The 55834-nt window shown below is 71.5% G+C and carries 54 protein-coding genes (1 of these 54 running past the window's edge); 29 read left to right on the top strand and 25 right to left on the bottom strand.

The window, feature by feature from the left end:
* Together ABT025_RS03475 and hutH are read left to right on the top strand one after the other, a co-directional pair.
* Positions 1 to 199, top strand: the final stretch of a protein-coding gene (locus tag ABT025_RS03475; RefSeq protein WP_350989339.1) for a GGDEF domain-containing protein. 1016 nt of this gene lie to the left of the window's left edge; 199 of the gene's 1215 nt are visible here — the last part of the coding sequence; its start codon lies beyond the left edge, outside the window; its stop codon occupies positions 197 to 199.
* A 35-nt stretch (positions 200 to 234) separates the two neighbouring features.
* Complete coding sequence (gene hutH, locus ABT025_RS03470) at positions 235 to 1785, top strand: histidine ammonia-lyase (protein WP_350989337.1); 1551 nt, start codon at positions 235 to 237, stop codon at positions 1783 to 1785.
* Positions 1786 to 1852: 67 nt separating this feature from the next.
* On the opposite strand, the gene ABT025_RS03465 is transcribed toward hutH, so the two are convergent.
* Positions 1853 to 2140 (bottom strand): LPXTG cell wall anchor domain-containing protein, encoded by a 288-nt coding sequence (locus ABT025_RS03465; protein WP_350989335.1) that lies wholly within the window; start codon positions 2138 to 2140, stop codon positions 1853 to 1855.
* A 330-nt stretch (positions 2141 to 2470) separates the two neighbouring features.
* Here ABT025_RS03465 and ABT025_RS03460 point away from each other — a divergent pair, with 330 nt between their 5' ends.
* From ABT025_RS03460 to ABT025_RS03445, 4 genes are all read left to right on the top strand, one after another.
* Positions 2471 to 2872: a hypothetical protein gene (locus tag ABT025_RS03460; protein ID WP_350989333.1), complete on the top strand. Its 402-nt coding sequence runs from the start codon at positions 2471 to 2473 to the stop codon at positions 2870 to 2872.
* A gap of 285 nt (positions 2873 to 3157) precedes the next feature.
* Positions 3158 to 4426, top strand: coding sequence for a L,D-transpeptidase (locus ABT025_RS03455; RefSeq protein WP_350989331.1), 1269 nt, complete (start codon positions 3158 to 3160; stop codon positions 4424 to 4426).
* A gap of 176 nt (positions 4427 to 4602) precedes the next feature.
* Positions 4603 to 6054: an ABC transporter permease gene (locus tag ABT025_RS03450; protein ID WP_350989329.1), complete on the top strand. Its 1452-nt coding sequence runs from the start codon at positions 4603 to 4605 to the stop codon at positions 6052 to 6054.
* 111 nt (positions 6055 to 6165) lie between these two features.
* Positions 6166 to 6849, top strand: coding sequence for an ABC transporter ATP-binding protein (locus ABT025_RS03445; protein ID WP_350989327.1), 684 nt, complete (start codon positions 6166 to 6168; stop codon positions 6847 to 6849).
* A 56-nt stretch (positions 6850 to 6905) separates the two neighbouring features.
* On the opposite strand, the gene ABT025_RS03440 is transcribed toward ABT025_RS03445, so the two are convergent.
* Positions 6906 to 7391, bottom strand: a complete 486-nt coding sequence (locus ABT025_RS03440; protein ID WP_350989431.1) for an RDD family protein — start codon at positions 7389 to 7391, stop codon at positions 6906 to 6908.
* 372 nt (positions 7392 to 7763) lie between these two features.
* Here ABT025_RS03440 and ABT025_RS03435 point away from each other — a divergent pair, with 372 nt between their 5' ends.
* The gene (locus ABT025_RS03435; protein WP_350989325.1) at positions 7764 to 7934 is read left to right on the top strand and encodes a hypothetical protein; all 171 of its coding nucleotides are present in this window, start codon (positions 7764 to 7766) and stop codon (positions 7932 to 7934) included.
* A gap of 348 nt (positions 7935 to 8282) precedes the next feature.
* A complete protein-coding gene (gene gdhA / locus ABT025_RS03430; RefSeq protein ID WP_350989323.1) occupies positions 8283 to 9659 on the top strand; it encodes an NADP-specific glutamate dehydrogenase in 1377 nt (458 codons plus the stop codon).
* Between the two features lie 147 nt (positions 9660 to 9806).
* On the opposite strand, the gene ABT025_RS03425 is transcribed toward gdhA, so the two are convergent.
* The 4 genes from ABT025_RS03425 to ABT025_RS03410 all read right to left on the bottom strand — a co-directional run bounded on the left by ABT025_RS03425 (position 9807) and on the right by ABT025_RS03410 (position 12356).
* On the bottom strand, positions 9807 to 10208 hold the full coding sequence (locus ABT025_RS03425) for a YrdB family protein (RefSeq protein ID WP_350989321.1): 402 nt from the start codon (positions 10206 to 10208) through the stop codon (positions 9807 to 9809).
* A 45-nt stretch (positions 10209 to 10253) separates the two neighbouring features.
* Entirely contained in the window at positions 10254 to 10919 is a 666-nt protein-coding gene (msrA, locus tag ABT025_RS03420; RefSeq protein ID WP_350989319.1) for a peptide-methionine (S)-S-oxide reductase MsrA, read from the bottom strand.
* Positions 10920 to 10992: 73 nt separating this feature from the next.
* Positions 10993 to 11115, bottom strand: coding sequence for a hypothetical protein (locus ABT025_RS03415; RefSeq protein WP_350989317.1), 123 nt, complete (start codon positions 11113 to 11115; stop codon positions 10993 to 10995).
* 137 nt (positions 11116 to 11252) lie between these two features.
* Positions 11253 to 12356 (bottom strand): hypothetical protein, encoded by a 1104-nt coding sequence (locus ABT025_RS03410; RefSeq protein ID WP_350989315.1) that lies wholly within the window; start codon positions 12354 to 12356, stop codon positions 11253 to 11255.
* Between the two features lie 67 nt (positions 12357 to 12423).
* On the opposite strand from ABT025_RS03410, the gene ABT025_RS03405 reads away from it, so the two are divergent.
* Positions 12424 to 13569: a cystathionine gamma-synthase gene (locus ABT025_RS03405; protein ID WP_350989313.1), complete on the top strand. Its 1146-nt coding sequence runs from the start codon at positions 12424 to 12426 to the stop codon at positions 13567 to 13569.
* A gap of 63 nt (positions 13570 to 13632) precedes the next feature.
* Here ABT025_RS03405 and ABT025_RS03400 read toward each other — a convergent pair whose 3' ends face one another.
* From ABT025_RS03400 to ABT025_RS03385, 4 genes are all read right to left on the bottom strand, one after another.
* On the bottom strand, positions 13633 to 13824 hold the full coding sequence (locus tag ABT025_RS03400; RefSeq protein WP_136327728.1) for a DUF1059 domain-containing protein: 192 nt from the start codon (positions 13822 to 13824) through the stop codon (positions 13633 to 13635).
* Positions 13825 to 13886: 62 nt separating this feature from the next.
* Positions 13887 to 14138: a hypothetical protein gene (locus ABT025_RS03395; RefSeq protein WP_350989310.1), complete on the bottom strand. Its 252-nt coding sequence runs from the start codon at positions 14136 to 14138 to the stop codon at positions 13887 to 13889.
* Positions 14135 to 14629 (bottom strand): sigma factor-like helix-turn-helix DNA-binding protein, encoded by a 495-nt coding sequence (locus tag ABT025_RS03390; protein WP_350989429.1) that lies wholly within the window; start codon positions 14627 to 14629, stop codon positions 14135 to 14137. Before ABT025_RS03390 ends, ABT025_RS03395 begins: the two co-directional genes overlap by 4 nt.
* A gap of 74 nt (positions 14630 to 14703) precedes the next feature.
* Positions 14704 to 15234: a MarR family winged helix-turn-helix transcriptional regulator gene (locus ABT025_RS03385; protein WP_350989308.1), complete on the bottom strand. Its 531-nt coding sequence runs from the start codon at positions 15232 to 15234 to the stop codon at positions 14704 to 14706.
* A gap of 156 nt (positions 15235 to 15390) precedes the next feature.
* Here ABT025_RS03385 and ilvA point away from each other — a divergent pair, with 156 nt between their 5' ends.
* From ilvA to ABT025_RS03370, 3 genes are all read left to right on the top strand, one after another.
* Entirely contained in the window at positions 15391 to 16620 is a 1230-nt protein-coding gene (gene ilvA / locus ABT025_RS03380; protein WP_350989306.1) for a threonine ammonia-lyase, read from the top strand.
* A 150-nt stretch (positions 16621 to 16770) separates the two neighbouring features.
* On the top strand, positions 16771 to 17775 hold the full coding sequence (locus ABT025_RS03375) for an ATP-binding cassette domain-containing protein (RefSeq protein WP_350989304.1): 1005 nt from the start codon (positions 16771 to 16773) through the stop codon (positions 17773 to 17775).
* 104 nt (positions 17776 to 17879) lie between these two features.
* Entirely contained in the window at positions 17880 to 18623 is a 744-nt protein-coding gene (locus tag ABT025_RS03370) for an ABC transporter permease (RefSeq protein ID WP_502971883.1), read from the top strand.
* Positions 18624 to 18687: 64 nt separating this feature from the next.
* On the opposite strand, the gene greA is transcribed toward ABT025_RS03370, so the two are convergent.
* On the bottom strand, positions 18688 to 19185 hold the full coding sequence (greA, locus tag ABT025_RS03365) for a transcription elongation factor GreA (protein ID WP_350989300.1): 498 nt from the start codon (positions 19183 to 19185) through the stop codon (positions 18688 to 18690).
* A 189-nt stretch (positions 19186 to 19374) separates the two neighbouring features.
* Positions 19375 to 19785 carry a DUF4307 domain-containing protein gene (locus ABT025_RS03360; RefSeq protein ID WP_350989298.1) on the bottom strand — a complete coding sequence of 137 codons (411 nt, stop codon included), beginning with the start codon at positions 19783 to 19785 and terminating at the stop codon, positions 19375 to 19377.
* Positions 19786 to 19936: 151 nt separating this feature from the next.
* Here ABT025_RS03360 and mca point away from each other — a divergent pair, with 151 nt between their 5' ends.
* Positions 19937 to 20818, top strand: coding sequence for a mycothiol conjugate amidase Mca (gene mca, locus ABT025_RS03355; RefSeq protein WP_350989296.1), 882 nt, complete (start codon positions 19937 to 19939; stop codon positions 20816 to 20818).
* Between the two features lies 1 nt (position 20819).
* A complete protein-coding gene (locus ABT025_RS03350) occupies positions 20820 to 21065 on the top strand; it encodes a hypothetical protein (RefSeq protein WP_350989294.1) in 246 nt (81 codons plus the stop codon).
* Positions 21066 to 21636: 571 nt separating this feature from the next.
* Here the strand turns inward: ABT025_RS03350 and ABT025_RS03345 are convergent.
* Complete coding sequence (locus tag ABT025_RS03345) at positions 21637 to 24891, bottom strand: tetratricopeptide repeat protein (protein ID WP_350989292.1); 3255 nt, start codon at positions 24889 to 24891, stop codon at positions 21637 to 21639.
* A 134-nt stretch (positions 24892 to 25025) separates the two neighbouring features.
* Here ABT025_RS03345 and ABT025_RS03340 point away from each other — a divergent pair, with 134 nt between their 5' ends.
* Together ABT025_RS03340 and ABT025_RS03335 are read left to right on the top strand one after the other, a co-directional pair.
* Positions 25026 to 26711 (top strand): sigma-70 family RNA polymerase sigma factor, encoded by a 1686-nt coding sequence (locus tag ABT025_RS03340; RefSeq protein WP_350989290.1) that lies wholly within the window; start codon positions 25026 to 25028, stop codon positions 26709 to 26711.
* 103 nt (positions 26712 to 26814) lie between these two features.
* Positions 26815 to 28191: a metallopeptidase domain-containing protein gene (locus ABT025_RS03335; protein WP_350989288.1), complete on the top strand. Its 1377-nt coding sequence runs from the start codon at positions 26815 to 26817 to the stop codon at positions 28189 to 28191.
* An 89-nt stretch (positions 28192 to 28280) separates the two neighbouring features.
* Here the strand turns inward: ABT025_RS03335 and ABT025_RS03330 are convergent, their stop codons facing one another.
* The 3 genes from ABT025_RS03330 to ABT025_RS03320 all read right to left on the bottom strand — a co-directional run bounded on the left by ABT025_RS03330 (position 28281) and on the right by ABT025_RS03320 (position 30544).
* On the bottom strand, positions 28281 to 28514 hold the full coding sequence (locus tag ABT025_RS03330) for a helix-turn-helix domain-containing protein (RefSeq protein WP_350989286.1): 234 nt from the start codon (positions 28512 to 28514) through the stop codon (positions 28281 to 28283).
* Positions 28514 to 29101 (bottom strand): DUF2975 domain-containing protein, encoded by a 588-nt coding sequence (locus tag ABT025_RS03325; protein ID WP_350989281.1) that lies wholly within the window; start codon positions 29099 to 29101, stop codon positions 28514 to 28516. The genes ABT025_RS03330 and ABT025_RS03325 overlap by 1 nt, the downstream gene beginning before the upstream one ends.
* 129 nt (positions 29102 to 29230) lie before the next feature.
* Positions 29231 to 30544 (bottom strand): hypothetical protein, encoded by a 1314-nt coding sequence (locus tag ABT025_RS03320; RefSeq protein ID WP_350989279.1) that lies wholly within the window; start codon positions 30542 to 30544, stop codon positions 29231 to 29233.
* 322 nt (positions 30545 to 30866) lie between these two features.
* Between ABT025_RS03320 and ABT025_RS03315 the strand changes: the two genes are divergently transcribed.
* Positions 30867 to 32906, top strand: coding sequence for a thioredoxin domain-containing protein (locus ABT025_RS03315; RefSeq protein ID WP_350989277.1), 2040 nt, complete (start codon positions 30867 to 30869; stop codon positions 32904 to 32906).
* A 6-nt stretch (positions 32907 to 32912) separates the two neighbouring features.
* Here the strand turns inward: ABT025_RS03315 and ABT025_RS03310 are convergent, their stop codons facing one another.
* From ABT025_RS03310 to trhA, 3 genes are all read right to left on the bottom strand, one after another.
* Positions 32913 to 33545 carry a TetR/AcrR family transcriptional regulator gene (locus ABT025_RS03310; protein WP_350989275.1) on the bottom strand — a complete coding sequence of 211 codons (633 nt, stop codon included), beginning with the start codon at positions 33543 to 33545 and terminating at the stop codon, positions 32913 to 32915.
* Between the two features lie 11 nt (positions 33546 to 33556).
* Positions 33557 to 35074, bottom strand: a complete 1518-nt coding sequence (locus ABT025_RS03305) for an MFS transporter (protein WP_350989273.1) — start codon at positions 35072 to 35074, stop codon at positions 33557 to 33559.
* Between the two features lie 159 nt (positions 35075 to 35233).
* On the bottom strand, positions 35234 to 35932 hold the full coding sequence (gene trhA / locus ABT025_RS03300; RefSeq protein ID WP_350989271.1) for a PAQR family membrane homeostasis protein TrhA: 699 nt from the start codon (positions 35930 to 35932) through the stop codon (positions 35234 to 35236).
* Between the two features lie 209 nt (positions 35933 to 36141).
* Here trhA and ABT025_RS03295 point away from each other — a divergent pair, with 209 nt between their 5' ends.
* The gene (locus ABT025_RS03295) at positions 36142 to 37968 is read left to right on the top strand and encodes a phosphoenolpyruvate carboxykinase (GTP) (protein WP_350989269.1); all 1827 of its coding nucleotides are present in this window, start codon (positions 36142 to 36144) and stop codon (positions 37966 to 37968) included.
* Between the two features lie 331 nt (positions 37969 to 38299).
* Here ABT025_RS03295 and ABT025_RS03290 read toward each other — a convergent pair whose 3' ends face one another.
* From ABT025_RS03290 to ABT025_RS03280, 3 genes are all read right to left on the bottom strand, one after another.
* Positions 38300 to 38713, bottom strand: coding sequence for an SCO4983 family protein (locus ABT025_RS03290; RefSeq protein WP_350989267.1), 414 nt, complete (start codon positions 38711 to 38713; stop codon positions 38300 to 38302).
* Positions 38714 to 38815: 102 nt separating this feature from the next.
* Entirely contained in the window at positions 38816 to 40027 is a 1212-nt protein-coding gene (locus ABT025_RS03285) for a pyridoxal phosphate-dependent aminotransferase (protein ID WP_350989265.1), read from the bottom strand.
* Between the two features lie 236 nt (positions 40028 to 40263).
* Complete coding sequence (locus ABT025_RS03280; protein WP_350989263.1) at positions 40264 to 41097, bottom strand: arylamine N-acetyltransferase family protein; 834 nt, start codon at positions 41095 to 41097, stop codon at positions 40264 to 40266.
* Between the two features lie 101 nt (positions 41098 to 41198).
* On the opposite strand from ABT025_RS03280, the gene ABT025_RS03275 reads away from it, so the two are divergent.
* From ABT025_RS03275 to ABT025_RS03245, 7 genes are all read left to right on the top strand, one after another.
* Positions 41199 to 41870 carry a methyltransferase domain-containing protein gene (locus ABT025_RS03275; protein ID WP_350989261.1) on the top strand — a complete coding sequence of 224 codons (672 nt, stop codon included), beginning with the start codon at positions 41199 to 41201 and terminating at the stop codon, positions 41868 to 41870.
* A complete protein-coding gene (locus ABT025_RS03270; protein WP_350989259.1) occupies positions 41870 to 42781 on the top strand; it encodes a DUF3626 domain-containing protein in 912 nt (303 codons plus the stop codon). The genes ABT025_RS03275 and ABT025_RS03270 overlap by 1 nt, the downstream gene beginning before the upstream one ends.
* A 29-nt stretch (positions 42782 to 42810) precedes the next feature.
* The gene (locus tag ABT025_RS03265; RefSeq protein WP_350989258.1) at positions 42811 to 43680 is read left to right on the top strand and encodes an AraC family transcriptional regulator; all 870 of its coding nucleotides are present in this window, start codon (positions 42811 to 42813) and stop codon (positions 43678 to 43680) included.
* Positions 43681 to 43873: 193 nt separating this feature from the next.
* On the top strand, positions 43874 to 44710 hold the full coding sequence (locus ABT025_RS03260) for a CPBP family intramembrane glutamic endopeptidase (RefSeq protein ID WP_350989256.1): 837 nt from the start codon (positions 43874 to 43876) through the stop codon (positions 44708 to 44710).
* Positions 44707 to 45861 carry a sensor histidine kinase gene (locus tag ABT025_RS03255; RefSeq protein WP_350989254.1) on the top strand — a complete coding sequence of 385 codons (1155 nt, stop codon included), beginning with the start codon at positions 44707 to 44709 and terminating at the stop codon, positions 45859 to 45861. The genes ABT025_RS03260 and ABT025_RS03255 overlap by 4 nt, the downstream gene beginning before the upstream one ends.
* Complete coding sequence (locus tag ABT025_RS03250; protein ID WP_350989252.1) at positions 45858 to 46517, top strand: response regulator; 660 nt, start codon at positions 45858 to 45860, stop codon at positions 46515 to 46517. Before ABT025_RS03255 ends, ABT025_RS03250 begins: the two co-directional genes overlap by 4 nt.
* A gap of 114 nt (positions 46518 to 46631) precedes the next feature.
* On the top strand, positions 46632 to 47555 hold the full coding sequence (locus ABT025_RS03245; protein ID WP_350989250.1) for a S1 family peptidase: 924 nt from the start codon (positions 46632 to 46634) through the stop codon (positions 47553 to 47555).
* 62 nt (positions 47556 to 47617) lie between these two features.
* On the opposite strand, the gene ABT025_RS03240 is transcribed toward ABT025_RS03245, so the two are convergent.
* From ABT025_RS03240 to ABT025_RS03230, 3 genes are all read right to left on the bottom strand, one after another.
* Positions 47618 to 48472 carry a DUF1206 domain-containing protein gene (locus tag ABT025_RS03240; RefSeq protein ID WP_350989248.1) on the bottom strand — a complete coding sequence of 285 codons (855 nt, stop codon included), beginning with the start codon at positions 48470 to 48472 and terminating at the stop codon, positions 47618 to 47620.
* A gap of 34 nt (positions 48473 to 48506) precedes the next feature.
* Positions 48507 to 50141 (bottom strand): N-acyl-D-amino-acid deacylase family protein, encoded by a 1635-nt coding sequence (locus ABT025_RS03235; RefSeq protein WP_350989246.1) that lies wholly within the window; start codon positions 50139 to 50141, stop codon positions 48507 to 48509.
* 112 nt (positions 50142 to 50253) lie between these two features.
* Positions 50254 to 51552, bottom strand: a complete 1299-nt coding sequence (locus tag ABT025_RS03230; protein WP_350989244.1) for an alanine racemase — start codon at positions 51550 to 51552, stop codon at positions 50254 to 50256.
* A gap of 159 nt (positions 51553 to 51711) precedes the next feature.
* Here ABT025_RS03230 and ABT025_RS03225 point away from each other — a divergent pair, with 159 nt between their 5' ends.
* From ABT025_RS03225 to ABT025_RS03210, 4 genes are all read left to right on the top strand, one after another.
* Entirely contained in the window at positions 51712 to 52764 is a 1053-nt protein-coding gene (locus tag ABT025_RS03225; protein ID WP_350989242.1) for a sugar kinase, read from the top strand.
* A complete protein-coding gene (locus ABT025_RS03220; RefSeq protein ID WP_350989237.1) occupies positions 52761 to 53519 on the top strand; it encodes an IclR family transcriptional regulator in 759 nt (252 codons plus the stop codon). The genes ABT025_RS03225 and ABT025_RS03220 overlap by 4 nt, the downstream gene beginning before the upstream one ends.
* A 6-nt stretch (positions 53520 to 53525) precedes the next feature.
* Positions 53526 to 53945: a RidA family protein gene (locus tag ABT025_RS03215; RefSeq protein WP_350989235.1), complete on the top strand. Its 420-nt coding sequence runs from the start codon at positions 53526 to 53528 to the stop codon at positions 53943 to 53945.
* Between the two features lie 114 nt (positions 53946 to 54059).
* A complete protein-coding gene (locus tag ABT025_RS03210; protein ID WP_350989233.1) occupies positions 54060 to 55535 on the top strand; it encodes a GntP family permease in 1476 nt (491 codons plus the stop codon).
* Positions 55536 to 55834: the final 299 nt, after the last annotated feature.

The following is a 55834-nucleotide window of genomic DNA, read 5'->3' as shown; positions in this document are numbered from 1 at the left end:
GCGGCTCTTCCGCCTCGCGGACGCGGCCCAGTACCGGGCGAAGGCGGCCCGCTCCGTGAAGCCCGTGGTGGCGGGGCGTGACGGCGAGGTCATCCGGCTCGCCGACTCCCCGCCCAAGTCCGCCCACGACCGTCGCCGCCTGCGGGGAGCCGTCCCGGAAGTGACGGATGAGGTAAGGGGTCAACCCGGCGACCACTAGTGACATGAAGGGTTTCAGTCCGTACGCTTCTGAATATGGATATGCATACAGTCGTGGTGGGGACGTCCGGTACCACCGCTCAGGACGTCATCGCCGTGGCCCGCGGCAACGCCCGTGTCGAGCTCTCCGCGGCCGCGGTGAGCGCCCTGGCCGCCGCCCGCGAGATCGTCGACGCGCTCGCCGCCAAGCCCGAGCCGGTCTACGGCGTCTCCACCGGGTTCGGCGCCCTGGCCAGCCGCCACATCGGCCCGGAGCTCCGCGCTCAGCTCCAGCGCAACATCGTCCGCTCGCACGCGGCCGGCATGGGCCCGCGGGTCGAGCGCGAGGTCGTCAGGGCGCTGATGTTCCTCCGGCTGAAGACGGTCGCCTCCGGACACACGGGCGTGCGGCCCGAGGTCGCCCGGACCATGGCGGACGTACTCAACGCCGGGATCACACCCGTCGTTCACGAGTACGGTTCCCTCGGCTGCTCCGGTGACCTGGCACCGCTCTCGCACTGCGCCCTGACCCTCATGGGTGAAGGCGACGCGGAGGGCCCCGACGGGACCGTCCGCCCGGCCGGTGAGCTCCTCGCCGCCCACGGCATCACCCCGGTCGAGCTCCGAGAGAAGGAGGGCCTCGCCCTCCTCAACGGCACCGACGGCATGCTCGGCATGCTCGTGATGGCCCTCGCCGACCTGCGCAGCCTCTACACCTCGGCCGACATCACCGCGGCCCTCTCCCTGGAGGCACTGCTCGGCACGGACAAGGTCCTCGCCCCCGAGCTGCACGCCATCCGCCCGCACCCCGGCCAGGGCGCCAGCGCCGACAACATGCTGCGGGTGCTCGCCGGTTCGGGTCTGACCGGTCACCACCAGGACGACGCGCCGCGCGTCCAGGACGCCTACTCCGTGCGCTGCGCGCCCCAGGTCAACGGCGCGGGCCGCGACACCCTCGCGTACGCCGCGACCGTCGCCGACCGCGAACTGGCCTCCTCCGTCGACAACCCGGTGGTGCTCCCCGACGGGCGGGTCGAGTCCAACGGCAACTTCCACGGGGCGCCGGTCGCGTACGTCCTGGACTTCCTGGCCATCGTCGCCGCCGACCTCGGTTCGATCACCGAGCGCCGCACCGACCGGCTGCTGGACAAGAACCGTTCGCACGGGCTGCCGCCGTTCCTCGCCGACGACGCCGGTGTCGACTCCGGCCTGATGATCGCCCAGTACACCCAGGCCGCCCTGGTCAGCGAGATGAAGCGGCTCGCCGTCCCCGCCTCCGCCGACTCGATCCCGTCCTCCGCGATGCAGGAGGACCACGTGTCGATGGGCTGGTCGGCCGCGCGCAAGCTCCGTACCGCCGTCGACAACCTCGCGCGGATCGTCGCCGTCGAGCTGTACGCGGCGACCCGCGCCGTCGAGCTGCGCGCCGCGCAGGGTCTGACCCCGGCCCCCGCCTCGCTCGCCGCCATCGAGGCGCTGCGGGCGGCGGGCGTCGAGGGCCCCGGCCCGGACCGCTTCCTGTCGCCGGACCTGGCCGCGGCGGACGCCTTCGTCCGGGCGGGCAAGCTCGTCGCGGCGGTCGAGCCGGTCACGGGTCCGCTGGCCTGACCACGGCCGCATACGCGCGGCAGCGGCCACCGGGCGGACCCGGTGGCCGCTGCCGCGTATGCGGCCCTCAGAGGGCCGGCTGCGGACCTCCGCGACGGCCCGAGTAGGCGACGAAGCCGGCCCCGATGCCCAGAAGTGCCATGCCGCCGACGAGATAGGGCGTCGTGTCGATCCCCGTCCCGGTCTCGGCGAGCGTGGTGGGGCCCAGCTCCGAACCGGATGCGGCGGCGCTGTGGCCCGTCGTGTCCGGTGGGGGAGCCGCATCGCCCGCGTTGGCGGACGGGACGAACCACAAGGCGCACAACAGCGTTCCCGCGGCGGTGGCGGTCATGAGCGGGCGGCGGGTGATGGCCACGGAATCGATCCCCCTCGGGGCAGCCGTAAGAGAGAGGGCTCCCCGAATGCCGGGGCCCCTCAGGCCTGTTGCACCGATGCTAATGAACGCAGCGGGTCGCGGGAAAGCCGTGGAGGCCGGGAGTTCGGGCCGGCCGTCACAGGGGGCGGCTCCGCGCGCCTGTGCACGCGCGTCCGCGGCGCCGCCGCCGATCAGCAACTCCCCCACGGCCCCGAAGGCGTGGCGGGGAACCCCTTCGCTTCGCCTCGGTCCTCCGCGCTGCGGCTGCACGCACCCGGGCCCGCTCCTTCTTCCGCCCTCCATGTGCCGGTCTGCCTTACGCTCCGCAGCATGAGCACTTCTGAGTCATCACGATTCGTTCGCCTTCGTGTCGAAATGGTGGTGGAGATCACGGACGCCGACGCCCTGAGCGGGACCGCGCTGGAAAGCCTCGCGGCCGAGTACGGGGAGCCCGGCGGCGAGTCCGCCGAAGAACGTACGCATGCCGAGACCGCGGTACGGGAAGACGGTGCGGAGGCCCTCGCCTCGCTGATCGACCCGTTCGACCTGGTCGGGGAGGTGCCCGGGGTCGAGCTGGCGCAGGCCTCCTGGAGCAGCGAGACCATCGACTACGACCCGGACGACCCGGACGGATGGGATCTCGATGACGACCAGGACGACGACGGCGACGAGAGCACCTCCGGCGTCCCGCACAATGGGGAGAAGGACGGCAGCACGGAACGGCGGGTCTAGCGGGTGGGAACACCGGCCCCGGCCCGCTTCCGGCGGGCCGGGGCCGGTCTGCGTGAGCAGCCGGTGGATACGGATCCCGGACGTGCTGTACAACCGGTTCGTGTACCGGCGGACACATAGGTGATGAACAGCGGGAACCACGGCTGTCACCACCGCGTCGATGAGTGGTGTTCCCCACATCTGAGGCAGATATGGAACCGGGCACCCGTTCAGGGTGTTCTTGGAACATTGACGAGGTATCGCCGGTCGACGGCCTTGCTCGGGGTTTTGGGGATTTCGGCAACGATGGAGAAGCGTGTGATGACGGACAGCAAACGGCGCAGGGGCCTCATGGCCGCGTCCGCACTGCTCGGCGGCGTGCTGGTGCTTTCGGCCTGCAACGACGGCGGCGACAAGGGCGGCCCTAGCCCCGACAGCTCGAAGTCACAGGCGGCCGAGGTCGACAAGGCGGCGGCCGAGGAGGCCTCCGAGGCGCAGATAGCGATCTCGCCGAAGAACGGCGCGACCAACGCGAGCATCAACAACGCCGCCAAGGTCACCGTCGCCAAGGGCAAGCTGACGGTCGTCACGATGACGACGGCAGCCGGCGAGAGCGTCAAGGGCACCCTGTCCGCCGACGGCACGAGCTGGAAGCCGGACGCCCAGCTGGAGCGTTCGACCACGTACAAGATCAATGCGACGGCGCAGGACTCGAAGGGCCGCGAGGCGCACGAGAACTCCTCCTTCACCACCGTGTCGCCCGCCAACAGCTTCATCGGGAACTTCACCCCCGAGGACGGCTCGACCGTCGGCGTCGGCATGCCCGTCTCGATCAACTTCAACAAGGCGATCACCGACCAGAAGGCCGTCCAGGCCGGCATCACCGTGACGTCCAGCAGCGGCCAGCAGGTCGTCGGCCACTGGTTCAACTCCCAGCGCCTGGACCTGCGTCCCGAGGACTACTGGACGGGCGGCTCCACCGTCACGCTGAAGCTGGCGCTGGACGGCGTCGAGGGTGCGGACGGCGTGTACGGCGTGCAGCAGAAGACGGTCACCTTCAAGGTCGGCCGCAACCAGGTCTCGACCGTGGACGCCAAGACGCACATGATGACCGTCACCCAGAACGGCAAGACGATCAAGACCATCCCGATCTCGGCCGGTTCGTCGGACAACCCGACGTACAACGGCCAGATGGTGATCTCCGAGAAGTTCAAGGAGACCCGGATGGACGGTTCGACGGTCGGCTTCACCGACGACGACGGCAAGGGCGAGTACGACATCAAGGACGTGCCGCACGCCATGCGGCTGTCCACGTCGGGCACCTTCATCCACGGCAACTACTGGGGCGCCAAGTCGATCTTCGGCAGCGCCAACACCAGCCACGGCTGTGTCGGCCTCTCCGACGCCAAGGGCGCCGGCGACCCCAACGAGCCCGCCGCCTGGTTCTACAACAACTCCATGATCGGTGACGTGGTCGTCGTCAAGAACTCCCCGGACAAGACCATCCAGCCCGACAACGGCCTCAACGGCTGGAACATGAGCTGGGCCCAGTGGACGGCGGGCTCCCAGGCCTGAGCCGGCCGGCCGCTTCCCCCTCACCCCGGGCAGCACCCACCCCGTTCCGCACGCCAGGCGGCGGCACCGGATCCCCACGGATCCCGGAGTCGCCGCCTTCGGCGTACCGGGCTGTTCTCATCTCGCTCTCATCGTGGCCTTAACCCACCATCACAAGCGGTCCATAGCCTCGCGCCATGTTCTTCACCTACCTCCGGCGCGAGCTGCGCCGCCGCAGAAAGGCGGCGCTCGTCGTCGCCTCGGGGCTCGCCCTCGGCATTGCGCTGGTCATCATCGTCAGTTCGGTCTCCTCGGGCATGAGCAAGGCCCAGGACAAGGTCCTCGAATCGCTCTACGGCCTCGGTACGGACATGACCGTCACCAAGGCCGCCGCAGCCCCGGGAACCAGCACGGAACGCCCCAAGTTCGAGTTCGACGCCAAGGACAGCGACGACGAAGCGACTCAGAGCACGGACCGGGTCATGGTCCAGGGCTTCCAGACGCTCGCCTCCACCACCGTGGACAAGGTGGACAAGCAGAGCGGCGTCGCCGACGCCGTCGGCGGGCTGAGCATGACCGTCATGAAGGTGGACGGCCAGTTCAAGCGCGGTGAGTTCAAGCAGGAGGGCGGCACGACCGGGGGCACCCGGGGCGGCCCCGGCGGCGGCACCGGCCAGCCGCAGGGCGAGGTCCAGGGCGGCGGCGCCTCCTTCGACGTCAACTCCTACACGGTGTACGGCACCGACGTCACCAAGCAGGATCTCGGCCCGCTCACCTCGTCGAAGATCACCGCCGGACGTACGTTCAAGACGACCGAGACCAACGCGAAGGTGGCCGTCGTCGACGCCGCCTACGCCAAGGAGAAGAAGCTCTCGGCCGGCAAGACGGTGACCATCCACGGCACCAAGTTCACGATCGTCGGCGTCTCCACGGCCGACAGCGGTGACGCGGCAGCCAACCTCTACATCCCGCTCCAGCAGGCGCAGACCCTCGCCGACGCGAAGAACAAGGTCACCACGGTCTACGTCAAGGCCGCGGACTCGCAGCAGATCGACAGCGTCAAGGCCACCATCCAGAAGAACATCTCGGGCACCACGGTCACCACCTCCGCCGACCTCGCGGACACCGTGTCCGGTTCCCTTTCCACCGCGTCCGACCTGGCCTCCAGCGTCGGCAAGTGGCTCTCCATCGCCGTGCTCATCGCCGCCTTCCTGGTGGCGGGACTCCTCACCTCCTCCGCGGTCAGCCGCCGCGTACGGGAGTTCGGCACGCTCAAGGCGCTCGGCTGGAAGAGCGGCCGCGTCACCCGCCAGGTCATCGGCGAGGCCCTCGTCAACGGCCTGATGGGCGGCGTCCTCGGCATCGCGATCGGCCTCGCCGGCGCGTACATCGTCACCGCCGTCAGCCCCACCCTCACCGCCCAGCTCGGCTCATCGGGCAGCGGCGCGGGACGCGGCGGCGGCATGATGGGCGGCGGTCGCCAGACCGCGTCCAAGGCGCTCGACATCGCCCTGACCGCACCCGTCTCCCTCTCCACCATCCTGATCGCCGTCGGCCTGGCCGTGGCGGGCGGGCTGATCGCGGGAGCCTTCGGCGGCTGGCGCGCCTCCCGGCTGCGCCCCGCCGACGCGCTGCGCCGCGTCGAGTGACCCGCCGCGGGATGCCCGGTCGCCGGGCATCCCGCACCCCCGTCCCCGCGACCCGCGATCCACGAGGCGCTCGCCCGGGATCCGCGATCATCGGCCAGCAGGAGTTGACCCATGTACACCCTTAAAGGCGTCACCAAGCGCTACACGCGCGGCAAGTCCACCGTTCACGCGCTCGCCGGCGTCGACCTGACCATCGAGGACGGCGGCCGCCTGGTCATCCAGGGCCCCACCGGCGGCGGCAAGTCCACGCTGCTGCAGATGCTCGGCGGCCTGGACCGCCCCACCGACGGCAGCGTCGAACTCGACGGGGTGGACCTCGCGAAGCTCAGCGAGGCCAAGCTCACCAAGGTGCGCGCCGAGAACATCGGCTTCGTCTTCCAGAGCTTCAACCTCATCCCGACGCTCACCGCCCAGGAGAACGTCGAGACGGCCCTCGTCCCGCTCGGCATCAAGGCTGCCGAGCGGCGCAGACGAGCCGCCGAGGCGCTCGACTCGGTCGGACTGGGCGAACGGCTCAGCCACCTCCCCAGCGAGATGTCCGGCGGTCAGCAGCAGCGGGTCGCCATCGCCAGAGCCCTGGTCAAGCAGCCCAAGGTGCTCCTCGCCGACGAGCCCACGGGCAACCTCGACGAGTCCATGCGCGACGAGATCATGGAGGTGCTGGAGACCATGTGGAAGGAGCACGGGCTCACCTTCATCATGGTCACGCACGACAGCGCGATCGCCCGCAGGGCCCCGCGGCTGGCGACCATCCGCAAGGGCAAGGTCACCATCACGGAGAACGCCGCGGCCTGATCCGGCAGCAGCTCACCACCCCGCCCCTGACCGGCGGACCCGCCCGGGTCCGCCGGTCAGGGGCTTCCGGTTGTCCTCGGACCGGCACGCCCGGCCACGGCCCTGCGGTGCGCCGCCAGGTCGCTGCGGCGGACCTGGCGCAGCCCGGCCGGGTCGGTGCGGGCGGCGGCCTCCTCGCAGGCCGGCCGCGGACCGGGGCCGCCCCCGCCGCCGGCCCCGGCAAGACGGGCGCGGAGCCCGTACCAGGGCTGCAGCGGCAGCCAGCACAGCCCGTACAGCCAGCGCCGCGTCAGCCGCCCGGGGCCGGGGCGCCGCACATCCGGCAGGCTCACGACCCTTATCCCCATGATCAGCTTTCCCGCGCCCGCGCCCACGACCGCGGTGAGCACCACCTGATTGAGGAACGAGAGGACGAGCACCGGCCCGATCAGCAGCCCGACGACCTGGGGAACGCTCGCCGAGTCCGCGTACGGCCGGACGAGTAACCCGCCGGTGACCAGGCAGAGGTAGCAGTCGAGTCCGACAGCGAGGTAGCGGCGCATCTCACCGGCCCGGGGCGGTGTGCGCGGCACGGGCCGCTCCGCCCGTGCGGGGACGTACGGGGGTCCCGGCCGCCCATGGCCGAGCAGCGGGCCCATGGCCAACGGCGTTGCCCTGTAAGGAATATGAGGATCCCGGCCCTTGCGGTCCCCCCGCGATGTTGTCATGACGGAATCATGTCTGATCGACCGTCACCGCGGGCCCGGACCGCATACCTCCGGGACATCGGGACGCCGGCCGATGGTGTAGCCCGCTACACCATCGGTCCGGGAGGCCGGCCCCTCGTGCCGGAATCCGGCCGCTGGAAGCATCGAGGACACAGCCGGGCGAGAGTCCGGCGCACCTGCCCGACTTCCTGTTCCCGGAGGAACCCCGTGAAGCCGTTTCTGTGGACCGTGCTCGTCGCCGCACTCGTCGCGAACCTCTCGCTGAACTTCCTGGTGGACCAGGAAGGACTGCACATCGCCCTGAGCGTCGTGTCGGGCGTGGTCCTGCTCGCGTCGGCGGCGGGCCTGTGGGTGCTGCGCGGCCCGCGCGAGAGCTGAGGACGGCCGCCGCGGACCTCACAACCGCCCGCACGCCCCTGTGAGGTTCACCACTTCGGATGACGTGCGGCCCCGCCGCAACCCGGCCGATTCTCCCCGGAACCGGCCCGGGGCCGGTCGGTTGCGGCCTTCTCGCACGCGGCACGACGGGATCACCATGTGGATGCCCGTGGAGCATTGCGTCGTCCCACTGGGACACTCGATACGCCACAACGGTCCTGTACGTCGCTTTCGTGAGCACGGTATGCGTGATGTCGGGCGACGCCCTCAACGGCGAGGGGGGACCTGGTGCCCCTCGGGACGGGGGCGCCTTCGCGCATGAGCCGACCCACGGAAGGTCTTGATCAGATGACGGCCACCCCTGACTCCGCAACGCCGCACGCCGCCGAACGCGTCATCGAGCCGCTGTACGCGGAGATCCTCCGCCGCAACCAGGGCGAGAAGGAGTTCCATCAGGCCGTACGGGAGGTCCTGGAGACGCTCGGCCCGGTGCTGGCCCAGCGGCCGGAGTTCGTGGACGCCCGGATCATCGAGCGCATATGCGAGCCGGAGCGCCAGCTCATCTTCCGTGTGCCGTGGTCGGACGACTCCGGCGACATCCACGTCAACCGCGGATTCCGGGTCGAGTTCTCCAGCTCGCTCGGCCCGTACAAGGGCGGGCTGCGCTTCCACCCCTCGGTCAACCTCGGCATCGTGAAGTTCCTCGGCTTCGAGCAGATCTTCAAGAACGCCCTCACCGGCATGCCCATCGGCGGCGGCAAGGGCGGCTCCGACTTCGACCCGAAGGGCCGCTCGGACGCCGAGATCATGCGGTTCTGCCAGTCGTTCATGACCGAGCTCCACCGCCACCTCGGCGAGTACACCGACGTCCCCGCCGGTGACATCGGCGTGGGCGGCCGCGAGATCGGCTACCTCTTCGGCCAGTACAAGCGGATCACCAACCGCTACGAGTCCGGAGTCCTCACGGGCAAGGGCCTCGGCTGGGGCGGCGCCCTGGTGCGTACCGAGGCGACCGGCTACGGCTGCGTCCTGTTCACCGCCGAAATGCTCCGCAGCCGCGGTGAGTCCCTCGACGGGCAGCGCATCGTCGTCTCCGGTTCGGGCAACGTCGCGATCTACGCGATCGAGAAGGCCCAGCAGCTCGGTGCCACGGTGGTGACCTGCTCCGACTCCGACGGCTACGTCGTGGACGAGAAGGGCATCGACCTCGCCCTGCTCAAGGAGATCAAGGAGGCGGGCCGCGGCCGTGTCTCCGAGTACGCGGAACGCCGCGGCGAGCACGCCGTGTTCGTGCCCGGCACCGGCGTCTGGAACGTGCCCTGCGATGTGGCCCTGCCCTGCGCCACGCAGAACGAACTCCACGAGGCCGACGCGGTGACCCTCGTACGCAATGGTGTGAAGGCGGTCGCCGAGGGCGCCAACATGCCCACCACCCCCGAGGCCGTCCGCGTGTTCCAGGACGCCGGCGTGGCCTTCGCCCCCGGCAAGGCGGCCAACGCGGGCGGCGTGGCGACCAGCGCCCTGGAGATGCAGCAGAACGCCTCGCGCGACTCCTGGACGTTCGCCCACACGGAGGAGCGGCTCGCGGAGATCATGCGCCACATCCACGACTCCTGCTACACCACGGCGGAGCGTTACGGCAGCCCCGGCAACTACGTGGTCGGCGCCAACATCGCCGGCTTCGAGCTGGTCGCGGACGCGATGCTGGCGCAGGGACTGATCTGACCGGGTTCCCGTCGCACTCGCACGGGGCCGGGACGCGGACGCGTTCCGGCCCCGTGGTGCGTGCGGGCACGCCCGGAGCGGGTGTACGCGGTCTCGGACGACGCGGGCGAAGGAGCCCGCCCGGGCCACGCCGCGGGAGCCGCTGCGCTACGCCGTGGGGCCCGGCCTGCGCCGGAACGTCTCCGCCAGGCCCGTGTTGGCCACCACCACGGCGGCCATGACCACGGCCGCCGCCGGGTGCCCCACCGCGTACAGCCCGAAGGCGCCGCCGCCCAGCACCACGGCCTTCACCGCGAGCACCCCGGCCGGCGGCAGCCGGATCCGGGCGCGCGGTGCGGCGAACGTCCCCCACAGGGCGATGGCGATCGCCAGTACCCCGGTGCCCAGCAGTAGTTGAACCGCCAGATTGCGGCCGAGAGTGAACCCCCACCAGAACAGGCACGCCAGCGCCACCAGTTCCACCAGGAACGCCAGAGCTTCGTTGGCGGCCCACCAGGGCCGGCCGCTCAACGAAGGGATCGCCGGCCCGTCCGTACGGTTGTCGCGCATGGTGCCCCCACCCTCCCCGTTCACGTCGGAGCGAGGGTATCCGGCTCAGCCCTGGGCCGGTGCCACACCGATCGGGCACGAGACACCCGTGCCGCCGATCCCGCAGTAGCCCGCCGGGTTCTTGTCGAGGTACTGCTGGTGCGCCGGCTCGGCGGGCCAGAAGGTACGGCCCTCGGCCGGGAGGATCTCCGTGGTGATCTCGCCGTAGCCGGATCCCGTGAGGACCTTCTGGTACGCCTCGCGGGACGCCGCCACGGCCGCCGCCTGCTCGGGGGAGTGGGTGTGGATCGCGGACCGGTACTGGGTGCCCACGTCGTTGCCCTGGCGGAAGCCCTGGGTCGGGTCGTGGGACTCCCAGAAGACCTTCAGGAGCTGGGCGTACGTGACGGTCCTCGGGTCGTGGACGACGCGGACCGCCTCCGTGTGGCCGGTCAGGCCCGAGCAGACCTCCTCGTACGCGGGGTTCTCCGTATAGCCGCCCTGGTAACCGACGAGAGTCGTCCAGACACCGTCCGTCTCCCAGAACTTGCGCTCGGCACCCCAGAAGCACCCCATCGCGAAGTCCGCGACCTCCAGACCCTCCGGGTACGGGCCCAGCAGGGCGTTGCCCAGGACCGTGTGGCGGGCGGGGACGGTGAATTCCGGGGTGGCACGGCCGCGCAGGGCCTCCTCCGGGGTGGGGAGCTGCGGGGTGCGGCGGTTCAGGAACATGCGGGGCTCCTCCTGGGGTCGGCGTGATGTCCGTACAACGCACCGGGACCGCCGTGGATTCCGGCCGCGGTGCTCAGGCGCGGGGCGTGCGGTCCTGCGACTCGGCGTCCCTCAGATAGGCGGCGGCACGCTTGCGGGACTTGAACCAGAAGTAGAGGCCGAGGCCGATCAGGATCAGGGGTATCAGTCGTGCCACGGGAACACCGGTCCTTGTCGTGGGAAGCAGTGGTGGGAAGCGGTCGCGGGAAATCCTGTGGGACACGGCCGTGTGAAACGGCCGGGAAAGCGGGGGCGCCGCCCCCCCCACGGTCGCACAGTGACGCCTCGGGGGTCCTAGCTGAGCAGCGTCGCCGGGCTGCCGCCGTTCGCCTCGTAGCCGGCGACCGCCAGGGCCCGGTACACGGTGTACTCGGCGGCCGGGTCGGAGTCCGCCGTCCACGGCAGCGCGCCCACGTGCCCGTCGATGTGGATCAACTGGTTCATCGCCTCGGACCAGCGCTCCATCCGTACCAGGAACAGCACCAGGAGATGACGGACGTGCGCGAGCATCGGGTCGTCGGCGCGGGCCGCGTGGACCGCGAACATCGCACCCTCGACAGCCTTCGTCACCACCAGGCTCCGGTAGAACCCCTGCACGAGATTGACCTCGGGGAGATGCTCGTACACCGCGAACAGCGGCAGCGCGGCCAGCAGCGAGCCCTGCGGGGCGCGGGCGGCGGCCGCGGTCGCGAAGCGGTCGGCCTCCTCGCGCGATCCGTGCCACTTCTCGCACCAGAAGTGCAGTGCCGCGATGTGCGCGCCCATGTGGGCCGGCGCCCGGTCGATGATCTTCGCCCAGAGCCGGTCGAACTCCTCGTGGGAGTAACCGAGTCCACGGGCGACGGCCAGCTCCACCAGATACGGGACGGGGTCGCCCGGCGCCAGCAGGGCCGCCTCACCGACGACCGTACGCGCCTCCTCCAGAATGATCCGGAAGTCGTCCGTACCGGCCGTGGACGAACGCCACGCCTGCTGGACCAGGAACTCCGCGTGCACGGCCGCGGCCCCCGCGTCCTTCGGTGCCTCGGCCCGCCACTTGCGCAGCCACGCCCCGCCCACGCCCGGCCGCTGCATCAGCTCCAGCGAAGCGGCCCCGGCGAACGCCTGCACCCGCTGCCACCGCACCTCACCGTCTTTCGGCGTTCCGGACAGCAGCTGGGACGCGGCCCGCCACTCCTGGGTGTGCTGGACGACATCGAGCACATCGAGAAGATCCTGGTCGGGGCCCGGCATCCGGATGTCCAGCTCCTCCTGACGCACGAAGCCGTAGGTGTCCGGATCGGCGGCGTCCGGGGAACCGGGCGCCACCTGACGGATACCGCCCCGACGGCGCAGCACATAGGGGCCGACGACCGCGGCGAGCAGGCACAGCGCGAGCAGGAACCACAGAATCTCCATGCCCCCATTGTCACCGGACGGCAAGGTGCTCTGTGAGCGCCCTCGGAACGAACTACGCTCGGGGCCCATGAGCGACCAGCACAGCTTCGAGACTCTCGCGATCCATGCGGGAAACACCGCCGATCCTCTTACCGGCGCCGTTGTTCCGCCCATTTACCAGGTGTCCACGTACAAGCAGGACGGCGTGGGCGGCCTGCGCGGCGGCTACGAGTACAGCCGCAGCGCCAACCCCACGCGCACCGCGCTGGAGGAGAACCTCGCGGCCCTGGAGGGAGGCCGCCGCGGACTCGCCTTCGCGTCCGGCCTCGCCGCCGAGGACTGCCTGCTCCGTACGCTGCTGACGCCCGGCGACCACGTGGTCATCCCGAACGACGCCTACGGCGGCACGTTCCGGCTGTTCGCGAAGGTCGCCTCGCGCTGGGGCGTGGAGTTCTCGGTCGCCGACACCTCGGACGTGGCGGCGGTCCGGGCCGCGATCACCCCGCGCACCAAGGCGATCTGGGTGGAGACCCCCTCCAACCCGCTGCTCGGCATCACCGACATCGCGGCGGTCGCCGGTGTCGCCCGCGCCGCGGGTGCACGGCTCGTCGTCGACAACACCTTCGCCAGCCCCTACCTTCAGCAGCCCCTCGCCCTGGGCGCCGATGTCGTGGTCCACTCCACGACCAAGTACATGGGCGGCCACTCGGACGTCGTCGGTGGCGCGCTGATCGTCAACGACCCGGATCTGTCGGACGAGTTGGCGTACCACCAGAACGCCATGGGCGCCGTCGCCGGTCCGTTCGACGCCTGGCTGGTACTGCGTGGCATCAAGACCCTCGCCGTCCGGATGGACCGGCACAGCGAGAACGCCACCAAGGTCACCGAACTGCTGACCCGCCACCCCAAGGTCACCCAGGTCCTCTACCCCGGGCTGCCCGAGCACCGGGGCCACGAGATCGCCGCCAAGCAGATGAAGGCCTTCGGCGGGATGGTGTCCTTCCGGGTCGCGGGCGGGGAGGAAGCGGCCGTCGAGGTCTGCAACCGCGCGAAGCTCTTCACGCTCGGTGAATCGCTCGGTGGCGTCGAATCGCTGCTGGAGCACCCGGGCCGGATGACGCACGCCTCCGCCGCGGGATCCCCGCTGGAGGTCCCGGCGGACCTGGTCCGCCTCTCCGTCGGCATCGAGAACGGCGACGACCTGCTGGCCGACCTGACACAGGCCCTCGGCTGAGGGCTGTCCGCCCGTTCCCGGGCGGGGCCGGTTTCGCCGGCCCCGCCCCTGGTGCGGTCGCCCTCAGACCGAGGCCTTCTCGTCCTCCAGCGAAGCCCTGACCTGCTCGCGCAGCTCGGGACTGTCGGTGTGCTCATGGACCGAGACCGCGTGCTCGGTCGCCGCCCGCACGACTTCGTCCTCCTCACCGGAGATGGTCAGCGAACAGTTCGACACGCTCGGATACTTGCGGCAGTCAGCGATCTTCCTGGTCATCACAGCCTCCTCGGGCAGTGCCCTTCCAGGATAAAACGGCATGAACCCGGGCACCTGCGCGCCTACCAGCCGTCCAGCGGCGGTGTCGTCTCGGCGGGCGGCACCTGCCAGGGCTGCACCACCACCGCCCACACCGTGAACGCCACGACCCCCGCGGCCGCCGTCAGCAGCCACAGCCGGAACAGCACCCGCCGGCACCGCAGCAGCCGGGCGCCGCGTTCCGCCGCCCGGGCCGCCAGTTCCGCGGGCACCTGTGGATGCGGGGTGTCCAGCATCCGCCGGATCTCGTCCTCCCTGCGCCCCGTACCGCTCACGGCGCAGCCCCCAGGGGGCGGGTGCGATCCCGGCGCCCCGGCGCACTCCCGGCGCCCCGCATCGTGGCCGACGCACGGATGCAGATCACGCGGATCCGGTCCGCATGCACCCCGAGCAGCGCCGCTGTCTGCTCCTCCGGGACGCCCTCGTACAGGCGCAGCACCAGGACGAGCCGTTCCTGCGGGGTCAGCCGGTCCAGCTGTCCGCCGCGCGGACGGCGATGGCGCCAGGCCTGCCGGGCGAACCGGGTGGCCAGATCCTGCCGGGTGCGGTCGTACGGATCCTCGCCGTGCAGCCGGTCCCAGTCGGCGTAGGTCCGGGCCAGCGCCGCGGTGAGCAGCCGTAGCGCGCGTTCGTTGGTGCCCGGCGGATCCGCGGGCTCGGACGTGAGCAGAGTCGCGGTATGCAGCAGCCGGCCCGCCGCGCCCGCCACGAAGGCCTCGAACTCCTGGGCGCGGCGCCGCAGTCGGACCGCATGGCGCTCTCGCACGAGGTCCATCGGAGCGCTCCACGGGCCCCGGGTCAACCCCCGGGGCGTCGTGGGGCCGGAGCCGGTGCCGGGCCCTAACCCGCCGACGGCGACTGGTGCGCCGCCTGCCGCGCGGCCAGGGACCCGTTGAAACGGGTGAGCAGCGAGCAGAACGTGTCCCGCTCGTCCTCGGTCCACTCGTCCGTCACCTGGGACATCAGCTCGCGACGCGAGGCCCGGACCTCCTCCAGCCGCGCCTGGCCGCGCGGGGAGAGCTGGAGGACGACCGCGCGGCCGTCCTCCGGATGCGAGGTGCGCTTGACCAGGCCGGTGTCCACCAGCGGCGCGACCTGCCGGGTCACCGTCGAGGAGTCGATCCCCATTCCGGCGGCCAGCGCCTTGACGCCCATGGGGCCTTCCCGGTCCAGCCGGTTGAGCAGCAGATAGGCGGCCCGGTCCATGGAGTTGCGCACCTGGCCGACGCCGCCGAGGCGGGTCTGCTCGGCACGCCGGGCGAAGACCGCCACCTGGTGCTGCAGAGCGTCGAGAAGGTGGTCGTGACCCGGGTTCTCCGGGGCTGCGCCCCCGGAAGGAGACGCGGCAGTCGTCATGTCCTGAGGGGGCATGGCCGGGGGCTCTCTTCGTGCGGTGTCGGATGGGTGGGGGACAGAGTACGCGGCCCCGGGGCAACGCGTACCAGTGCCGCACAAACCTGCGGACATCGGCGCAGGAGGGGCCGGTCGGCGGCGGCCGCAACCCCTTTCAGCTGCAAGACTTGCGGTATGAACTTCCCACCGCCCGGCCGTCTCCCCCCGCTGATCCTCGATGACGTCCGGGGGGCGCAGAAGATGCTCTCCGGCGTCTCCAGGGTCACGCCGCTGGAGGGAAGCCGCCATCTGTCCGCCCTGGTGGGTGCGCCCGTCCAGTTCAAGTGCGAGAACCTGCAGCGGACCGGCTCGTTCAAACTGAGGGGCGCGTACGTACGCATCTCCGGTCTCACCCCGGTCGAGCGGGCGGCCGGGGTGGTGGCCGCGAGCGCCGGAAACCATGCGCAGGGTGTCGCGCTCGCGTCTGCGCTGCTCGGCGTACGGGCAACGGTCTTCATGCCGGTCGGGGCGCCGCTGCCCAAGGTCGCCGCGACCCGTGAGTACGGGGCGCAGGTGCGACTGCACGGACACGTCGTCGACGAGACACTGGCCGCGGCACAGGAGTACGCACAGGAGACCGGTGCGGTCTTCATCCACCCCTTCGACCACCCGGACATCATCGCGGGGCAGGGCACGGTGGGCCTGGAGATCCTCGACCAGTGCCCCGAGGTGCGCACGATCGTCGTCGGCATCGGCGGCGGCGGGCTCGCGGCCGGGATCGCCGTGGCGGTGAAGGCGATCCGGCCCGACGTGCGGATCATCGGCGTGCAGGCGGCGGGCGCCGCCTGCTACCCGCCGTCGCTGGCCGCAGGCCACCCCGTGTCGATCGGCTCGCTCCAGACGATGGCGGACGGCATCAAGGTGGGGCGCCCCGGTGACGTGCCCTTCGGCCTGGTCCGCGAGCTGGTCGACGAGGTCCGTACGGTCTCTGAGGACGAGCTGTCCAGCGCCCTGCTGCTCTGCCTGGAGCGGGCGAAGATGGTGGTGGAACCGGCCGGTGCGAGCCCGGTGGCCGCGCTGCTGAGCGACCCGAAGTCGTTCCGCGGCCCGGTGGTGGCGCTGCTGTCCGGCGGCAACGTGGACCCGTTGCTGATGCAGCGCATCCTGACCCACGGCATGTCGGCGGCCGGCCGCTATCTGAGCCTGCGGCTGCGGCTGACGGACCGCCCGGGCGCGCTGGCGACCATGCTGGGAGTGCTCACGCTGGCCGACGCCAACGTCCTCGACGTCAGCCATGTGCGCACCGACCCCAGGCTCGGCCTCACCGAGGCCGAGGTGGAGCTCCACCTGGAGACCAAGGGCCCCGAGCACTGCGAGGAGGTCGCCGCGGCGCTGCGCGAGGCGGGCTATCTCGTCATGGTCTGACCACTTGTCAGTCGCGATGTATCGCGTTACTGTTCCTGCGCCCGGTCCGAGGACGCACGCGTGTTCGCCCCGTGTGTTCACCGGGCACGGAAACACGGGCAAATCTAGGATCTGTGAGGAAGTCACCCGAACGTACTGGGGGAATCCCGTATGCCAGGCGCCATCTACGCCGAAGGTCTGGTGAAGACCTTCGGAGACGTACGAGCACTCGGCGGCGTCGACCTCGACGTGCCGGAAGGCACCGTCCTCGGACTTCTCGGCCCCAACGGAGCCGGCAAGACGACCGCCGTACGCGTCCTTACGACGCTGCTCATGCCCGACAGCGGCAGCGCCTTCGTCGCGGGCATCGATGTACTGAAGAAGCCCAACGAGGTGCGGCGTTCGATCGGGCTCTCCGGCCAGTTCGCCGCCGTCGACGAATATCTGACCGGCCGCGAGAACCTGCGGATGGTCGGCCAGCTCTACCAGATGTCCTCCCGTGACGCGAAGGCCCGGGCCACGGAACTGCTGGATCGGTTCAACCTCGCCGACGCGGCCGACCGCACCGCCAAGACCTACTCCGGCGGCATGCGCCGCCGGCTCGACCTCGCGGCGGCGCTCGTCGTCTCCCCGCCGGTCATGTTCATGGACGAGCCGACCACCGGCCTCGACCCGCGCAACCGCCAGCAGCTCTGGGACGTCATCGAGGAACTGGTCGCCGGTGGCACGACGCTCCTGCTGACCACGCAGTACCTGGAGGAGGCCGACCGTCTCGCGCACGACATCTGCGTGATCGACCACGGCCTCGTCATCGCCCGCGGCACCTCCGACCAGCTCAAGGCCCGCACCGGCGGCGAACGCGTCGAGGTCGTCGTCCAGCAGCCCGACCAGATCGGCCCGGCCCGCGAGGTCCTCGCCCACCTGGGCAAGGGCGAGGTCGCCGTCGTCCCGCACATGCGCAAACTGACCGTCCCGGTCAACGGCGGCGCCAAGCTCCTCGCCGAGGTCATCCGCGACCTGGACGGCCGCGGAGTGGAGATCGACGACATCGGGCTGCGCCGCCCCACCCTCGACGACGTGTTCATCTCCCTCACCGGCCACGCGGCCGAACAGGAGAAGAGCGACGAGAACGGGGCGGACGTGCGGTCCGCCGCCCGGACGGAGGCGGAGAAGTGAGTGCTGTCACCCGTACGACCGCGGCCCCCGCGCCCCGAGGCGCCGGTGGCATCGGGCAGTCCGCCCGCGACTCACTGGTCATCGCCCGCCGGAATCTGCTGCGCATGACGCGGATTCCCGAAGTGGTACTTTTCGGGCTCATCCAGCCCATCATGTTCGTCGTGCTGTTCAGTTACGTGTTCGGCGGCTCCATGAACATCGGCGGTTCGACGGACCCCGTCGTCTACCGGAACTTCCTCATGGCCGGGATCTTCGCGCAGACCGTCACCTTCGCCACGGCCGGAGCGGGCGCCGGCATCGCCGACGACATGCACAAGGGGCTCGTCGACCGGTTCCGCTCGCTGCCCATGGCACGCGGCGCGGTGCTCACCGGGCGCACGCTGGCCGACCTCGTCCAGACCATGTTCACCGTGCTGGTGCTCACGATCGTCGCCCTGATCGTCGGCTGGCGCATCCACGAGGGCATCCCCAAGGCGCTGGGCGCGTTCGGGCTGCTCCTCCTGCTCGGCTACGCCTTCTCCTGGATCGGCGCACTGATCGGCCTGTCCGTCCGCACCCCTGAGGCGGCCACCTCGGGCGGGCTGATCTGGCTGTTCCCGGTGACGTTCATCTCCAACGCCTTCGTGGACTCCAGCCAGATGGCGGGCTGGCTCCAGCCGATCGCCGACTGGAACCCGTTCAGCGCGACGGTCCAGGCATGCCGGGTGCTCTTCGGGAACCCGGGCGTGTCCACGTCCGACGCCTGGCCGATGCAGCACCCCGTCTGGGCCTCGCTGATCTGGTCCGTGGTGATCATCGCGGTGTTCCGGACCCTCGCGGTCCGCAAGTACCGCTCGGTCGCCGTCTGAGCACAGCGGGAAGCCCCGGCCGTTTCGTCGGCCGGGGCTTCCCGCTGTGCGAGGGGTGTGCGGATCAGCCGGAGTACGGCTTCGCCGAAAGGATCTTCACCGTGGCGGTCTTGCCGTTCGGCAGCTCGTACTCGGCGCTCTCGCCCATCTTCTTGCCGTTCACGCCCACGCCGAGCGGGGACTGCGGGGAGTAGGTCTCGATGTCCGCGCTCGCGTATTCGCGGGAGGCCAGGAGGAAGGTCGTCGTGTCGTCGTCATCGCCGTCGAAGGCGATCGTCACGACCATGCCGGGCTCGACCACGCCGTCGTCGGCCGGCGCCTCGCCGACCTTCGCGTGCTCCAGGAGCTGGGTCAGCTGGCGCACCCGGAGCTCCATCTTGCCCTGCTCCTCCTTGGCCGCGTGGTACCCGCCGTTCTCGCGCAGGTCGCCCTCCTCACGGGCCGCCGCGATCTTGACGGCGATCTCCGTGCGCGCGGGACCAGACAGGTGCTCCAGCTCGGCCTTGAGCTGGCTGTACGCCTCCGGCGTGAGCCAGGTGACGTTTTCGCTGGTCTGGGTCACAGGGTGCTCCTCGTCGGTACTGGGAATACAAAGCATCGCCCTACCCGGAAGCATGCGCTTCCACGGGTGGGCGAAACCACGAGCCTAACAATTCGCCGGAGAAAGGGGGAGGAGGTAAACGGTTGAGAGTGTTGAACCGCAGGTCAGCGCCGACAGGAGTCGCTCAGGTCACCCGTGCGGCGGTCAACGCTACGCCCCGTCGTCGTCCGTGCACCCCAGCAACTCGACGGCGGTCGCCCTGGACGTCGTACGCAGGGTGAGGACCTGGTCGATGCGGTCGGTGGCGCCGTCGAAGCGGAAGTCCTTGCGGGCCACCTCCGCGTTGTCCTCGCTCAGCGAGCGGAGCGTGCAGTAGCCCTTGGCGTCCCGGTCCTTGCGGACCTCCAGGTGCACCTCGACGCGGTCGTCGGAGACGACCTTGAACTTGATCATCTCGGCGCTGAGGCCCTGACCGCTCACGTAGCCGTAACCGATCCAGCCGACCACACCCAGCAGGGCGACGCCCAGGACGGAGCCGATGATCTTGAGCTTGCGGTCCGCGCGCTGGTCCGCGGAGCGGCCGTATCGGTTCTCGGGAGGCGTCTCGCGCACCGCCGTCATGATCGTTCCTCCCGTACCGGGGATCGAGGAATTTTCCACCCCCGTGTTCGGTCACTATAGAAGCCGCCCGTGCGCCACCCGACTGCCGCCCCACACCGACGTCCCTGCGGGACGACACCCTTGATGGCGACCAATCACTGAGGATCGAGTCTTGACTGAGCAGCTTCGACTGATGGCCGTACATGCCCACCCCGACGACGAGTCGAGCAAGGGCGCGGCCACCATGGCCAAGTATGTGTCCGAGGGGGTGGACGTGCTGGTCGTGACCTGCACGGGAGGCGAGCGCGGCTCCATCCTCAACCCGAAACTCCAGGGTGACGCGTACATCGAGGAGCACATCCACGAGGTGCGCAAGAAGGAGATGGACGAGGCCCGGGAGATCCTGGGCGTCAAGCAGGAGTGGCTCGGCTTCGTCGACTCGGGTCTGCCCGAGGGCGACCCCCTGCCGCCGCTGCCCGAGGGCTGCTTCGCGCTGGCGGACGAGACCGTGGCGGCGGGGCGCCTCGTCGCGAAGATCCGTGCGTTCCGGCCGCAGGTCATCACCACGTACGACGAGAACGGGGGCTACCCGCACCCCGACCACATCATGACCCACACGATCTCGATGATCGCCTTCGAGGGTGCGGCGGACACCGAGAAGTTCCCCGAGGCGGAGTTCGGTCCCGCCTGGACGCCGCAGAAGCTCTACTACAACCAGGGCTTCAACAAGCCGCGCACGGTCGCGCTGCACGAGGCGCTGCTGGCCCGCGGTCTGGAGTCGCCGTACGGGGACTGGCTGGAGCGCTGGAAGGAGTTCGAGCGCGCCGAGCGCACGCTGACCACGCACGTTCCGTGCGCGGACTTCTATGAGATCCGCGACAAGGCGCTGATCGCGCACGCGACGCAGATCGACCCCGACGGCGGCTGGTTCCGCGTTCCGATGGACATCCAGCGGGAGGTCTGGCCGACCGAGGAGTACGAACTGGCGAAGTCTCTCGTCGATACCTCCCTCCCCGAGAGCGACCTCTTCGCGGGCATCCGCGACAATGCCTGATATGTACGCGACTCAGGCACTGACGCACCTCGTCCCGCTCGCCGAGGAACTGGACAAGAACAAGGTGACCCCCGGGGTCCTCGGCTTCATCGTCTTCGCCGCCCTCGCCGTGGGCGTGTGGCTGCTGATGAAGTCGATGAACCGGCACATGGGCAAGGTCGACTTCGAGGAGGCCCCCGAGGCGCCGGAGGCGTCGGCCGGCGCGAAGGGTGCGGCGGAGCCCGCGGGTTCCGCGAAGCGGAAGTAGGCGGGGGCGGGGCGGCACCGGACGACCGGTCCCCGCCCCGCCCGCGCGGACCGGTACGGCGACGGGCACACGGGTCGGATCGGCGTGAGCTCGCCGTCCGGCGTGCGCAGCGTCGACACTGCCGTCCGGTGTGTGGTCGGAGCCACTGCTGTCCGGGGTGCGCGTTCTCGTCGCTGCCGTCCGGCGTGGGGGCGTCGGCGCTGGTGTCCGGCGTGCGCGTTGTCGTCGCTGCCGTCCGGCGTGCGGGGCGTCGCCGACGTCCGCGAACCACTGCTGCCGCCCGGATCGGCATGGCGGCGACAACGCCCGGCCTCCGCGCCCGACCTCGCACCTGGCCTCCGCGCCCGAGCTCGCACCTGGACCCCCCGCACCCGGACCCCGCATACGGAGCCATAGTTCGCGAGATCGCGACCGGCTCCGCCCCCTGCCGCTGCACCGATCGCCGGTCCGAGCACGCAGCCCGGTCCGAGCACGCAGCCCGGCCCCAACCGGTCCGGCCCGGCCCTGACCGGCCCCGCCCCAACCGGTCCAGCCCATCGACGGAGCCGGACCCGCCGGGGTGGCGCCCGTGTCAGCTGTCGCCCGGGACCGGCACGCCCATGATTTCCCGGGCCTGCCGGGTCGGGGTCAGGCCCAGGCGCCAGGCCTGCCAGCCGTCCTCCAGGTCCACGCCCCTGTTCAGCACCACCCGGAACGCCGCCGCGCAGTCCTCCAGCTTCGTATCCCGCGTCGGATGCCCGGCCGCGATCAGGTCGGCCAGCTCCTGCTGGGCCACCACCGTGCCCACCTCCATGCCGCCCGGCGAGGCGTACGGCAGCAGCGTGCAGCGCAGGAAGCCCGCCCAGTCGGCGCCCCGCGTGTCGCCGTACGAGTCGAACAGCGCGGCCGCCTCACCGCACAGCTCCAGGGCCTGCGGCGCACGCTGGTTGCCCGCGTCGATCAGGGCCAGCTCCAGACATGTCCACGCCTCCCCGTGGGCGACCCCGATGCGCCGGAAGTCGGCACGCGCGTCCACCAGCAGCTGACGGGCGAAACCGGAGTTGCGCAGGTTGCCCGTCTGGGCGGCCCGCTGGTCGCGCGTGACCCGCCCCGAGTGGTGGCGGGCGCACGCCAGCCCGTACACGTCCCGCATCCGCGAGAACATCGTCCGGGCCCGCTCCAGCTGCCGTACCGCCTGATCGGTGTCGCCGGCCTCCTCCAGCGCCTGGCCCAGGTAGTAGAGCGTCCACGCCTCGCCCCGCGCGTCCTCGCTGTCGCGATGGCGGGCCAGGGCCGCGTTCAGCTGTTCCACCGCCGAGGCCGGATCGCCGTCCATCAGCCGGGCCCGGGCCAGCTGGGTCAGCGCCCACGCCGTGCCCCGCTCGTCCCTCGTCCGCCCGTACAGGTCCAGGGCGGTACGCAGCGCCGCCTCGGCCCGCTCCACATCGCCCATCCGCAGCCGCACCTGGCCCAGCTGGAACTGCGTCCACGCCTCCCCGTGCAGCGACTCGCCCTCGCGGTGCAGGACCAGCGCCGTGTCCAGGAGCTCCAGCGCCTCGGGCAGGTGGGCCCGGTCGCGCTCCACCGCGGCCAGCGCGTGCAACGACCAGGCCCGGTCCTCCGCCTGCGCCGCGGAGGACTGCAGCTCGATCGCCTCGCGCAGCCGTGCCGACGCCTCCGTCAGATTGCCCTGGTGGTGCAGGGTGATGCCGAGCGAGCACAGCGCCAGCGCCGTACCCGAGTCGTTCTGAGCCTCGCGGTACAGGCCGACGACGGACGACAGCGTCGTACGGGCCTTGTCCAGCTCGCCGAGCTGACGGGCCGCGATACCGGTCCGCCACTGCACCGACCGCTCCAGCAGCCCCTGGTCGACGGCCTGGGTCAACTCGCTGATCTCACCCAGCCGGTAGAGGTCGCCGCGCAGCAGGCAGTAGTCGCACAGCGCCCCCAGCAGATCGAGCACCGCGCCCTGGTCGACGCCCTCGCTGTGCCGCAGCGCGGACGTGATGAAGCTCGACTCGTCGTCCAGCCAGCGCAGCGCCGCGTCGAGGGAGCTGAAGCCGTGCGGTCCGAACTGCCCGGCCCGGGTGGACATCTTGCCGTCCACCATCCGGATCACCGCACCGGCCAGCTCCGCGTAGTTCACGATCAGCCGCTCCTGCGCGGCCGTACGGTCGGCCGGTTCCTCCTCGTCGAGCAGCCGGGCCAGGGCGAAGCCCCGTACGAGGTCGTGCAGCCGGTAGCGCGAGCCCCGCACATGGTCCAGCAGCCCGGCCCCGGACAGGTCCGCCAGCAGCCGTTCGGCCTCCTGGTCGTCGGCCGAGAGCAGCGCGGCTGCCGCCGCGGCGCCCAGACTGGCCCGCCCGGCCAGCGCGAGCCGGCGCAGCAGCCGCCGCGCCGGCTCGGACTGGTCGGTGTAGCGCAGCCACAGCGCCCGCTCGACCGGTGGAACCGGGCCGTACGCGGCGAGATCGGCGGCCAGCGCGCCAGGGGTACGCGTTCCGAGCGAGGAACCCGCGATCCGCAACGCCAGCGGCAGTCCGCCGCACAGCTCGGTGATCGCCTCGCTCGACGGGTAGTCGTACAGCCCTTGGTCCTCCTCCTGGGATGCCGTGCGCAGCAGCTCCTCCGCCCCTGCGGCATCCAGCGCGCCGACCTCCAGCTGGTGCACCCACGCGGGGAGCGACCCGGGCAGATCGAGCGGCTCGCGGGCGGTGACCAGGACGAGGCTGTCGGAACGTTCCGGAATCAGCGTGCGGACCTGCTCCACGTCGCTCGCGTCGTCGAGGACGATCGTCACCGGGGTTCCGGTCAGGTGCTGGTGGTACAGCTCGCCGAGCCGGCGCACCTGCTGCTCGGCCGAGGTTCCGGCCGCCCGGCCCGCGGAGCCCCCGTCGCGGAACAGCAGCTGTTCGCGGGGCGCGCCCAGCCGGTTCAGCAGGTGGAGCAGCGCGTCGCGGGTCGGAAGCGGCGGTTCGCCGTCCGCGCCACCGCGCAGGTCCACCACGCACGCGCCCCGGAACTGGTCCTTCAGATCGTGCGCCGCCCGTATGGCGAGCGAGGTGCGCCCGGCGCCCGGCGGGCCGTGCAGCACGACCACGGTCGGCTTCGTCTCCGTCGACGCACGGGCCGCGTGCACCCACTGCCCGATCCGGGTCAGCTCGGCACGGCGCCCCGCGAACCGGGTCTCGGGCGCGGGGAGATGGCTGAACGACTGCTCCAGGAGGGCGCGCATCCGCGCCGCCGCGCTGCGGTCGCCGCCGCGCAGGGACGGTGCGGTCCGGGGCTGGGCGGCGGCGGCCTTCTTCGCCGGGGTGCGGGACGCGGCGGTCAGCATCCGCTGCTGGTCGACGAACGGGCGGATGCCCCGTACCTCCAGCGCTGTCAGCCACTGGAGCCTCAACTGCTCGGTGCCGCCCGGCTGTCCGAGGGCTCCTGCCCGCCGGGAGGCGGCCGGCCAGTGCGATGCGGTGACCTTGGCGACGGTGGTGGTGGCGCCCGCGACCGCGACGATGGCGCCGGCACCGAGCGCCAGGCCGGAGGCGGTGCCGAGCGCCAGGTCCGCGCCGAAGGCGGCCGCCGCCGCAACTCCGGTGACGAGCAAGGGCGTTCCCAGCACGGTCCGGTTGAGCCTGTGCGCCAGCGGCGTCTGCCCGGCCGCCTCGGCGTCCAGGGCCTCGACGTACGCCGTGTACTCCTCTGCCGCACCCGCCGCCATGGTGTCCAGACCGGCCCGTGCACGCGTCATCAGTACGCCGGGGTCCGCCCGCCCGCCGGAACGGCGGACCTCTTCCTCCACAGCCCGCGCCAACAGCCTCTCGGCGTCCGCCCGGTGGCTGTCCCGCATCCGCATATGTCCCCCTCGGTTCCCGCCCGGCACCCGGCAGCGTGGAGTACCAGTCTCCTGCCTGGGGCCGGTGCGCGACAGGGAGTCTGCGAGACTGCGCTGACAGTCGTACGGAGAAAGCGGAGCGCAGGACCATGACCGACCGCGGCAGCGGCGAGGCGGCCGACAGGTTCCCCGGCGCGGAAACCGGCGGAGCCGGGCACCCTGCGGAAGGGGCGCCCGACACACGCTCCGACGCCGCGCTGACCGCCGCGATACGCGGGGGCGGCGACGCCGGGGCGACCGCCGAGCTCTACCGGCGCCACGCTCCCGCCGTCCTGAGGTACGCCCGCACCTGCTGCCGCGACCCGCACACCGCGGAGGACCTCGCCTCGGAGGTGTTCGCGCGCACCGTCCAGGCGGTCCTGGCCGGCAAGGGCCCGGTCGACGCGTGGCGCCCCTACCTCCTGACCGTCGTGCGACGCACCGCCGCCGAATGGGCCGAGGGTGCACGCCGGGTCGATCTCACGCCCGGCTTCGGGGCGTGGCTGGACGCGGCGGCACGACGCGGCGGGCCGGACCGGGTGAGCCGTGAGGAGACCGGTGAGGACCTGGTGGTGCGGGCGGAGACGGGCGGCATCGTGGCGCACGCGTTCCGCTCGCTGCCCGAGCGGTGGCGGACGGTCCTCTGGCACTCCGTGGTGGAGGAGGAGCCCGCGGCCCAGGTGGGCACCCTGCTCGGGCTCACGCCCAGCGGGGTTGCCTCGCTGACGGCCCGCGCCCGGGAGGGGCTGCGGGAGGCCTATCTCGCCGCCCACGCCGAGCAGGGCGCGGCCGACGAGGAGTGCCGCAGGTGCAGTGCCGGTCTCGCCGCCGCGGTACGGCGGTCCCGGCCGCGCCGGGACGCCGCGCTCGACCGGCACCTGGAGGGCTGCGCCCGTTGCCGCGAGGCGGCCCGGGAGCTGAGGGACCTCAACCAGCGGCTGCGTACCGTGCTCCCCGCCGCGGTGCTGCTGTTCGGCGGTCCCGCCTACATCGAGGCGCGTGCGGCCGGGGCCGCGGGCAGCGCCCCGGCCGGTCACGGTGCGGGCGGGAGCGCGGGGGCGTCCGGTGCGAAGGCCGCCGCGCTCGCCGTGGCCGCGTCGGCCGCCCTGCTCGGGGGCTGGCTGGTCTGGCCGGGCGGCGGTGATTCGCAGGAGCCGCCCCCGCCGGTCGTGCAGGACGCCCCCGCTCCCGCTCCCGCCGCTCCGGCGCCCTCCGCCACCACGAGTCCGGCCCCGTCCGCCTCCCGGACCCGGCCCCCGGCGCCGCCCTCCCCGACCACCGGGACGGAGCGGCCGACGGCATCGGCGGCCCCCGCCGCGGCTGCCGTCGGCGGGCCGAGCAGCCTGCGGTTCGTGTCGACCGGTGCCTGCATGGAGATCCCGGGCGGCAGCACCGCGGCCGGTGTGCGGCCGGTGGAGGCCGCCTGCGACGGTGGCGCCTACCAGCGGTGGGTGCTGCTGGAGCCGTTCCGGGGCGACCGGTCGCGGACCCAGGTCCGCAACGAGGCGACCGGGCTGTGCCTGACGCGTTCCGGCAGCACGCAGGACCACGCCGAGGTGACCCAGTTGGGATGCGACGCCGCCCGGAGCACCCAGCTGTGGAATCTCTGGACGGACCCGGACCGGGGCGAGGCCGCCCTGCGGGACGCCGGCGGTACGCGGTATCTGGGCCTGGTCGAGTGGGCGAAGGCGGACAAGGGGCAGCAGCACGGACCGGCGACCGGGACCACGCGCTACTACTACGGATCCGACTCCATGAGGTTCCGCTTCGAGCCGGCGCTCCTGGGGGAGCGGTAGGGCCTGTCACACCTCAAGGTAAAGGGTCGGCAAAGTCGCGGGATGCCGGACGGGCCGCTTCCTCTTTTTCCTTCGGAAGCACTTCCGAAGGAAAAAGGACCTCATGAAGACATCCGCTCTTGGCCGCATCGCCCTGGTCTGCGGCGTCGCCGCGCTCACCGGAGGCGTTGTCCCCGCCGCCGCGCATGCGGACGATGCCACGGTGGAGAAGAAGATCCTCCCCGTCATGGTCGAGTTCAGCGACAGCGCCTTCCAGCACCCGGACGAGGTGAGGGCGAGCACGCCGGACACCTACTTCGGGGCGAAGAAGGACTCGGTCGCCTCGTTCTTCAAGGAGATGTCGCGCGGGAGGTTCGCCTACGTACCGGCCGTCAAGGAGCAGATGGCAGGGCCCGTCACGCTGCCGATGACCGCCGCGGGCTGCGATCACGGCAAGGTCAACACCCTCACCCAGGAGGCGCTGGCCGAGCAGGGTCTGGTGCGCGGCAAGGACTACGACAGCCTTTCGATGATCTTCCCGGCGCAGAAGACCGGCTGCGCCTGGGCCGGCCTCGCCACGGTCCCCGGTCCGTACAGCTGGATCAACCTGTACGGCACCGCCGGCGGCCTCGGCGTCGTCGGGCACGAACTCGGCCACAACCAGGGCTTCGGGCACCAGGGCCGCTCCATGTGCACCGACGGCGACCTGGTCGACTGCACGTCCGACGGCACCAGCGCCAAGTCGGTCATGGGCGGCGGCGGCCCGGCGGCCGGTTTCTCCGCCCCCGAACTGATCCGCGCCGGATGGCTCTCCGGCAGCGAGGCCGTCAAGGTCTCGAAGTCGGGTACGTACGCGCTGCGTTCCCTGCACGGCGAGGGCGACGGGACGCGCGCCCTGGACATCCCGATGGGCGAGGACCGGCTCGTCGTCGAATACCGCCACGCGGCGGGAACCGTGGACGGCCGGATCGAGGGCGTGCACGCCTACCGGGTGCCCAAGGGTGCCTACGGCTCCTCCACGCTGATCGACCTGACCGAGGAGAACGAGACGGCGGGCAACTCCGCCCCGGCCGACGCGGACGCCGTCACGGCCCTTACCGACAGGGCGAGCAAGGTCTCCCTGGCGGTCGTCTCCTCCGGTAACGGCAAGGCCATCGTGAAGGTCGCCCTGAACGGCGAGAGCCTGGCCGACGAGGCGCCCGGCCCGTCGGCGAAGCCGTCGGTGAACCCCGAGCACACCGGCACGGACACCGACGCCGGTGACGGCGTGTCAGCGGGCTCCGAAGCTGCGTCCGCGGGCTCCGACGGCCCGTCCGCCGATTCCGGCGGCGGCGCCGAGGTCGGGAGCGGCGGATCGGCACCGGCAGCCGGCGGTGACGCCGGCTCGGACCTCGCGGCCACCGGAGCGGGCCCGGGCACGCTCCCGCTGGTCGCGGCCGGAGCCGGACTGGTCGCGGTCGGCGGCGCCCTCGTGGTCGCCCGGCGCCGCAAGCGCGCCTGATCTCAAGGCAGTCGGCCCGTCCGTCCGCGCGTGACCTCGTGGCGGACGGACGGGGCCCCGGTCCCGCCCGGTCCGGCCGCCGGTGGCGGTCAGGACGGTTCGGCGGGGTCGTGGGTGATCAGGTCTCCCGGCTGGCACCGGAGGACCTCGCAGATCTTCGACAGGGTCGAGAAGCGCACGGCCTTGGCCCGCCCGTTCTTGAGAATGGACAGGTTGACGACGGTGATGCCCACCTGTGAGGACAGCTCGGTGAGTGTCATGCCGCGCTCGGCGAGGACCCGGTCGAGGTGGATCCGGATCCCGTGGAGTTCGTCTTCGGGCATCAGATGGTCGCTTCGACGTCCTCGCGCATGCGCACGCCCTCGCGCATGATCCTCCCCATGATCACCGCGCCCAGACCGGCGAGGACGAGTGCCGTCGGGCCGGAGAATCCGAGCCCGGAGCCCACCACCGGCGCCATGCTCCCGGCGAGCCAGGACTGCGACGAGCCGACGACGAGGCCGGCCAGCGGCGTGCCCACGGCGACGAGCCAGCCGAGAGCCGAGAGCCGGCGAGCCACCGTGTCCGTGAAGGGCCCCTGCTCAAGGACGCCAGTCACCAACCGGGAGAAGAGCAGCAGTGCGAGGGCGCCGAAGAGGAGCCACGGCAGTTCGCTCCCGAGGTCGGCGGCCCGCTGTCCCACGGAGGGGCTGTCCTGGCAGAGGCGTGCGGTACTGCTGGACACGTCCACGCCCTTGCCGACAGGCGGTCCTTCCGGCCCGAGGGAGGAGTTGGCCCAGAATCCCGTCTTCACGCAGACCGCGCCGTCGTCGAGCATGTGCGAGGCGCCCTTGCCCAGGAAGGCCAGCCCGCAGAGCACCGCCAGGCCGAAGGTGACCGTGGCCAGTGTTCTCGTAAGTCGCGTGTTCATGGCGTCCCCCATATCGATGTTCGATATGGGAAGACTAGTGGAGCATATCGATATTCGACAAGTCGACGCTTCCGGCGCGACCTGACGGGACGGGCCGGGCGTATGCCCGGCCCGTCCCGTCGGACGTCGTTACCGCTGCCGGGCGGCGCGACGGCGCGCCACCAGGACCGCGCCCGCGCCGAGGACCAGGGCCCCGCCGGCGGCGGCCGTGAGGGGCAGGGTCGAACCGGAGCCGGTGCTGGCCAGGTCACCGCCCGTGGAGGACGAGCCCGAGGTGCCCGAGGCGGAGCTGCCGCCCGTGGCGGCGGTACCCGAGCCGGACGTCGAACCGGAAGTGCCGGAGCCGGAACCGCCGGAGGCGGCCGTGCCCGAGCCGGACGTCGAACCGGAGCCGCCGGAGGCGGCCGTCCCCGAACCGCCGGAGCCGGACGTCGAGCCGCCGCCGCCCGTGGTGCCGGCGCCGTCCACGTCGAGCAGGATGTCCGCCGTGTCGTTCGACTTGACCGGGTCGAAGGACCGGGGCTTCTTCTCGAGCGCCACCGAGCCCTTGGCGCCGGGCACGGCCTTGTCGATCTTCAGCTTGAACTTGTAGGTGTTCTCGCTGTTCGCGCGGATGAACGAGCTGCTGGTGCCGCAGACGTACGTCCCCTGCCCCTCGCTCCGGCAGGAGTGGGTCCCGGTGACCGTCGTGCCGGCAGGCATCTTGATGTGGACGTTGGTCACCGATTCGTAGGGCTCCCCAGCCACCCAGCCGGGTCCTGCGTTGGTGAACTTCACCGTCAGCGGGACGGTGTCGCCGACCTTGCCCTTCAGGTGGGCACCCGTCACCTGGAAGTCGGCCGTGCTCTCGGCGGTCACCTTCGTCTTGCCCCAGTAGGGCTCGGTGGAGCCCGGGGCGGCCGGGGTCTCGCCGGGCCGTTCCACCAGCTTCACCGCGGGACCGGTGCCTTGATCCGGGGAGCCCTCCTCGCCCGTACCGGTCTGGATGCGGCTCCTGCTGACCCTCACGGCCAGCTCGTCGTTCAGGGCGTTGTCCTGCACCTTCAGCTTCAGGCCCTCGGGCGCGTAGACGACACCGGGGCTCACCGTCTGGTCGAACTCGCAGACCAGGGCGTAGGACTGAGGCGCCTCGTCGGCGCCGCCGAGGCTGTGGGTGAAGCAGTTGGAGGGCGTCGGGTACGGGGAGTAGCTGAGGCCCGGGGTCACGGACCAGATCATCCAGACCTTGTCGAGCGCTTCGGAGCCCGTGTTGGTGAAGGAACCCGGCAGATCGACTTCACTGCCCGGCTTCACCCCGTCGATCGGACCGATCTTGCCCAGCACGAGACCGGTGTCCGGGTCTGCGGCGCCTGCGGGCGCGGCACCCAGCATCAGCAGGGCCGCGGCGCCGACGGCGCCGGCGGTGCGGCGGAGCGTGCGGTGGCCGGGGGAAGCATGAACCATGGAAACCTCTGGGTGAAGTGACAGATACGGACGCCGGAACAATGCGGGAACGCTTGTTCGCTCAGAAGACCTCCGACGACGCCGGGGGGTTGTACGGGAGCGAAGACGGCATTCGGATCTCTTCTCCGGAAACGGACAGGGGCCGGGTCTCCGCCGATCGGGCCCGGGCCGCCGGCGGCCCGGGCCCACACGTCCTCGAACCACGGGCAACGCAGGCGGAGCGATGGCGGGCGAGGTGCCCGGCGAGCCGGTGCCGGTCCTGCCCGCGGCCTCCACCCGTGGCGTATGGGCGGGTCGCCGACGCGTGCGCAAGGATGGGGGTATGCCCAACCGACTTGCGCAGGCCACGTCCCCCTACCTCCTTCAGCACGCGGAGAACCCGGTCGACTGGTGGCCATGGGAGGCAGACGCGTTCGAGGAGGCCCGGCGGCGCAACGTCCCCGTGCTCTTGAGCGTCGGCTACAGCGCGTGTCACTGGTGCCACGTCATGGCGCACGAATCGTTCGAGGACGAAATCACCGCCGCGTACATGAACGAGCACTTCGTGAACGTCAAGGTCGACCGCGAGGAGCGCCCCGACGTCGACGCCGTCTACATGGAGGCGGTGCAGGCCGCGACCGGCCAGGGCGGCTGGCCGATGACCGTCTTCCTCACCGCGGACGCGGAGCCCTTCTACTTCGGTACGTACTTCCCGCCCCGGTCCCGGCAGGGCCTGCCGTCCTTCCGGCAGGTCCTGGAAGGTGTGGCGGCGGCCTGGACCGACCGTCGTGAGGAGGTCGCCGAGGTCGCCTCGCGCATCGTCCACGACCTGTCCGAGCGCACCCTCACCCAGGGCGGCGAGGGCCTGCCCGGCGAGCCGGAGCTCGCCCAGGCGCTGCTCGGACTGACCCGGGAGTACGACGAGAAGCACGGCGGCTTCGGTGGCGCGCCCAAGTTCCCGCCGTCGATGACGATCGAGTTCCTGCTGCGCCACCACACCCGCACCGGGGCCGACGGCGCCCTTCAGATGGCGGCCGACACCTGCGAGGCGATGGCCAGGGGCGGGATCTACGACCAGCTGGGCGGCGGCTTCGCCCGCTACGCGGTGGACCGCGAGTGGGTCGTCCCGCACTTCGAGAAGATGCTCTACGACAACGCGCTGCTCTGCCGCGTCTACGCCCACCTGTGGCGCTCCACCGGCTCCGGGCTGGCCCGCCGGGTGGCGCTGGAGACCGCCGACTTCATGGTCCGCGAGCTCCGGACGGCCGAGGGCGGCTTCGCCTCCGCGCTGGACGCCGACAGCGAGGACGCGAACGGGAAGCACGTCGAGGGCGCGTACTACGTCTGGACGCCCGCGCAGCTGCGCGAGGTGCTGGGCGAGGAGGACGCCGTGTTCGCCGCGGAGCTCTTCGCGGTGACCGACGAGGGGACCTTCGAGGAGGGCTCCTCGGTGCTCCAGCTCCCGCGGACGGACGCGGCGGAGCCCGCGGACGCCGAGGACGGGGCCCGCGCCGCAGATGTGCGGGCCCGGCTGCTCGCCGCCCGTGAACTGCGCGCGAGGCCGGGGCGGGACGACAAGGTGGTCGCCGCGTGGAACGGACTGGCGATCGCCGCACTCGCCGAGACGGGGGCGTACTTCGACCGCCCCGACCTGATCGAGCGCGCCACCGAGGCGGCGGACCTGCTGGTGCGGCTCCACATGGGCCCCGTCGCCCGGCTGGGCCGTACGTCGAAGGACGGCCGCGCCGGCGAGCACGCCGGGGTGCTGGAGGACTACGGCGATGTCGCGGAGGGTTTCCTGGCCCTGGCCGCCGTCACCGGCGAGGGGGCCTGGCTGGAGTTCGCGGGCTTCCTGACGGACATCGTGCTCCAGCACTTCACCGGCGAGGGCGGGCAGTTGTACGACACGGCGGACGACGCCGAGCAGCTGATCCGCCGGCCGCAGGACCCCACGGACAGTGCGACCCCGGCGGGCTGGACCGCGGCGGCCGGTGCACTGCTCTCGTACGCCGCGTACACCGGATCGGAACCCCACCGCACGGCGGCCGAGGGGGCGTTGGGTGTGGTGAAGGCACTGGGACCGCGGGCGCCGCGGTTCACCGGCTGGGGGCTCGCGGTGGCCGAGGCGCTGCTCGACGGGCCGCGCGAGGTGGCGGTCGCCGGGCCCGTCGGCGGTGTGCTGCACCGTACGGCCCTGCTGGGGCGGGCGCCCGGCGCGGTGGTCGCGGCGGGCGAGACGGCGGGTACGGAGTTCCCGCTGCTGGCGGACCGTCCGATGGTGGACGGTGTGCCGACGGCGTATGTGTGCCGGCACTTCGTGTGCGACGCGCCGACCACGGACCCGGAGGTGCTGGCGGACGCGCTCGGGGGCAGCGGTTCCTGAGGCGCGTCACAGCCGCAGGCCGCTCCCCAGCGTGTCGAGCGCCTCGTCGATCATCGCCACGAGGTCGCCCTTCTGGCCGTGCTCGCCCCAGTACAGCGTGACCTCGCGCAGCGCGCCGAGCACCGCCGCGATGAAGACCCGGATCTGCAGGTCGTCCGGGCTGCGGCCGGTGCGGTCGGCGAGCACCTGCGTGAGCACCTTGGCCGTGTCCGACATGGTCTCCGTCATCCGGGCCCGGATGGCGGGGACCTCCACCATCAGCCGCGTGCGCTGGCGCAGTTCCTCGTCCTCCGTGGTGACGAACGCAGTCAGTGCCTCGTGCATCATCAACCGCATGGACTCCAGCGGGAGTTCGTCCGCCGGGCGGCTCCGGAGCACGGCTTCCATGATCGGGTCGTACTCGTCGGTGAGGACGATGTCCTCCTTGGTCGCGAAGTACCGGAACACCGTGCTCGGCGACACCTCGGCCGCCTCCGCGATCTGCTCGATGGTCGTCGCCTCGTAGCCCTGCTCCTGGATGAGGCGGTACGTCGCCTGCCGGATCGCGACCCGTGTCTTGAGCTTCTTGCGCTCGCGCAGACCCATCGGGGGCTGCGCGCCGGGTGCAGTGAAGGAGGGGGTGCGGGAGGTGGCGGCCATGGTCGCCATTGTCACGCATCGACGGGGGCGGCGGCCACGTCCGCGGACTCCGTCCGCCGGCGGTCCGGCGTGGTCAGGAAGGCCGCGACCAGCAGGGCGCTCACCAGTGCCGTCGCACCGATGACGAGCAGGACCAGGCTCATCCCGTGGACGTACGCCGCGTCGGCGGAGTCCGCGAGCCGCTGCGCGCCGAGCCGTGCGGCGACGGAGTGGGCGGCGACGACGGAGTCCCCGGCCGCGTCCGCGGCGGCCGCCGGTACGCCCGTGGTGTCGAGCCGGCCGCTGTAGGCACCGGCGAGCAGGCTGCCCAGCAGGGCGATCCCCAGGGCGCTGCCCGTCTGCCGCACGGTCATCAGCAGCCCCGATCCGCTGCCCGCCCGGTCCGCGGGCAGGGCGCCGAGGGCCGCGTCCATGGCGGGGACGACGGCGAAGCCGAAACCGAACCCGGCGACGGAGAGCCAGAGCGCGGTGAAGCCGTAGCCGCTGTCGATCGTCGTACGGCTGCCGAGCAGCGCGGCGAAGGCGAGGACGACGAGACCGGCCGACATCGTGGCGCGGGCGCCGAACCGTGCGGTGACCGGGCCGCCGGCCTTCGCGGCGACGATCAGCCCGCCCATCATGGGCAGCATCCGCAGCCCGGTGCCGAAGGCGTCGTGGCCCAGGACGGCCTGGAGGTAGCCGGGCAGGATGAACATCAGCCCGGCCATCACGAACATCACGAGTGTGGCGGCGAGCGCGCTGAGCAGGAACGGCCGCTGCCGCAGCAGGGACATGTCGAGCATCGGGCGGGCGGCCTTGCGTTCCCGTACGACGAGTGAGGCGAGCAGTGCCGCACCGGCGGCGAGTACGGCGAGCACCAGCGGGTCGTCCCAGCCGCGGCCCGGTGCCTCGATGATCGCGTAGATCAGGGCGCCGAGGCCGGTCGCGGTCAGGGCGGTGGAGACGATGTCGACCTCGGGCGACGCGGGGTCCCGGGTCTCGGGGAGCAGGAACACGCAGGCGGTGATGCCGATGCCGACCATGGGGATGTTGACCAGGAAGATCGAGCCCCACCAGAAGTGGTCGAGGAGCCAGCCGCCGAGGATCGGACCGAGCGGCATGCCGAGCGCGGAGGCCGCCGAGACGATGCCGATGGCCTTGATCCGGTCCTTCGGCTCACCGAAGAGCGAGGGCAGGACGGCGAGGGCGAGCGGCATGACGAGCGCGCCGCCGACGCCCATGACGCAGCGGGCCGCCACGACGGCCGGTACGCCGTCGGCGAGCGTTCCGGCGACCGAGCCGACGAGGAAGATGCCGAGGCCGGTGATGAGCATCCGCCGGCGGCCGAACCGGTCGCCGAGCAGGCCCGCCGGAAGCATCAGGGCGGCGAACACGACGACGTAGGCGTCGGCCATCCACTGCTGTTCACCGGTGGTGGCGCCGAGGTCTCCCGCCATGGTCGGCAGTGCCACGTTGAGGATCGTCATGTCGAAGCCGAGGACGAGCATGCTCGCCACCAGCGCCCCCAGGGCCCACCAGCGTCGGTTCATGGCCTACTCCTTTGAGAGTTGAAGTCAAGTGACAGTAACTCTCAAAAGGTGGTGAGTGTCAATCCGCTCGGGTGTGCCTTCCGCGTCCTGGTGTGAATCCGGGCATGAAGAAGGGCCGCGGCTCGGAAGCCGCGGCCCTGGTCGAGGGGGAGGGGGTGCTCAGTTGTGGTTGTAGGCCACCAGTGAGATGCCGACGTAGTGAACGGTGAAGGCGGCCAGGGTCAGCGAGTGGAAGACCTCGTGGAAGCCGAAGAAGCGCGGTGACGGGTTCGGCCGCTTGATGCCGTAGATGACGCCGCCGGCGCTGTAGAGCAGCCCGCCGACGACGACGAGCACCAGCACCGCGATCCCGCCGGTCCGCATGAAGTCCGGCAGGAAGAAGACCGCCGCCCAGCCCATCGCGATGTAGCAGGGGGTGTAGAGCCACCGCGGGGCGCCGACCCAGAAGACCCGGAAGGCGATGCCCGCGACCGCCGCCGCCCAGACCGCCCACAGGAGCGGGGTCCCGGTCGATTCGGGCAGCAGGAGCAGGGTCAGCGGCGTGTAGGTGCCCGCGATGATCAGGAAGATGTTCGCGTGGTCGAGCCTGCGCAGTACGGCCTCGCCGCGCGGCCCCCACGTGCCGCGGTGGTAGACCGCGCTCACGCCGAACAGCAGGCACGCCGCCAGGATGTAGATCCCGCAGGCGATCCGGCCGCGGGTGCTGTCCGTGAGCGCGATGAGCACGATGCCCGCGATCAGGACGGCGGGAAACATCCCGGCGTGCAGCCAGCCGCGCATGCGTGGCTTCAGCTCGGCGGCATCGGTTCCGGCTGGTTCCAGCCCGGCGGGTTCGGGCGCGGCGGCGGCAGCAGTCATTCCCGCATCGTACCTACGCCACCGTAGGTAACGAATATGAGTGGCGATGCTCACGTGGGCGGCCCTCTGGACATATGGGCGGATCGGTCGGATGATCAAATGAGTGCGGTCGGCACCGGATGAGCGCCAGGGAATTCGAAGGGGTAGAAGCATCCGGGTCGCAGCCCCCACGGGGCCTACCAAACAGACACCCTCACCAAGGAGCGATCGTGGCGCGCGACATCGCGGCTCCCCTCACTGTTCCCACCAACCACCAGGAGCTCGTCTCCTGGGTCGACGAGATCGCAGCCCTCACCGAACCGGACCGAGTGGTCTGGTGCGACGGCTCCGAGGCCGAGTACGAGCGCCTGTGCGGGGAGCTCGTCGCCAAGGGCACGTTCACCAAACTCGACGAGATCAAGCGCCCGAACTCGTACTACGCCGCCTCCGACCCGAGCGATGTCGCGCGTGTCGAGACCCGGACGTTCATCTGCTCCGCGAAGGAGGAGGACGCCGGTCCGACGAACCACTGGAAGGACCCCGCCGAGATGCGGGAGATCTTCGTGGGGGAGAAGGGCGTCTTCCGCGGCTCCATGCGTGGCCGCACCATGTACGTCGTGCCCTTCTGCATGGGCCCCGTCGGCTCGCCGCTCTCCGCGATCGGCGTCGAGATCACCGACTCCGCGTACGTCGCCGTCTCGATGCGCACCATGACGCGCATGGGCCAGGCAGTCCTCGACGAGCTCGGCACCGACGGCTTCTTCGTCAAGGCCGTCCACACGCTCGGCGCACCCCTGGAGGAGGGCCAGGAGGACGTTCCGTGGCCCTGCAACTCCACCAAGTACATCTCGCACTTCCCCGAGGACCGCGAGATCTGGTCCTACGGCTCCGGCTACGGCGGCAACGCCCTGCTCGGCAAGAAGTGCTACGCGCTGCGCATCGCCTCCGTGATGGCGCGCGACGAGGGCTGGCTCGCCGAGCACATGCTGATCCTGAAGCTCACGCCGCCGCGCGGTGAGTCGAAGTACGTCGCGGCCGCGTTCCCGAGCGCCTGCGGCAAGACGAACCTCGCCATGCTGGAGCCCACGATCTCCGGCTGGACCGTCGAGACCATCGGCGACGACATCGCCTGGATGCGGTTCGGCGAGGACGGCCGCCTCTACGCGATCAACCCCGAGGCGGGCTTCTTCGGCGTCGCGCCCGGCACCGGCGAGCACACCAACGCCAACGCCATGAAGACCATGTGGGGCAACTCCGTCTTCACCAACGTCGCGCTCACCGACGACGGCGACGTCTGGTGGGAGGGCATGACCGAGGAGCTCCCGAAGCACCTCACGGACTGGAAGGGCAACGACTGGACCCCCGAGTCCGGCACGCCCGCCGCCCACCCCAACGCCCGCTTCACCGTTCCGGCCGGCCAGTGCCCGATCATCGCGCCCGAGTGGGAGGACCCCAAGGGCGTGCCGATCTCGGCCATCCTCTTCGGCGGCCGCCGCGCCTCGGCCGTCCCGCTGGTCACCGAGTCCTTCAACTGGCAGCACGGTGTCTTCCTGGGAGCCAACGTGGCCTCCGAGAAGACCGCCGCCGCCGAGGGCAAGGTCGGCGAGCTGCGCCGCGACCCGTTCGCCATGCTGCCGTTCTGCGGCTACAACATGGGCGACTACATGAACCACTGGCTGAAGGTCGGCGCGGACAAGCCGGACCAGTCGAAGCTCCCGAAGATCTACTACGTGAACTGGTTCCGCAAGAACGACGCGGGCAAGTTCGTCTGGCCCGGCTTCGGCGAGAACAGCCGCGTCCTGAAGTGGATCGTCGAGCGCCTGGAGGGCAAGGCCGAGGGCGTCGAGACCCCGATCGGCATCCTGCCGGCCAAGGGCTCGATCGACACCGACGGCCTGGACCTCTCCGAGTCCGACCTGGACTTCCTGCTCAAGGTGGACAAGGAGGTCTGGCGCGAGGAGGCGGCGCTGGTCCCCGAGCACCTCAACACCTTCGGTGACCACACGCCGAAGGAACTGTGGGACGAGTACCGGGCGCTGGTCAAGCGCCTGGGCTGACCGCCCCCCGAACTCCGTGGCCGGGTTCCCGACATCCGCCCTGACCTGTGGGGTCAACGGCCCGCCGCGGTAGGGACGTGCACGAACACGTCCCTGGAGCAGCCCCCGGAACCGTCATACGTTTCCGGGGGCCGCTCCCGTTTGCAGCGGGTTTCGAGGACCTGGCGGTGGGGGTCACGGCGACCAGGGAGACCGCCGGTCCGGCGCCGGCCGAGATGTGTGCGCACCGACGTGACGTTCCTGTCGACGGCTCCGGCCGAGGCGTCCTCGCCGGCCCCGTGAAGGGGGTGGCACCCGGTCCACGCGCCTCGACGGCCGTGGACCGGGGCCGTCAGAGGGCGCCGACCAGCCGCGACGGGGCGGGGGAGCCGGCGGCAGCGGCCGAGACCGCTGCGGTGTGGGCGTCCATACGTTCGGCCGAGAGGATCGCGACCACGGTGTCGGCGCGGGACGCCGCCACCACCAGGGCCCGGCCCGCGAGGGCGTGGGCGCGGCGGTGGAGGGTGGCCGCGGGTGCGTCGCTCAGTCCGGCCTGCCGGGCGGGCGGTGCGCCGCGCAACCGGGCGACCTGCTCGGCGATGCGGTCGCCCGCCTCGGCGAGGCCCAGTTCGTCGGTGACCGCGAGCAGGGCGGCCAGGTGCCCGGCGAGCTGGATGTCCAGCTCCTCCTCGCGGGTGCGGTGTGGGAAGTCCTCGGCGTGGTCGGCCGGTGTGTGGACCGATTTGGTGCGGATCGGTTCGTACATGGATGGCCTCCTGGTGGTGCTGTGGGAACCATCCTAGCTTGGATTCAGTCTAAAGTTGTCCATCTTCGAAACAGTGGGATGCGTGCGATGACCGCGACCGGGTCACACCTGCCCGTATCCGTCCAGGAAGCGGGCGATCCGGCCGATCGCGTCCGTCAGGTCCTCGGTGGAGGGCAGGGTCACGACCCGGAAGTGATCGGGCTCCGGCCAGTTGAACCCCGTCCCGTGCACGACCATGATCTTTTCGGCCCGCAGCAGGTCGAGGACCATCTGCCGGTCGTCCTTGATCTTGTAGACCTTCGGGTCGAGCCGGGGGAAGAGGTACAGCGCCCCCTTCGGCTTCACGCAGGTCACGCCCGGAATCTGCGTCAGCAGGTCGTACGCCACGTCCCGCTGCTCCAGGATCCGGCCGCCCGGCAGCACCAGGTCGTTGATCGACTGCCGTCCGCCGAGTGCCGTGGCCACGGCGTGCTGCGAGGGCATGTTGGCGCACAGCCGCATGTTGGCCAGGATCGTCAGCCCCTCGATGTACGAGGAGGCGTGCGCCTTCGGTCCGCAGACCGCCATCCAGCCCGAGCGGTAGCCGGCCACCCGGTAGTTCTTCGACAGCCCGTTGAAGGTGAGCACCATCAGGTCGGGGGCGATGGCGGCGGTCGGGGTGTGGGTCGCTCCGTCGTACAGGATCCGGTCGTAGATCTCGTCGGAGCAGACCACCAGGTTGTGACGACGGGCGATCTCCGTCAGGCCGCGCAGCATCTCGTCGTCGTACACCGCACCCGTCGGGTTGTTCGGGTTGATGATGACGATGGCCTTGGTGCGGTCGGTGATCTTCCGCTCGATGTCGGCCAGGTCCGGCATCCAGTCCGACTGCTCGTCGCAGCGGTAGTGCACGGCGGTCCCGCCGGCGAGCGAGACCGACGCCGTCCACAGCGGATAGTCCGGAGCCGGAACGAGCACCTCGTCGCCGTCGTCGAGCAGCGCCTGCATCGACATCTGGATCAGCTCGGAGACCCCGTTGCCCAGGTAGACGTCCTCGACGTCGAGGTCGATCCCCTTGGTCTGGTAGTGCTGCATCACCGCCCGCCGAGCGGACAGCAGCCCCTTCGCGTCGCCGTAACCGTGCGCCCCGGAGAGGTTGCGCAGGATGTCCTCGAGGATCTCGGGCGGGCACTCGAAACCGAACGCGGCAGGGTTGCCGGTGTTCAGCTTGAGGATGCGATGGCCTGCTGCTTCCAGCCGCATCGCCTCCTCGAGCACGGGGCCCCGGATTTCGTAACAGACGTTGGCGAGCTTCGTGGACTGGATGACCTGCATGTCTGCGAGCTTACGACTGTGTTTCGCGGGCCGCCCCGCCTTTCCGGGGTCATTGACCCACACGGGTCCGTCGGTCCCCCGCCCCGGCTTCCATCGCCATGTGCCCGTGCCCCGGGACCGTGGGAACCCGGGGCGGGGGCCGGGCCGGGGCTTGGAATGGGGTGGAACGGGGGCGTGACGGACCGGGGCGGGTGAGATGCGCCACGGCGCGCCGCGGCCCGCCGGCGCCGCCACGGTCACCCGGGCAGCCGGGCACCTTCCGGCAGGCGGATCGCGAAGGTGTCGGCGAGGACGCGGACCGTCTCCGCGGCGTCCGACAGCTCACGCTCCTCCCGCCCGCCGTCGTGGTCCGTCACCACGAGGGTGCGCCCGGCGAGCGACAGGTGGGCGTCAGGGGTGGTGCGCTGCACGTACAGCAGATGCTCGAACGGCGAACGCGGGTTGGTCGCGATGTGCCAGTTGATGACCTCGAAGTCGGGCGCCTCGAACGGCTCCACCGTGAACGCGTACTGCCCCTGCCAAGCCCCGTCGCCCGCCCGGGCCTGGAGTTCCCACAGCTCGAGCGGCCCGTCGTGCGTCGTGTGGACGAGCCGGTGGCGGCGCGGAGTGTCGTACAGCTCGGCGCCCGCGGCCAGCGGGATCGGCTCCAGCAGCGAGCCCGCGGCGCCGAAGCCGACGTCGGCGAGATACGGCGTCGGCTCGCCCGGCACCCCGACGCGCATCAGCATGTGCGTCCGCGGCCGGACGTCCCCGGGGCCGGCGCCCAGCACGACCCGGGCGCACAGCAGCGTGACCTCGAAGCCCAGCGCCCGCAGTGCGGCGGCCAGGAGCGTGTTGTGCTCGTAGCAGTAGCCGCCCCGCTCACTCCGTACGAGCTTCGCCTCCAGATCGGCGAGGTCGAGCGAGGGCACGGTGCCGAGGACGGGGTCCAGGTTCTCGAACGGGATGCCCAGCGCATGCGCACGGTGCACGGAACGCAGCACGGCCACGGTGGGCCGGCGCTCCCCGCTCCAGCCGATGCGGGCGAGATAGGCATCGAGGTCGAGGACGTGTTCGCGGTCGGAAGTCATGCACCGACGGTACGCAGCCCGGTCGGCCGGGCGCCTCCCGCCGGAGCCGGGCACCTGTAACCCGCGTGACGGGCGGCTGTCCTCGTCGTAGGGTCCCGGCCATGGACTGGAAGGCCTGGCACGACGCGTACGACGCTCCCGAATCATGGATGGCACGGCGGCTGCGCGCCGTCCAGGACCGGATCCGGGACGCCCTGGACGCCGCGCCGCCCGGCCCGCTGCGGGTGGTCAGCGTGTGCGCGGGCCAGGGGCGCGACCTCATCGACGTGCTGGCGGACCACCCCCGGCGCGACGACGTCCGGGCCCGGCTGGTGGAGCTCGACCCCGGGAACACGGCATACGCACGGGAGTCGGCCCGCAGGGCGGGTCTGAGCCGGGTGGACGTGGTCACGGGCGACGCCTCGCTCACCGATCACTACCTCGGCCTGGCGCCCGCCGATCTCGTGCTGGTCTGCGGTGTGTTCGGCAACATCGTCGACGCCGGCATCGAGCGCACCGTCGACACCTGCACCCGGTTGTGCCGGACCGGCGGCACGGTCGTCTGGACACGCAACCGCCACGCACCCGACCGCGTGCCAATGGTCTGCGACTGGTTCGAGGAGCGCGGCTTCGAGCGGCTGTGGCTGTCCGGTCCGGACGCGGGCTTCGGCGTCGGCGCCCACCGCTTCACGGGCAGGCCGGGTGAACTGGCTCCGGGGCAGCGGATGTTCGACTTCGTCGGGTACGACGTACTCGAAGCGGCGAGGGCGGGCAGCCGGGCAGCGGCGTCCTGATGCTGCCGGCCGGCCCGGCCGTCTCCCCCAGGGACCGGGCGCTGAGGCATGTCGCCTCCCTGTCCTCGGGGAGGCCGCTCGACCCCTCGCTGCGGCTGACGCTGAACTTCCACCCGGACCGCGAGACGGCGGGGCTGCCCGTGCTGGACGCGCTGGCGCGGGACGGTGCCTACCGCTCGCAGTTCGTGACGGGCACCGGCAACGGCGGCCTCACGGCGTATCCGGGCGGGGACCGGTGGCGCTGGGAGAGCCGGATCTTCGACGGCGCCTACGACGGGGTGCCGGGCGAGCAGCGCCCGGTGTACGGGGCGTTGGACTTCCGGCGCTCCGCCGTAGGGGCAGCCCCCAGGTTCGGCTCGGCGCACGTGCGGCTGACGGCGGAAGCCCTGCCGCGCGCGACCTTCTGCTATCCGGACAGTGCCGCCGAGCCCGCCGACTTCGGCGTCGCGGCCGGGATGCACCTGATCGAGCTGGCCGAGTCCGACGACCGGGACGCACTGGACGACTACATCGAGGCCCAGATCCACGGTCCGGTCCTGCTGGACCGGCACATCGAGGCCCTCGTCCTCGACCCGTGCTACCGCGGCACCCCGGTGGAGGCGGCGGCCCACGCCCTGCCGTTCCGTACCGAATGGCATGACGGATTCCGGCTGGGCGTCGAGGAGCTGCGCCGGCACGGCGACTACCGGGGCGAGGAGTTCGTCGTCCTGGGCGCCGGGATCGCCGAGGACGGGTTTCTCGACCCGCGGATCATCGGTGACGCCGTCCGTGCCGGCCGCCACGACCACCAGTCGCTGAAGAGGGTCTGGCACTGCCTGGCCCGCTTCGGTGCCCCGGCGGCCCCGCCCCGCCGACGCACCCGACCGGACCGGGCACAGGATGTCGGGTGGGGCAGGGTGGTTCCTTCCTAGCGTGGTGGACGAAAGGGAAGGAGACCCGGGTGCTTGAGCGGCTGAACGAGGCCATGGACCACATCGAGCCGCGGCTCGACGGCAGCGTCGACGTCGCCGAGCTGGCCAGGATCGCGATGACCTCGGAGTACCACCTGCGGCGGATGTTCTCCGCACTCGCCGGGATCCCGCTGTCGGAGTACATCCGGCGCAGGCGGCTCACGGTCGCGGGAGCCGAGGTGCTGGCCGGTGAGCGGACGCTGCTGGATGTCGCGGTGCGGTACGGCTACACCTCGGGCGAGGCGTTCGCCCGCGCGTTCCGTGCCATGCACGGCATCGGTCCGGGCGAGGCCAGGCGCACCGGGGCCGCGTTGCGGTCCCAGCCCCGGATGTCCTTCCGCCTCGTCGTCGAAGGGACCAGCAGCATGCGATACCGGATCGTGGAGAAGGAGGAGTTCCGTGTGGTGGGCAGGAAGGCGCGCGTTCCGCTGGTGCACGAGGGGGTGAACCCGGCCATCGCCGAGTTCGTCCGGAGCATCGGCAAGGAGACCGTGGAGCGCATCCACGACCTGTCCGATCAGGAGCCGGAGGGGATCGTCCAGGTGAGCGACGACCTTGCCGACAGCCGGGCAGAGGGTACCGAACTGGACTACTACCACGGGGTGGTGAGCTCCGCGCCCGTTCCCGATGACATGGACGCGCTTCCCGTGGCGGCGGGCACCTGGGCCGTCTTCGACAGCTCGGGCGCCTTCCCGCAGGCGCTCCAGCACCTGTGGCGGGACGTGTTCACCGAGTGGTTCCCGTCCAATCCGTACCGGAGCCGGCCGGGACCGGAGATCCTCAGGGTCCGCGTCTCGCCCGACGGCGCGCAGGCGGACGCGCAGTTGTGGATTCCGGTGGAGCGGGGCACGGCGGCCTGAGGGGGCCGACGCCGGCGTCCCGGCAGAACGGCCCGCGGCCCAGGGTGCGTTGGACGTGCCCCGGGCCGCGGGTTGTCCCCCGTGCGAGCTACAGGCAGGTGTCCACTGTGCGGTGACGACTCCTGCCCGCCGGATCCGTAGCGTCGAAGCGAAGCCGCGGCGCACCGTCCGCGGGTGTCGCTGAGGAGTTCTCATGAGAGTGGTCTGGCAGCTCGCCGCCGTAGCCGCGGTCGCGATGATCGGCGGTCAGTGCGTCGCCGCGGTGGAGGGGAATCCGTGGCTCACGCTGATTCTCGGCCTTCTGACGGCGGTGCTCGCCGTGCCGGTCTACCGGTGGGTGGTGGGGCGGACCGAACGCCGACCGGTCACCGAGCTGTCCCGGGAGGGCGCGCGGGCGGGTACCGGCCGTGGGGTGCTGATCGGCGTCGCGCTGTTCGGGGCGGTCATCGCGAACATCGCCCTGCTCGGCCACTACGAGGTCGACGGGCTGGGAACCGTCACGGGGGCGGTGGGACTGACCGGCTTCATGGCCGCCGCCGCCGTGACGGAGGAACTGCTGTTCCGCGGCGTGCTGTTCCGGCTCGTCGAGGAGCGTGCGGGCACCTGGCTCGCGTTGACGCTGACGGGCGCGCTGTTCGGTCTGGCACACCTGTTCAACCCGGACGCCGACCTGTGGGGCGCCGTCGCCATCGCGATCGAGGCCGGCGGCATGCTCGCCGCCGCGTACGCGGCCACCCGCAAGCTGTGGCTGCCCATCGGTGTGCACTTCGGGTGGAACTTCGCCGCGTCCGGCATCTTCAGTACGGAGGTCTCGGGCAATGACACCCAGCAGGGGCTGCTGGACTCCGTGACCTCGGGCCCGCAGCTGATCACCGGAGGCGCCTTCGGCCCCGAAGGCAGCGTGTACTCGGTGGCGTTCGGCGTGGTGCTGACCGGCGTGTTCATGTGGCTGGCCCACCGGCGCGGCCACGTGGTCCCCCGTCCCCGACGGGCCGTCAGGAGCGAGGCCCCGACTACAGTTCTCCGGTGACCAGTCCTCCGCGCCTTCCCGAGCAGTGGCGCCGGCTCGACATCGCCCTGCGTGACCTTCCGCTCGGGCTGCTCCTCCTCGCGGCGTCGCTCGTGCCGGTGCTCCACAGCCGGGGTACGCAGTTCGGCGGGATGCCCGCCCACTCCTTCGACGCGGCGGCCGTCGTGGTCGTGGCCCTCGAATGCCTGCCGCTCGCCGCGCGCCGGCGGTGGCCGGTGGCCTGTGTCGCCCTGGTGTCCCTCGGTTTCGCCGTGGACCAGATCCGCGGCTACCACCTGGTCGCGGGCGCCGCGCTGCCCATCGCCCTGCTGAGCGCGGGCTCCCATCTGGAACGGCACCGGCGGGCCGTCGTGCTTGTGCTCTCCGCGGCGTACGTGCCGCTGTCGCTCGCGCTCCTCAGGTTCGGGCCGGGCGAACCGCCCATCGAGTTCGTGACGTTCTACCTGATGCTGGCCTGCGCCTGGGGCGCCGGAGCCTGGCTGCGATCCACCCGTGCGGCGGAGGCCGAGCGCCGCAGCCGCGTCGCCGAGGACACGCGCGCCGCCGAGCGCACCCGCATCGCCAGGGAGCTCCACGATGTCGTCACCCATCACGTCACGGCGATGGTCGTGCAGGCCGAGGCGGCGCGCTACCTGACCGCCTCGCCCGAACGCCTCGACCAGACCCTGACCACCGTCACCGACACCGGCCGGCGGGCCATCACCGACCTGCGGCACCTGCTCGACCTCCTCAACCCCGATCACGGCGCCGGGGCCAGGAAGCCGACCGTCGGCAGGCTGCTCCCGCTGGTGGAGCAGACCCGTCGGGCCGGGCAGACCGTGGAGTTCACCGAGGAGGGCACTCCGGCGGAGTCGACCGGCAGCGCCGATCTCGTGGCCTACCGGGTGGTGCAGGAGTCGCTGACGAACGCCCTCAAATACGCTCAGGGAAGCCGTACTTCGGTCCACGTGCGGCACAGCGAAAAGGAGATCTCCGTGGAGGTCAGCACCGACGGTCCGGGCTCGCGGGCCCGGGTACCGGGCGGCAGCGGGCGGGGCCTCGCCGGTCTGCGGGAGCGGGTCGACGTCCTGGGCGGCGAGTTCAGCGCCGGCCCGCACGCGGGCGGCGGCTTCGTCGTACGGGCCCGCATACCCGCGGGAAGCTCCGCATGAGCGCGCCGATCCGGGTCCTGGTCTGCGACGACCAGATCCTGGTCCGCACCGGGCTGGCCACGATCATCGACGCCCAGCCCGACCTCGAAGTGGCGGGCGAGTGCGGGGACGGGCGCACCGCCGTCGACATGGCCGGGCGGCTGCGCCCGGACGTCGTGGTGATGGACATCCGGATGCCGGTGCTCGACGGCATCGAGGCCACCCGGCTGCTGGCCGGTGCCGGGGTGCAGCATCCCGCCAAGGTGCTCGTGGTGACCACGTTCAATCTGGACGAGTACGTCTACGAGGCGCTGCGCGCCGGGGCGAGCGGCTTCCTGCTCAAGGACGCACCGCCCGCCCATCTGCTGCACGGAATCCGGACCGTGCAGACGGGCGCCGCCCTGCTGGATCCGGAAGTGACTCGCCGGCTCGTGGGCCGGTACGCCGCCCGGATCCGCCCGACCGGCGGCACCCCGCACGACATCCCGCTGACCCCGCGTGAACGGGAGGTCCTGAGACTCATCGCGGACGGCTTCTCCAACAGCGAGATCGCCGTGACCCTCCTGATCAGCCAGGAGACCGTCAAGACGTTCGTGTCGCGCATCCTCGCCAAACTCGGGCTCCGTGACCGCGTCCAGGCGGTCGTCTACGCCTACCGGCAGGGCCTGGTGACCTGAAATCGCCCCTTGTGGGGTTCCCCTCAGTGCGCCACCATGCGCATGTCAAACCGGAAGAACTTCGGTCGCAGAGGCTCTTCACGCTCTGCGCAGGTCACTTGAGGGGACCCCCACATGAAAAAGCCTCTCGTCGGTGCGCTCTTCGCGGTGCTGCTCCTCGGAGCCGGCACCGCGCCCGCGGCAGCGGCCACAAGCCACGACGCGTCAGCACCCGGCACGGTCAGGGCGGCAGTGCCGGCGGGCAGCGCCGCGGCCGACGCGGCGTCGTCCGGCCACGCGGCCCTCCAGGCGAAGGTCAGGCCCAAGGCCATCGGCTTCGCCGGGACCGTGGCGCTCAGCAACTGTTCGGGATCGGTCGTCCGTACGCCCGCCTCCCAGCCGGGCGATCCCGCGCTGGTGCTCTCCAACGGACACTGCCTGGAGTCCGGCTTCCCCGGCCCGGGCGAGGTCGTGTTCAACCAGCCGTCCACCCGCAGCTTCACCCTGCTGAACTCCGCGGGCAGCGGCGTCGGCACACTGCGGGCGAGCAAGGTCGCGTACGGGACGATGACGGACACCGACATATCGGTGTACCAACTCACCTCCACGTACGCCCAGATCGAGAGCACCTACGGCATCAAGGCGCTGGAGCTCAACACCGCGCACCCGGTGCAGGGCACCGCGATCACCGTCGTGTCCGGGTACTGGAAGCGCACGTACAGCTGCAACGTCGACGGGTTCGTCTACCGGCTCAAGGAAGGGGAGTGGACCTGGAAGGACTCGGTCCGCTACACCTCCGCCTGCCAGACCATCGGCGGTACGTCCGGCTCGCCGGTGATCGACAACGCCACCGGCAAGGTCGTCGCCGTCAACAACACCGGCAACGAGGACGGGCAGGAGTGCACGGACAACAACCCGTGCGAGGTCGACGAGAACGGGCAGGTGACGGTCCGCGAGGGCATCAACTACGCCCAGGAGACCTACGGCATCGTGCCGTGCATCGGAACCGGCAACGTCTTCGATCTCGACCGTGAAGGCTGCGCACTGCCCAAGCCGTGACGGGCGGAGCGGGGCGGGGCCGCACATGCGTGGTCCCGCCCCGCTCCCGGCCGGTGCCCCGGTCAGATCCTCCGCCACCGGGCGTTGGCGCAGGAGAAGAGGCCGAAGGCCGCCAGTCCGACGGCGATCAGTGCCAGCAGCCACGGACCGGCCGGCGTCGTGCTGAACGACCGCAGGGTGTCGTCCATCCCCTTGGCCTCGCCCGAGCGGGCCTTCACCGCGGCGGCGACGGCGAATCCGCCCGCCACCGCGAAGACGAGTCCACGGGAGACGCCGCCGAGGACCCCGGTGACGTCCACCGTGCGTCGCACGGCGGGCGACATCTCGCCGAGGCGGAGATGCTTGTGGAACTTCCGCAGGGCGGCACGGCCCGCGATCCACAGGCCCGCGCCCGCGACGACCGCACCGGCCGCCCCCACCAGCCATCGCCCGCCCGGCATGCCGAGCACCTGCGCCGTGACGTCCTTCGACTGCGCGTCGCCGGAACCGCTGCCGCTGCCGCGGTCGCCCGCGGCGAACATCAGGACCGAGTACGAGACGAAGGCGTAGAAGACGGCACGCCCCGCCGATGCCAGGCGCTTGGTCGCCTTGCGCCCGTCCGGGCCCGCGGCCCCGAACGCCGCCTCGGACAGCCGCCACAGGGCCATACCCACCAGAGCTGCTCCCAGGACCCAGAGCAGAACGGAACCGAAGGGCTTCCGCGCGATCTCCGCCAGTGCCCCGCCCCGGTCCGCCTGTTCTCCGCCCCCGCCGTTTCCGCCGCTCCCGAACGCGATGCGCAGCGCGAGCACGCCGACCAGGAAGTAGATCACTCCACGGGCCACGAACCCCGCCCGGCCGCCCGCTTCGACGGCTGAACTGTTGCCCGCCCGTCTCGCCCTGCCGTGACTTCTCCGGGCTGTCGCAGAGATATTCATGTTCTGCCGGTTGCCCCGGCCGGGAGGCGGGAAACTACCGCGCCCCGGCGGCAGCCGCCGTGCCGGACCGCACCGAGCGGCCCGCCAGCACCTGCGTCCGTCTGCCGTCCTCGATCACGAACCGGCCGTCGATCAGCACGTGCGGGATGCCGACGGGCAGGGTGCGGGGCTCGGCGAACGTCGAGCCCGCGGCCACCGTCGACGGATCGAAGAGCACCAGGTCGGCGCGGTAGCCCTCGCGCACGTATCCGCGGTCGGGCAGCCGCAGGCGGGCCGCCGGCCGGGAGGTGAGGTGGGCGACGCACTCCTCCAGGGAGAGGATGCCCAGCTCCCTCGCGTACCGGCCGAGATAGTGCGGGAACGTGCCGTACGCCCGGGGGTGCGGCTTGTCGCCCCGGAGGATTCCGTCGCTGCCGCCGGTGTGGACGCGGTGGCGCATGATCTGCCGGACGTTCTCCTCGTGGCCCACGTGCTGGAGGATCGTCGTCCCGAGCCGGTCCTGAAGCAGCAGCCGCCGGGCGGTCACCCAGGGCTCCTCGCCGCGCAGGTGCGCAGACTCGGCGACCGTACGGCCGACGTACGCGGCGAGGTCCGGCACGGTGACGCCCGAGATCTCGATGGTGTCCCACTCGATCGGCACACCGTGGCAGCCGTCCGATCCCACGACCTCCAGGTCGTGGCGGATCATCGCCGCCGACGCCTCGTCGGCCAGGCGCGTCAGAACCGACTCGGGGCCGCCCTCACCGGCCCAGCTGGGCAGCATGGCGACCAGGGTGGTGCAGCCCGGGGTGTACGGGTAGGTGTCGAGGGAGATGTCGGCGCCCGCGTCGAGCGCACGGTCCAGGAGGCCGAGCAGTTCCGGGGCACGGCCCTCGTTCACGCCGAAGTTCATGGTGGCGTGGGCGAGGTGAAGGGCGCAGCCCGCGGTGCGGGTGAGCCGCACCATCTCCTCGTACGCCTCCAGCGCACCGGCGCCGTACGAGCGGTGGTGCGGGCAGTAGTAGCCGCCGTGCTCGGCCACCACGCGGCACAGGGCGGTGAGTTCGGCGTCGTCCGCGTACATGCCCGGGGTGTAGGTGAGTCCGGAGGACATCCCGACGGCGCCCTCCGCCATGGACCGCGCGACAAGTTGCTTCATCCGGGTCAGTTCGGCATCGGTGGCCGGCCGGTCGTCCCAGCCGACCGCGTACATCCTGACGGTGCCCTGCGGGATCAGGTAGGCGGCGTTCACCGCGATGCCCCGGCCGCCGAAGTTGCGGTCGAGCCGGTCGAGGTACTCGCCGACGGAGCGCCAGTCGAAGTCGATGTCGCTCCCGTCGCCGTTCCACCCGGCGATGGAGCGCCGGACCTCGGCGAGCGTGCGGTCGTCGACGGGGGCGTACGAAAGCCCGTCCTGGCCCAGCACTTCGAGGGTGACGCCTTGCGCCGCCTTCGCGCTGTGGTCGGGGTCGCGCAGCAGGGCGAGGTCGCTGTGGGCGTGCATGTCGACGAAGCCGGGGGAGAGGGCGAGGCCGTCGGCGTCCAGGGTCCGGACGGCGGTGGGGCGGGGGCCGGGGGAGTCCTCGCGGTGGATCTCCGCGATGCGGCCGCCGGAGAGGGCCACGTCGGCGCGGTAGGAAGGGGTGGCGGTGCCGTCGATGACGCGGGCGTCGCGGATGACCAGGTCCATGGGGGGCCTTTCGGGGGGCGGGGCCGGGGGACCGGGCCCCGGCCCCCGGCTCGTCGGCCGGATCGGGGAGTGCCGGGGGATCAGGCCCCGGCCCCCGTCTCGGCGGCCGGGATCAGAAGAACGTGCGGATGTAGTCCGTGACCGTGCCGTCCGCCTCCACGAGCGGGATGAGCTGCCACTTGTCGAAGCTCGTGCACGGGTGTGACAGGCCCATTCCCACCCAGTCACCGACCTCCAGCCCGGCCCCGTCGCCCGTCCGCACCCACGCGTGCTGGTCCGACAGGCCGGTGATCTCGATCCCCGTCGCCTCCCGCACCGAACCGTCGCGCCCGGACCGCACGACCTGCGCCTGGGGCAGGTCGAGGTCGTAGGCGGCGTCCCGCTTGCCCGCGTTCAGGAACGCCTGCTCGGCCGAGGGACGCGACACGACCTGCGCCCAGAGCCGGAAGGCGGGCTGCAGCGCTCCCTCTTCGGGGACCCGGTTGAAGGGCGTGAGGTGGCGGTAGTGCCCGTCGTCGTGCGAGACGTACGCCCCCGAGCGGAGCAACTTGATTACGGGGGAGGAGAGTTCGGGGATCTCCGCGAACACGTCCGCGACCGCGTCGAACCATGCGCTGCCGCCCGCACTGATCACGATCGGCTCATCGGCGGCCGACGCGGCGAACCGCCCCGCCGCGTCGAAGTCCGCGGCCAGGGCGACGAGCCGGCGCAGCCAGTCCCGGACCCGCTCGCCCGTCGCGTCCGGCACCTCGCCCTCGTAACCGGCCACGCCCGCCAGGCGCAGCGTCCCGGCGGCGGCCACCGCATCGGCGACCGCGGCGCAGTCGGCCTCCGTGCGGGCACCCGTGCGGGCACCCTCGCCGGCGCCGAGCTCCACGACGACATCCACCGGGCGGGAGGTGCCCGCCGCGCTCAGGGCCTCGTCCATCAGCTCGACGCCGCGCACCGAGTCGACGTAACAGACGAAGCGGAAGTCCGGGTCGGCGGCCAGCTCGCCCGCGAGCCAGGTCAGCGCCACGGCGTCGACGAGTTCGTTGGCGAGGAAGATCCGCTGGATCCCGAACGCCCGGTAGACCCGCGCCTGGTGGGGCACCGCCGCGGTGATGCCCCACGCGCCGTGCTCCAGCTGGCGGGCGAACAGCTGCGGGGACATCGATGTCTTGCCGTGCGGTGCGAAGGCGAGGCCGTGGCGCTGTGCGTACGTCTCCAACAGGGCGAGGTTGTGCTCGACGGACTCGGCGGACAGGGCGAGCACCGGGGTGGTGAACCCGCCGGTGAAGAGGTTGCGCCGCTCGGCGGCCAGGTCGCCGACGGTCAGGCCGGCCGCGTCGGGCGGGAGCGCCTTGAACCGGTGGTCGACCCGCTCCTCGGCCAGTCCGGCAAGTCCGGCGACGGGGCGTTCGTCGGCCATGGGGGTGCCTCCTCGATCGAAGTCATGCGGTCGGTGACTCTCACCGTTGCAACATATGCAACACCCATTGCGTATATCGCTCAGGGCTGTCTAACATCCGAGCCGACGCCCGGTCAATGGTGAGACCCGGCGCCGCCCGCCCGAACCCGAGGAGCCCGAGTGTCCGGAACCCCGGCCAGGACCGACGCCGACGCGACCACCGATGTCGTGTGCCTCGGTGAGTCCATGGTGACGTTCCTGCCCTCGCAGCCCGGGTGCCTCGCCGACGTACCGTCCTTCGGCCGCGGCATCGGCGGCGCCGAGTCCAACGTGGCCTGCGCCCTCGCCGCGGCCGGGCACCGCGCGGCCTGGGTGAGCCGGGTCGGGGAGGACGGCTTCGGCGACCACCTCGTCGACGCGATCTCCGCGTACGGCGTCGACACCTCCGCCGTACGGCGCGATCCGGCCAGGCCCACGGGCATCTACTTCCGTACGGCGACGGACCGCGGCACCGACGTCCACGAGGTGGCGTACTACCGGGCCGGGTCCGCCGCCTCCGCGATGTCACCCTCGAACGTTCCGTACGAGGCACTGTTCGCCGGCCGGGTCCTGCACCTGTCCGGCATCACCGCGGCGCTCTCCGCCGACTGCCTGGCACTGCTGCACGAGCTGACGGCCCCGCGCCCCGGACGCCCGCTCATCTCGTTCGACGTCAACCACCGGCCCGGGCTGTGGCGCGGCGCCGACGCGTCCCCCGGCGTTTTGCTGGACCTGGCCCGCCGCGCGGACCTCGTCTTCGTCGGCGAGGACGAGGCGGAGGAGGCGTGGGAGGTGAAGGGCGCCGACGCGATCCGCGAGGCGCTGCCGGAACCGGCGGTCCTGGTGGTGAAGCGGGGCGCGGACGGGGCGACGGTGTTCTCCGGAGGACCGGGCCCGGCCGGCACCGTCACCGACGTCCCCGCCCTCCGCGTCGACGTCGTCGCCCCTGTCGGCGCCGGTGACGCCTTCGCCGCCGGATTCCTCTCCGCCACCCTGCGCGGACTGCCCGTCCGCGACCGGGCCCGGCACGGTCACCTGATGGCCGCCGCCGTCCTCACCGTCCCCGGCGACCTCACCGACCCGCCCGCCCGCGACCACGCCGACCGCCTCGCGGCCCTCGACGACGCCGCCTGGGGGAGACTGCGTCTCGGCCCCGGGTGGACGGGGGACGACCAGGAGGTACGTACGCAATGAGTCAGACCGTCGACCGGGCACTGAGCATCCTGCCGCTCCTCGCACAGGGACCCGCCGACCTCGGACAGGTCGCCGAGCGGCTCGGCGTCCACAAGTCCACGGCCCTGCGCCTGCTCCGTACGCTCCACGAGCACGGGCTCGTCTACCGCCAGCAGGACCAGCGCTACCGCCTCGGCGCACGGCTCTTCGCCCTCGCGCAGGAGGCCGTCGAGAACCTCGACGTACGGGAGATCGCCCACGCGCACCTCGTCGAGCTCAACGCGAACTGCGGACACACCGTTCACCTCGCCGTGTACGAGGAGAACGAGGTCCTCTACATCGACAAGGTCGAGAGCCGCTACCCGGTCCGGATGTACTCCCGCATCGGCAAACCCGTCGCGATCACCGTCGCCGCCGTGGCCAAACTGCTGCTCGCCGACCTCTCCGAAACCGAGCGGCGCGCCATCGCGGAGAAGCTCGACTACCCCATGTACACGTCCCGTTCGACCCCCGGACCCGGCGCATTCCTCAAGGAACTCGCCACCGTGCGCGAACAGGGATGGGCCACCGACCTCGGCGGCCACGAGGAGTCCATCAACTGCGTCGGCGCCCCCATTCGCGGCACCGACGGGCGCGTCGTCGCCGCGATGTCGGTCTCCGCGCCGAACGTGGTCGTCACGGCCGAGGAACTCCTCACCCTGCTCCCCCTGGTCCGTCGCACCGCCGACACCATCAGCCGGGAGTACTCCGGCACCAACCGACCCAAGAAAGCCTGATCAGCGATGACCGACAAGACCGAGAAGACCGCCCTCACCCCGAGCACCCACACCACCCCGCCCGCGAAGTTCTCGCACGGGGTGCGGAAGGGGAACATCCTCCAGGTCGCCGGCCAGGTCGGCTTCCTGCCCGCAGCCGAGGGCCAGGCCCCGACCCCGGCCGGGCCGACCCTCCGCGAGCAGACACTCCAGACCTTCGCCAACGTCAAGGCGATCCTGGAAGAAGGCGGCGCGAGCTGGGACGACGTGATGATGATGCGCGTCTACCTCACGGACGTGGACCACTTCGCCGAGATGAACGAGATCTACAACACCTACTTCGGCGAGCAGAACCTCAAGGAGGCTCCCTCCGCCCGCACGACGGTCTACGTCGGCCTGCCCAAGGGCCTGCTCATCGAGATCGACGCCCTCGCAGTCCTCGGCTGAGCCTGATCCCGTTGCACCACCGCCCCACCACGCCGGTCACGGCGCCCCGCCCCACCGAGGCGCCGTGCCGCGCTCCCCCCTGCCCGAATCCCATGGAAGACAACGGAGTTACCCATGCTGCTCGCCGCAGTCCCCCCACCGGCCGAGACGCCACCCCACACCGGTGGACTCCTCCTCCTCATAGACGGGACGGCCGGTCTCCTGACCGTCGCCGTCCTCGGGATCGCGCTCCTCCTCTTCCTGATCATCAAGGTCAGGCTGCAGCCGTTCGTCGCGCTGCTCGCCGTCTCCATAGCCGTCGGCCTGGGCGCGGGCCTCTCCGTCACCGAGCTCTTCGGGACGGTGCAGAAGTCCGCCGCCGTCTCCGTGATCGAGTCCGGCATGGGCGGCATCCTCGGCCATGTCGCGATCATCATCGGCCTCGGTACGATGCTCGGCGCGATCCTCGAAGTCTCCGGCGGCGCCGAGGTGTTGAGCACCCGGCTGCTGAACCTCTTCGGTGAGAAGCGTGCTCCGCTCGCGATGGGCCTGACCGGTCTGATCTTCGGTATCCCGGTCTTCTTCGACGTCGGCATCTTCGTCCTCGCGCCGATCGTGTACGCGGCGGCCAAGCGCTCCGGCAAGTCGATCCTGCTCTACGCGATGCCGCTCCTCGCGGGCCTGTCCATGACGCACGCGTTCCTGCCGCCGCACCCCGGCCCGGTCGCCGCCGCGGGCCTCTTCCACGTCTCGCTCGGCTGGGTCATCCTGATGGGCGCCGTCGTCGGCATCCCGTCCGTCCTGGCCGCCTGGGCCTACGCCGCCTGGATCGGCAAGCGCATCTTCGTCGAGGTCCCGCAGGACATGGTCGAGGCCGCCGACGAGGCGAAGGCCGCGGTCGTCGCCGAGCAGAGGGCCGCCGGAGTCACCCCGCACGAGGCACCCGTCGCACTCGGCACCGTACTCGCGATCATCGGCACGCCGCTGGTGCTGATCCTCGCCGCGACGTTCTCCTCCATCGCGCTCGACCCCTCGACGCTCCGCTCCGTCATCGAGTTCTTCGGCAACCCGTTCGTCGCCCTGACGATCGCGCTGCTGCTCGCCTACTACCTGCTCGGCATCCGTCGCGGCTGGTCCCGCAAGTCCCTGGAATCCGTGTCGACCTCGTCCCTCAAGCCGGTCGGCAACATCCTGCTCGTCGTCGGCGCGGGCGGCATCTTCGGCGCCGTCCTCAAGAGCAGCGGCATCGCGGACGCGCTCGCCGACACGTTCAACGACGTCGGTCTGCCCGTCATCCTGCTCGCCTGGCTCATCTCGGCGGTGCTGCGCATCGCCCAGGGCTCGGCGACGGTCGCCATCGTCACCACCGCCGGCATAGTGGTCCCGCTCGTCGAGGACCAGGACTTCTCGCAGCCGCACCTGGCGCTGATCATCATGGCGATCTCGGCCGGCTCGATCATCGCCTCGCACGTCAACGACGGCGGCTTCTGGATGGTGTCGAAGTACTTCGGCATCTCCGAGCGCGACACCCTGAAGTCCTGGACGGTCCTTGAGACGGTCCTGTCGGTCGCGGGGTTCGTGGTGGCGGCGCTGCTCAGCCTGGTGATCTAGGGCCGCTCGTCCGCATCGGGCCGGGCTCAAGTCCAGGATCTCCCCCCCCCGGGGACACTACCGGCGTAGTACCTCGCACGTGGCCTCGGTCCGGAGCCCCTCCGAAGCCCTCGTCCGGAGCCCCGTCCGAAGCCCCGTCCGCCGGCCGAACGGAAAGCTCAAGAGGCCTGCGTCTCCGTCGAGTCGGGCGTGTGATCCTCCCTCGTCGCGGTGTCGCGGTGTCGCGGTGTCGCGGTGTCGCGGTGTCGCGGTGTCGCGGTGTCGCGGTGTCGCGGTGTCGCGGTGTCGCGGTGTCGCGG

It is taken from the genome of Streptomyces sp. NPDC002809 (assembly GCF_040295435.1).
Lineage (GTDB): Bacteria > Actinomycetota > Actinomycetes > Streptomycetales > Streptomycetaceae > Streptomyces.
This window is presented reverse-complemented; position numbering and strand designations above follow the sequence as displayed.

Coding starts and splice junctions, on each gene's coding strand:
- hutH (WP_350989337.1), top strand. CDS start 235: ATGGATATGCATACAGTCGTGGTGGGGACGTCCGGTACCACCGCTCAG.
- ABT025_RS03460 (WP_350989333.1), top strand. CDS start 2,471: ATGAGCACTTCTGAGTCATCACGATTCGTTCGCCTTCGTGTCGAAATG.
- ABT025_RS03455 (WP_350989331.1), top strand. CDS start 3,158: ATGGAGAAGCGTGTGATGACGGACAGCAAACGGCGCAGGGGCCTCATG.
- ABT025_RS03450 (WP_350989329.1), top strand. CDS start 4,603: ATGTTCTTCACCTACCTCCGGCGCGAGCTGCGCCGCCGCAGAAAGGCG.
- ABT025_RS03445 (WP_350989327.1), top strand. CDS start 6,166: ATGTACACCCTTAAAGGCGTCACCAAGCGCTACACGCGCGGCAAGTCC.
- ABT025_RS03440 (WP_350989431.1), bottom strand. CDS start 7,391: ATGCGCCGCTACCTCGCTGTCGGACTCGACTGCTACCTCTGCCTGGTC.
- gdhA (WP_350989323.1), top strand. CDS start 8,283: ATGACGGCCACCCCTGACTCCGCAACGCCGCACGCCGCCGAACGCGTC.
- ABT025_RS03425 (WP_350989321.1), bottom strand. CDS start 10,208: ATGCGCGACAACCGTACGGACGGGCCGGCGATCCCTTCGTTGAGCGGC.
- msrA (WP_350989319.1), bottom strand. CDS start 10,919: ATGTTCCTGAACCGCCGCACCCCGCAGCTCCCCACCCCGGAGGAGGCC.
- ABT025_RS03410 (WP_350989315.1), bottom strand. CDS start 12,356: ATGGAGATTCTGTGGTTCCTGCTCGCGCTGTGCCTGCTCGCCGCGGTC.
- ABT025_RS03405 (WP_350989313.1), top strand. CDS start 12,424: ATGAGCGACCAGCACAGCTTCGAGACTCTCGCGATCCATGCGGGAAAC.
- ABT025_RS03400 (WP_136327728.1), bottom strand. CDS start 13,824: ATGACCAGGAAGATCGCTGACTGCCGCAAGTATCCGAGCGTGTCGAAC.
- ABT025_RS03385 (WP_350989308.1), bottom strand. CDS start 15,234: ATGCCCCCTCAGGACATGACGACTGCCGCGTCTCCTTCCGGGGGCGCA.
- ilvA (WP_350989306.1), top strand. CDS start 15,391: ATGAACTTCCCACCGCCCGGCCGTCTCCCCCCGCTGATCCTCGATGAC.
- ABT025_RS03375 (WP_350989304.1), top strand. CDS start 16,771: ATGCCAGGCGCCATCTACGCCGAAGGTCTGGTGAAGACCTTCGGAGAC.
- ABT025_RS03370 (WP_502971883.1), top strand. CDS start 17,880: ATGACGCGGATTCCCGAAGTGGTACTTTTCGGGCTCATCCAGCCCATC.
- ABT025_RS03360 (WP_350989298.1), bottom strand. CDS start 19,785: ATGACGGCGGTGCGCGAGACGCCTCCCGAGAACCGATACGGCCGCTCC.
- ABT025_RS03350 (WP_350989294.1), top strand. CDS start 20,820: ATGTACGCGACTCAGGCACTGACGCACCTCGTCCCGCTCGCCGAGGAA.
- ABT025_RS03345 (WP_350989292.1), bottom strand. CDS start 24,891: ATGCGGGACAGCCACCGGGCGGACGCCGAGAGGCTGTTGGCGCGGGCT.
- ABT025_RS03340 (WP_350989290.1), top strand. CDS start 25,026: ATGACCGACCGCGGCAGCGGCGAGGCGGCCGACAGGTTCCCCGGCGCG.
- ABT025_RS03335 (WP_350989288.1), top strand. CDS start 26,815: ATGAAGACATCCGCTCTTGGCCGCATCGCCCTGGTCTGCGGCGTCGCC.
- ABT025_RS03330 (WP_350989286.1), bottom strand. CDS start 28,514: ATGCCCGAAGACGAACTCCACGGGATCCGGATCCACCTCGACCGGGTC.
- ABT025_RS03325 (WP_350989281.1), bottom strand. CDS start 29,101: ATGAACACGCGACTTACGAGAACACTGGCCACGGTCACCTTCGGCCTG.
- ABT025_RS03320 (WP_350989279.1), bottom strand. CDS start 30,544: ATGGTTCATGCTTCCCCCGGCCACCGCACGCTCCGCCGCACCGCCGGC.
- ABT025_RS03315 (WP_350989277.1), top strand. CDS start 30,867: ATGCCCAACCGACTTGCGCAGGCCACGTCCCCCTACCTCCTTCAGCAC.
- ABT025_RS03310 (WP_350989275.1), bottom strand. CDS start 33,545: ATGGCCGCCACCTCCCGCACCCCCTCCTTCACTGCACCCGGCGCGCAG.
- ABT025_RS03305 (WP_350989273.1), bottom strand. CDS start 35,074: ATGAACCGACGCTGGTGGGCCCTGGGGGCGCTGGTGGCGAGCATGCTC.
- trhA (WP_350989271.1), bottom strand. CDS start 35,932: ATGACTGCTGCCGCCGCCGCGCCCGAACCCGCCGGGCTGGAACCAGCC.
- ABT025_RS03290 (WP_350989267.1), bottom strand. CDS start 38,713: ATGTACGAACCGATCCGCACCAAATCGGTCCACACACCGGCCGACCAC.
- ABT025_RS03285 (WP_350989265.1), bottom strand. CDS start 40,027: ATGCAGGTCATCCAGTCCACGAAGCTCGCCAACGTCTGTTACGAAATC.
- ABT025_RS03280 (WP_350989263.1), bottom strand. CDS start 41,097: ATGACTTCCGACCGCGAACACGTCCTCGACCTCGATGCCTATCTCGCC.
- ABT025_RS03275 (WP_350989261.1), top strand. CDS start 41,199: ATGGACTGGAAGGCCTGGCACGACGCGTACGACGCTCCCGAATCATGG.
- ABT025_RS03270 (WP_350989259.1), top strand. CDS start 41,870: ATGCTGCCGGCCGGCCCGGCCGTCTCCCCCAGGGACCGGGCGCTGAGG.
- ABT025_RS03260 (WP_350989256.1), top strand. CDS start 43,874: ATGAGAGTGGTCTGGCAGCTCGCCGCCGTAGCCGCGGTCGCGATGATC.
- ABT025_RS03250 (WP_350989252.1), top strand. CDS start 45,858: ATGAGCGCGCCGATCCGGGTCCTGGTCTGCGACGACCAGATCCTGGTC.
- ABT025_RS03245 (WP_350989250.1), top strand. CDS start 46,632: ATGAAAAAGCCTCTCGTCGGTGCGCTCTTCGCGGTGCTGCTCCTCGGA.
- ABT025_RS03240 (WP_350989248.1), bottom strand. CDS start 48,472: ATGAATATCTCTGCGACAGCCCGGAGAAGTCACGGCAGGGCGAGACGG.
- ABT025_RS03235 (WP_350989246.1), bottom strand. CDS start 50,141: ATGGACCTGGTCATCCGCGACGCCCGCGTCATCGACGGCACCGCCACC.
- ABT025_RS03230 (WP_350989244.1), bottom strand. CDS start 51,552: ATGGCCGACGAACGCCCCGTCGCCGGACTTGCCGGACTGGCCGAGGAG.
- ABT025_RS03220 (WP_350989237.1), top strand. CDS start 52,761: ATGAGTCAGACCGTCGACCGGGCACTGAGCATCCTGCCGCTCCTCGCA.
- ABT025_RS03215 (WP_350989235.1), top strand. CDS start 53,526: ATGACCGACAAGACCGAGAAGACCGCCCTCACCCCGAGCACCCACACC.
- ABT025_RS03210 (WP_350989233.1), top strand. CDS start 54,060: ATGCTGCTCGCCGCAGTCCCCCCACCGGCCGAGACGCCACCCCACACC.